Here is a 57,671-nt window from a genome sequence, read left to right on the forward strand (position 1 = left end):
CTCCCGCCACTTTTTCTTTACTTCGTTTTCACCGTCACCTTTGTTGCTTTTCCTGTGTTTCCTGCTTTGTCTTTTGCGTAAACTTGAAGAACTGTACCAGCTTTTTGCTTGCTAATCTTAATCGAAAAGCTACCGTTTGTAGCTGCCTTTCCTGACGCAATTACCTTGGTTCCAACCTTTACATAAACCGTTGAATTTGCTTCAGCATTTCCAGTAACAGAAGTTGATTTAATCGTTACTTTATTTACTTTTGGCGCTGCCGGCGGAGTTTTATCAACAACAGTTATCTTTCTTACTGCACTTACATTCCCTGCTTTGTCGGTCGCAGTAATATTTAATACCGTGCCTGCTTTTTGGATAGAGCCTAATGTCACTGTATACTTTCCTGTTTTATCTGCGTTCGATGTACCCAATACTTTCGTACCCACTTTTACCGTTACTTTTGATTCCGCTTCAGCTTTCCCTGTGACCGTTTTATCCTTATCACTTACCTGGTTTGCGGTTGGCAAGGCTGGTGGAGTTTTATCAACTATCGTTATCTCTCTTACCGCACTTTCATTTCCTGCTTTATCATTCGCGGTTATACTTAGTACCGTGCCCGCTTTTTGTAATGCACTCATAGTTACCGAGTATTTTCCTGTTTTATCCGCTACCGCCGTTCCCAATACCTTCAATCCTGCTTTAACTTTAACTGTTGACTCTACTTCCGCGCTTCCTGTCACCGTTTTATCCTTATCACTCACTTGGTTTGCGGTTGGCATGGCAGGTGGAGTTTTATCAACTACGGTAACTTTTCTCTCTGCACTTACATTACCCGCTTTATCAGTTGCCGTTATACTTAGAACCGTGCCTGCTTTTTGTAATACACTCATAGTTACAGTGTATTTTCCTGTATTATTCGCTACCGCTGTTCCCAAAACCTTCGTGCCGGCTTTAACTGTTACTGTCGACTCTGCTTCAGCACTTCCTGAGACAATTTTATCCTTATCACTTACTTGGTTTGCTGTTGGTGTCGCTGGTGGAGTTTTATCCATAACCGTTATTGTAACGGAAGCTCCTTGATTCCCAGCCTTATCCACGGCGTAAACCGTCAAATTTGTACCTGCTTTCTGTTTAGCAATTGACACTGAAAATTGTCCGTTAGTTCCTGCATTAGCAGAGCCTAAGGTTGTTGAACCAGCTTTTACATATACGGTTGCACTTGCTTCTGCAGTACCAGTCACTTTTGCGTCCATATCACTAACCGGATTCACAACTGGTTTTGCGGGTGGAGTTGTATCTTTTTCTCCAAGATCAAAGAATGTATAGGTAACATCATTTCCTTTCGTCGTCGGAACGTCGGACTTATTCGTCTTCTTAACGACTGCCCCGCCACCTCTTAAATTAGCTGAAGATCCAGTGAATAACTTAGGTTGAATGCTGTTAAATCCAGTTTCCCCGTTGAAACTATATTTACCACTCGTCTCTTTTAGTAAAAGAGCTCCGCGGAAATCGGTCATAAACTTTCCAAAACTCTTTGTGGGGTCTACATATTTTTTTACAACATTTGCAACTGCTTGGTAATCATTCTTTTTATCTATTAAGATCTCTTTAAAAATTTTGTTTCCTTGCATCGCTTGCGTTCTTACATATTGAGTGAATAAATACGATAAAGAATAATTGGATAAAGTGTCCCCAGAATTATCCCAGTATATTAAAGAGTGCCCATTCGTAATAGCAGTAGCATAATTATAATAATCAATACGATCCGTTAATATTTTTCCAGTGTACATTTGCTCGGCAGCCATGGATAATCCTTCATTTAGCCAAGAATCCATGGGCGTACCATTTTCAACAAATACGTTCTGATTAAAATTCACCATATGTTGAAATTCATGAGCCAATGTGCTATAGGCACTGCTTAAATCTTTAGAAGCTCCGAATCCCATTGAAGGATACGTGTCTAGATAAAAAATTTCCATTCGGTTCGAGTTTGGCATATCGAATAAGTCTCTTCCATGGAAATAGCCTCCAATAAAACCGCCGTACCCGTTAAAGCCATCCTGGATATCAAAACAAAGAATATTAATTTTTCCATCCCCGTCAACGTCTGATTCGTTCGCAAAATTTGAAGTGACTAATGAATAAATTTTTTGATCAAATTCTTTACCGATTTTATCGGCATCCGTTGATGTAATTTCATTATTATGAACCCAGACATTCGTTTTTGTACCGGTATAAAGCAGTTTTGCCGTAATCTGATAATCAGCATTCGTTTCAAACGATGTAACCCAAAATGCTTTACTATCTCCTACTTTGACTAAACTTTTTGATGATATATCCATTTTTTTAAGCTTTTTCTCTTTGTTCTTTTCTACATCAAATGGTATATTCACATCTAATTTGTACGCGTTTAAATCCAACTTTTTATTAAATGTATATTGATCATTATTAATTGAAAACGTTCCTGTGGGTTGAGCAGCATTGCCATTAACAGACTCGTTGCTGACAAGGACATACTTTTCTTCTGTGGGTGGTTCGGGTGTTTGTGTGCTAAAAGGATTTTGTACTTTGAAGAGTGCAGTAGTAGTGTAATGCGTATCCCATGTATATTCGTAAAGTCCAATTCTTACATACACGTATTGCTTATTACTATATAAACTTTTTGGTATATAGGAGGTGATCAAACGATTTTTTGTACCATACGTATCATAGTCAAGAGATCCAATATACTCCATTGACCCTCTATCTTCTGTAAAAAACTCCAACGTAACGAGACCATCCTTAAAGTAAGTCTCATCCGTTTCATATAAAATCCTCATCCGCATCGTTTCATCATCATCAGCTCTCATGCTTTCCAACGTGAAACTTTGAGTAACCTTATATTTGTCGATTAGACGGGAAATTAGTTCCCCATCCTTTTTCAATGGATAATCTGTAGGATTTAAATATTGCTCCTTTCCTTCTTTTTTAGAACCTGAACCCATCACTAAATTTCCGGAAAGCTCATCAGAATTTCCGTTCGTTTCCGCTAGTGCGAATGTTGGAAAAATCAGAACGAGCGTTAACATAATGGTTAATGCTTTTCTCACATACCCCATCCACTTATCTCCCCTTTAGGTTTATAAGACCATTATAGTAGGAGATAAGTACTATTAATTCCATTATTCGGAGGCAAATATAGACGGCATAATTTTTAAATAGAGGAGTTTTGTAATTAATTGTAGTGGTTTGATTTCATTGGAGAACTATATTGTAAGTTCTATATTTGTGGTTGATTGTAATAATTATCTTTTAAAACATAAAAAATTATCGTCCGATTTTCAACAATTAATTGTAAATTTTCTACAATCCCATAGAACCCTTTACAATTACTTTATATATTTTCTATAAGAATTAATAAAAGAGATGGTGGGAATTATACTCCCACCATCTCTACTTTTATTTCGTTTTAACCGTCACCTTTGCAGCCTTCCCAACGTTTCCAGCTTTATCTTTTGAATAAATTTGAAGAGTAGTTCCGGCTTTTTGCTTTTTGAGCATAATCGAAAAGTTTCCGTTATTTCCCACTTTACCTGATGCAATGACTTTACTTCCAACCTTCAAATACACGATTGAATTGGCTTCTGCTTTTCCAATAACGGAAGTCGATTTAATTGTTACCTTGTTTACTTTTGGAGCGGCCGGTGGCGTTTTATTTACGGTGACTTTTCTAGCCGTGCTTATATTCCCGGCTTTATCGGTTGCGGTTATATAGAGAACCGTTCCGGCTTTTTGAACTGACTTCAAAGTAACAGTATAATTACCACTTTTATTTGTTGTGGCCGTTCCCACAACTTTATTACCAGCTTTGATAGTAACTTTTGAGCCCGCTTCCGCTTTTCCAGTCACCTTTTTATCCTTATCACTAACCTTAGTAGCAGTTGGTATGCTTGGAGGTGTCTTGTCTAAAACGGTGACTTTTCTTTCCGCACTTTCATTTCCTGCTTTGTCAGTTGCGGTGATAAATAGGACCGTGCCTGCTTTTTGTGCTGATTTCAAAGTAACAGTATAATTACCACTTTTATTTGTTGTGGCCGTTCCCAATACCTTCGTACCTGCTTTTACAGTCACTTTTGAGTCTATCTCTGCTTTTCCGGTAACTTTTTTATCCTTATCACTGACCTGTGAAGCTGTTGGAATAGTTGGTGGAGTTTTATCCACAACTATTATCTTTCTTGCTTCACTTTCATTTCCTGCTTGATCAGTTGCAGTGATAATTAGAACTGTGCCCGCTTTTTGCGCTGATGTTAAAGTAACAGTATAGTTACCACTTTTATTTGTTGTGGCCGTTCCTAATACCTTAGTACCTGCTTTTACAGTTACTTTTGAGTCTACCTCTGCTTTTCCGGTCACCTTTTTATCCCTATCACTGACCTGTGAAGCTGTTGGAATAGTTGGTGGAGTTTTATCCACTACTGTAATCTTTCTTGCTTCACTTTCATTTCCAGCTAGATCAGTTGCAGTGATAGATAGGACGGTGCCCGCTTTTTGCGCTGATGTTAAAGTAACAGTATAGTTACCATTTTTATTTGTTGTGGCCGTTCCCAATACCTTAGTACCTGCTTTTACAGTGACTTTTGAGTCTACCTCTGCTTCTCCTGTCACCCTTGTATCCTTATCGCTCACTTGTGATGCTGTCGGCATAGAAGGAGGAGTTTTATCTAAAACGGTTATCGTTCTAGCTTCACTCTCATTGCCTGCTTTATCTTTTGCAGTGATATACAGCATTGTGCCCGCTTTTTGTGCAGCCTTTAAAGTAACAGCATACTTACCATTTTTATCTGCTTCAGCAGTGCCTAAGACTTCCTTACCCGATTTTATCGTGACAATAGATTCCGCTTCTGCATCTCCTGTCACCTTAGTATCCTTATCACTCACTTGTGAAGCAGTTGGCATGGAAGGAGGCGTTTTATCTACGACAGTTATCATTCTAGCTTCACTCTCATTGCCTGCTTTATCTTTTGCTGTGATATACAGCACTGTGCCCGCTTTTTGTGCAGCTTTTAAAGTAACAGCATACTTACCATTTTTATCTGCTTCAACAGTGCCTAAGACTTCCTTACCCGATTTGACCGTGACAATAGATTCCGCTTCTGCATCTCCTGTCACCTTCGTATCCTTATCACTCACTTGTGATGCTGTCGGCATGGAAGGTGGCGTTTTATCTACGACAGTTATCGTTCTAGCTTCACTCTCATTGCCTGCTTTATCTTTTGCTGTGATATACAGCACTGTGCCCGCTTTTTGTGCAGCCTTTAAAGTAACAGTATACTTACCACTTTCATTTGCTGTGGCAGTACCTAATAATTCCTTATCCGTTTTGACCGTAACGGTTGACGCTACTTCCGCTTCCCCTGTCACGATTGTATCCTTATCACTCACTTCTAATGCTGTTGGCATGGAAGGAGGCGTTTTATCTACGACGGTTACATTAACTAACTCCCCTTGATTTCCAGCTCTATCAACCGCATAAACTGTTAGGATTGTACCTGCCTTTTGTTTATTGATTGGTACTGAAAATGCCCCATTGCTTCCAGCTTCGACTGAGCCAAGGGTTGTTGATCCAACCTTAACAAAAACAGTTGTCTTTGGTTCAGCTGCGCCAGTAACTAATGTATCGTTATCACTAACTTCATTTACAACCACTTTTTTATGTTCTTTTGGTTTTTCAACGATTTCAAGCATATTAGAAGCAAGTTTAAACATTGTATTTCCTGCGTAGTCTTCTGCCCAAACTACAATGTTCATTAATCCTATCGGAGCATTGTTTTCAATAATAATGCTTGTTTTCCACTTTCCTAATTTTTCATCATATTTCATATCTACCGAATTAGTGTAATATTCTTCTATAAAACCATCAAACTTAACTAAGTAAGCACGAACAACTTTAATCCCTGAATCCAAATCATGAGCATCAGCAATTATTTCAATTGTATCTCCAACAGTTGCATTTTTAGGATTAAAATCAATGTTCTCTATTACTGGATTAGTATAATCTGGATTGTCATTTACAATGATTAAATAATCCTGAATATATTTTCTCATAAAATTTCCAGCTTTATCGTATGCTTCTATAGAGATTTCATGTAATCCGGCAGATGAATAGTTTGGAATAGTATAACTACCTACCCAGGCGTCCTTTGAAACATCGTAGGTAAGTGTAATTCTTTTATCCGATAAATAATAATCGAATTCTTTCAATTGAATTTCTGCTGATTCTACTCCAGATTGATTATCATACAACTTCGCTTCGAAGTGGATGGTCTCTCCTGGTTTTCCAACAAACTTGCTTACATTTAAAGACTCTAAAGTAGGTGGTACAGTGTCTACATTCGGATTGTGGATTATAAATGCAGGACCTTCTTTATACCCTACATTCCCATCATGATCGATGGCCTCTATAGTTAAGCTCCATTCCCCATCGAAGTCATTTTGCTGAACTTTGTAAGTACCTATCCATTTATTTTCAATAGAATCATAGAACAAACGTACATACCTAGAGTCTTCATTATCATAATTCATGATTGCATATACATATCTTAATCCTGATTCTTCATTAGTTACCTCGGCTGAGATAATAAGTTCTTCATTCACATTCACTTCAGGTGTTACTTTAATTTCTCCAATAGTGATACTACTTGAGTCTGTTTTCTCTATTACAAAGTTAATATTTTTATCCGTTAAAACGAAATCATTATTTCCGTTTTTATCGGATAAGATTATGGTAATATTCTTGTTTCCAGCCGTATCATATTTACTGACAACATAGCTTCCTGTCCAAACTTCATTCTTATCATCATATGTTAATTCAACTTCAGCAGAGGAACCATGTTTTCCACCAATACTTACATAAACCTTATCAACACCTGATTTATCATCGGAAGCTTTTACACTAAAGTCAATTTTATCTCCAATCTGAGCGGTTTCCGTGGAAACTTCTAATTCTTCTAGTGTCGGAGGCGTATAATCACCATCAGGATTTTGAACTGTGAATACTTCATCAAGCCATTCTTCAGTTACGTTTCCTTTCATGTCCGCTGAAATAAAAAGTCCATCAAATGTAGTATTCGGGTATACATTAGTTGGTATTTCAGTAGAACCAACCCATTTACCCGATTTTTCATCAAATTTTAAATACACATTTCCAATACCATATATTTTTAATTGAACAAAAGCCACTCCCGATTTATCATCTTCTACAGTTGCGATGAAGGTTATTCTATTTCCCGCAATTATTTCTTCTGGTTCAATTTTTAAATCTTTAAGTACTGGACCTGTAAAATCTCCATCAGGATTGTTGACGAAAAATGCTTCTTCAATATACTCATAAGAATAGTTTTCATTACCATCGTATGCATCTACAGAAAGTGACCAAGCACCATCAGGCGTTTTCTCGGTTGCAGTAAATGTCCCAATCCATTTATTTGTAATAGGATCGAATCTTAACTTAAGATTTTGATATTCTCTATTCATACCAGATCTTATATATGCGTATACATCCTGTACACCTGTTTTATCATCAGTGACATCGACAGTGATTGTTAATTTTTCACCTACATTAATATTTTTCGGGTGGATTTTGACACTATGGATTACTGGTGGTGTAAAATCTCCATCAGGATTAACAATAGTAATGGTTTTTTCTAAGATATAACGCTCATAATTCCCCGCATTATCATCAGTTGATATATGAATTTGCCATTCACCCGGTGGGTGGTTTTTTTGAATCGTTTTGACTCCTACCCATTCATCAGTCTCATCATCATATTCAAAGCTAAGATAAATATTATGTTCATTATCAGGCTGTGATAGACTACCCCATACGTCACTTACTCCGGACTTATCGTCCTCTACCTTTACCCGAATTTGAATTTCATCCCCGACATTAGCTGTTTTATGCGAAATTGAAACATCTTTTATAGTAGGTGCTTGATTATCAAAATTCAGATTTTCATAATTTACAATTTCCTCAAGACGAATCCAGTCCCAATTTCCGTATGCATCAACAATTTCCAATTCTCCAAAGGTCCATTCTCCACCTTCATCCCATTTGCTGAATTGGTAGTTTCCAATCCATGTTTCTGTTGCATCATCATAAATAAATTCAATATAGCGTCCATCACCTGAAGGGCCAAATATTGTACCATTCACGTTGGCTATTTCTGAACCTTTACTATTAATAGTAGCTGTTATAGTAAGATTTTCTCCTAAACTAATATCTCTTGAGGAAAGTTCGATTACCTCAATAACAGGAGGACTACCGTCATTTTCTTCATTTATGATTTCAATATTCATATAATCTGAATGACCATAAATCTCATCACTATTTTCTGCCCTAATTGTTAATTCCCATGTTCCATTACGAATACTTTTTTGAATAATATATGATCCTTCCCATAGCTCCGTATCCGGATTGTAGATCAATTCAAATTCTTTGTATCCCCTATCAGTATGGTACATTCGTACTATAGCACTATTGACAGCGGATTCATCATCGGTAATTTTAGCACTTATCTTAATTTCATCGTGAACGTTGAATGTATTATTACTAATATTTACATCCTCTATTACAGGTGGTGTTAGATCTAAGTCATTCTGAATTTCAATTTTTTCATTAATTTCAATTTCGCTATAGTTTCCATGTATATCACGACTTTCAAACCTTATGGTCCAAATCCCGGGTTCAAAATATCTTTCTATCTCGATATCTCCTAGCCATTCGCCAGTAGTTTCATCATAATTGAGACCATAGTGCCAGCCCGAACCAGAAGGAGACTCCATTACAACACTTACATAATCTATCCCCGACTCATCTGTTACTATTGCCTTAACCGGTATGATGTCCCCTGGTACAGAAATCTCAGGTACATTTATTTCATAATGATCAATAACGGGTCCAATAAAATCACCATTAGGATTAACAATAGCAATTGTTTTGTCAGAAAGATATTCCGTAAAATTCCATGCATTATCATTGGCTGAAATATTTATTTGCCATTCACCAGGCTGATGGTTTCTTTGAATAGTTTTAGACCCTACCCATTCCTCAGTTTCATCGTCATATTCAAAATCAATATAAATGGAATGATCACTATCAGGTTTTCTTAGATTACCCCAAACCTGGTTTACTCCGGACTTATCATCATCTACTTTAACTCGGATTTCAATTTCATCCCCTACATTAGCTGTTTCTTGCGAAATGAAAACATCTTTTATCGTAGGAGGTTGATTATCAAAAGTTGGATTATCATAATTTATAACATCTTCAAGTTCAACCCATTCTCCATTTCCATATTCATCGATGATTATCAATTCCTTGAATATCCATTCACCATCTTCATCCCATTCGTCGAATTGGTATTGTCCAATCCATTTATAAGATGCGTCATCATAGGAAAATTCTATATGGCGTCCATATCCAGAGGGGTTATATAAACTCCCACTCACATATGCGACTTCTTTTCCTTTACTGGCAATTGCCGCAGTTATAATGAGATTTCCACCAGTACTGACATCTCTTGTAGAAAATTCGATTCCTTCATATGTAGGAGGACTACCGTCATTATCTTCATTATTGATCTCTATAGTAATAGAATCCGAATATCCATAAAGCTCTGAACTATTTTCTGCTCTAATTGATAATTCCCATGTTCCACTAGGATTCCTTTTCTGAACATTATATGAACCTTCCCATAATCCCGTATCCGAATTGTAGAACAATTCAAATACTTGATATCCACCGTTATCATAATTTTGCATTTCCGCTACAACACTATTAACTTCAGATTCATTATCAGTAATTTTTGCACTTACCGTAATCACATCATCAATATTGTATGTAGAGTCATTTACTTTTACATCCTCTATTACAGGAGGTGTATAGTCATAATCATTTTGAATTTCTATTTTTTCTTCAATTATTTCTTCACTATAGTTTCCGTATATATCACTACTAAAAAATCTTACCCTCCAAAAACCCGGTTCGAAATTTCTGCCTACTTCAACCTCTCCAAGCCATTCACTAGTTGTTTCATCAAAATAGAGATTTTGGTAGTAACTCACAGAACCGGAAGGATTTTCGAATAATACATATACCTGATCAATCTCCGATACATCTATCACTTTTGCTTTAAAAGAAATAATATTCCCAGGCACAGCCACATCAGGAGCATTTACTTCATATTTTTCAAAAACAGGGCCTTTAATGTCATTAGATTCATTTGTAAAAAGTTCTTCTTTATGTACTTCGTCTGGCAGTTCTAGGCTTTTAATGACAGGTGCCTGGCTGTTTTCATTAATAACCTCATTCACACTTTGTACTGACCCTGTATTGGCTAACCCCGGTCCAGGCATAACCAATAGCAAACACATGGCCAGAATAATAATCTTCTTCAACCGATATTCCCCCTACACCATTATTTTCTAAAGTTTCAGTTTTTTTAATTCAGATCTAAATAGATCTCTTCTACTAACTTTTTGATCATTAAAATCGTCTACGAAGCTTAAATTTTTCGCATTCTGTTTTGCTTCTTCTTCAAAGTTTTTAGCAAGAAGAGTAAACTCTTCATTTATCTGATTCTCATAAGTTATATAGATTGCATTGTATTTTGCTTCGAATCTAGATAGATCAAGCTTTCTTTCTTTTTTCTCTGTATATTCTTTTGCAGCTTTATCCAGCAATACATAAAGCTGCATGTCAGCTTGTCGATTTAATTGATGAATTCTATTTTTATATTCTTCAATCTTTTCTTTTTCCGAAGACATCGTCTTATCTAATCCGTTGATAATTTCATTTTTCGGAAGTCCTCCGCTATTTGTGTTAATAATATCTCTGTCCGTTAGTACTATCTTCTCTGACTCAGGAATTTTTTTATACTCCGAAAACTCCTCGTTTCCTTTCTCCCCCACTAAATTGCTTAACTTACCATCAGATTTTGGTACGTTTAATATCGCGTAGTAGATTGAAAGACTAAATGTTAGAAACAGAAACAAAAAAAAAATAAACCTCTTCATAATCCATCCTCTTTCTTTAAATAAACATGCTTACGATTTCGGATATCCATCCCCTCGTTTTTATTAATGATTATTTTGGAGTTTCCTTTTTCATAATCAATGGATTTAACAATTCTTGCGCTTCTGTTACCAATTGCCTAAGCGTAATTTTTTCCTCATACCCTTTGCTGTGCAATAACTCTAAAATCGCAGCAAGATGTACCTGCTGCTTCTTATCGTTCATTACAACAACTCCTTCCTAATCGCTGTCTTTTTTTTTTCAATCATCTTTTTTCAACATTATTTTTATTAGAGTAAAAATATTGGAATATAAATACATAAAAGATAGATACTTGTCAAAATTTACTCATATTACCAATATAGTAATATAATACTAGTATGTCTAGTGCATTTTTACTATAAAAATGGAAATGTTATGTGTTTTACTAGATAATAGTTGTCATGGAAGAGATTGTTCTCCAGTTATGAAGTAAGGAGCTACCCCATTTTGTGGATAGCTCCATTCTTTATTTTAACGGTCTATAAAACGATTCCATCGCCATTTCGTTATAATATTTGTAATCAAATTGAGCAGGCATGTACATGTCACCTTGTGTAGCCATATATTCCAAACCTTTTTCTAGTCCCTCAATACTATTTTCCACTAGCAACCCATATTTACCATTCTCCAGTACAGTCCGGTTAGCAACAATGTCTGTAGCAATAATATTCATCCCGAGTGTCATCGCTTCTAGCAATACCATTGGCTGGCCTTCGTAATGGGATGAGAGGACAAAGCAGTCGCATTTTTTCAAGAAAGAAAAAGGATTTTCGACTTGGCCAAGAAGAAAAACGGAATGATTTAGATTGTTTTCGTGGATTAGGCTCTGGAGCTGCTTTTTTAAAGCTCCTTCTCCTAATAGATAAAGTTTGCTATTAGGACGATTTTTATGGAAACGAGCAAACGCCTTAATCAAATTATCCTGTCCTTTTTCTGGCGAAAGCCTTCCCATCGTTACAAAGTTGATATTTTCACTGCTCGGTTCAAGGATATTGCGGCCGTCCACATCCATGCCGAGAACCCGCAAAGCTTTGTTATTCACCCATCCGAAAGACATAACATGCGAATATGTGCCCTTTAATGTCGTTGCTTCTCGATCGATAAGGACCGTGCTACCTTCAAGCTCCACGTTTTCTACTTTCTCCGCTCCTTCAAGTCCATATGGTTTCGTCCAAATGGAGTATTTTTTTCCTACATTCAACTCTGCTGTTTTTGATACTTCAACCTCTTTGATTAACGTCGAACCTTTTAACATTTCAAAAGCGCTTGAATCAAGCCAGCCAATTTTTTTACCTTCATGATAAAATAAAAAGCTATCGCCATATCTCGTTTTGATTGCCGCTTTAATTGTAACGATCTCGCCTTCCAACCATTTTGCAGGAGCCATTTCCTTAGCATTCCAATGAGTGTGGGCGTGAGTATAAATAAGATGATGTTTAGGGTGTGCAATTTTTGCATAAATGGGCCTTATTACTCTTACTTCACTCAACGTTCGATTCGCGATATTTTTGATCACATTCTTTTTCCAGCGATAATTTCTTGTTTTCAATAGCTTTCTTTTAAAAATATCCGCTTCTAATACTTGCAGGGCAGAATTGCTAATCCAGCCAAGAACCGTTCCATTAATGGAAATCCTGCTATACATTCCACGCGAAGTTTCCACTTCTTTATCAATATCAACGATTACATTCTTATAATCCGCACTCCCTGAAATTTTCTCTGTGCCTGGAACTTTATAAGGCTTGGACCAAATTTGATTCCCTTTCGGATTTGTTACCTTTGCTATTTTCTGAATATCTTTTTCGACTAAAATGCTATCAGGAAGCATTTCGACTGAATCAGCACTAATCCAGCCAATTACTTGGTTATTATGACTAAATTTATAGTAAGAATCCGCTTTTCTTGTGATCAAAATTTCGGCATCTTTCAATTCTGTTCCTAATGTAAACAGTCTAGCTCCTTCGTAAAAAGGAGGTAGATTCCAAGCACTGTCCCCGGTTATCACTGCTCGTGCTCGAAAATGTTCCACACACGGGGGCTGTTCCTCCATTTTTTCCTCTACTTCAATTTGCAAAATCCTCTCCGGGTTAATGGAATTCAACACATAATCAAACTTATCTTCAGCTGCATATCGAGACAAATTAGCCTTGTTCACTTCCATCGTTCCCTTAGAAACACTAACGAGCTTATCGAATTGATTGTAGACCGAAAATAGCCCTCGTAAATTAATTCGGTGCGGTCTTCTTCCATTTACTACTTTTTCACTATCTGAAAGCATATCGGAATGCATGAAGCATAATTTCTTTTTCGCATCGGCAACCATTATATATTTTGCCCAATAAAGACTATAGCCGCTAAAATCAATGCAATAATCAAAAGTTGACTTGCCAAATAACCTTTGATGCTCCCTTACAAAAATATGTTCAGGGTATAACTTCTTCGCTAATAATCCATTTCGGCCCCGATTATGTATAAATTTATCACGATAATGCTCTACGATATTGTAAACAGGGGTGCCACCTTTAAAAATCAAGCGAACATTTTTATTGATTTTCTCAATGTTTCTTAAAAATTCATCATCACTAGAAGCTGGCAGAAAACAACTGACATCATATGTATCGTAATCAATATTATTTGTTAAGTTGATGAACGAGGAAGTGATTCCGTTATTCCTCATTCCACCTGGATAGATTAAGATTTTCTCCTTGGAAGAATTAAGATTTGTGATGGTATTTAGCTTTTCTTGCGAGTTTTTAAAAATTAAATTCACGATTCTTTCCGTAACATGGCCATCATCATGGTTTGTGAATCTCTTTTTCATGGAATCATATTTTTCTTGATAGGCAGCCCGCACGTTATCAATATCACGAATGGCTTCGACAAGCTCTATCGCATTAAATAGAAGCGGCCCTGGAAGCTCGTTATTTTTTAAATATTGACCTCTTTCATCGTTATACACATCTAGATCCCATGTATAGAACAATATCGGTTTATTCGTGACGAGAAAATCGAAAAAGATGCTGGAATAATCGGTAATTAGAAGATCGACTACCGAAAGTATTTCGTTTGTATCAATGAAATCAGGAACAAGGCGATTCTGTAGATCAGCATGCTTGGATGCCTCCTTGTATAAATAAGGATGTACCTTTACTAGGACATTGTACTTATCTCCAACTTTTCGCTCTAAATCGTTCATATCCGCAATGATATGATGAATATCATTATTGACCTTCGAGACATTCGTTCCCTTCCACGTTGGTGCGTACAAAATATGTTGCTTCTGATTGTCAGTTGTCAAACCATAAGATCGTAAGCGTTGTTTCATTTCATTCGGATCAGTATTCAAGGTTAAATCAATCCGCGGGTATCCTTCTTCAATAATCGTTCCTGAGTAAATGCCATTTAGTTTATAACTTTTTGTAAACATATTTGTCGTATGTGAATTTGGACTTACTAAATAATCGGTGCTTAAAAAGTTCCGAACAACATTCTGGGATTGGACAGGATTCCCTGGGATATCAAATCCCATTAATTTTAGTGGAGTCCCATGCCACGTATTGATGTAAATTTGATCTTTTTTGGGAATGACGAAATTTTGAAAAGTGGAGTTATTGATGAGATATTCGCAAGTCGCCAAATACTTAAGATATTCCGTTGAGTTCCGCTTTACGAATTTTACATTATAGTAATTTCGATATTTAGATACTACACTGGAAACAGCTGCAAAATCTTGAATAGACCAAATATGCGTATAGTCCTTGAAATCAGGATTTCCGACCATATATTTAAACATGGCATATGGACTATCAGTCATACTATTTCCGTCACGACTTTCATAAAGAATCGTCTTTTTCTTCACGCGGCAATTTTGGTAAAAACGTGCATACTGTTGGACCCGCCGCTTACTTTCCCGAAATACATAATCGGTGATCGGATCCACCACGAATTTAATCCTTCGTTTTAGAACCTTCCTATTCATCTTCGTTGCAACCCCTTTGATGCTTGAATTCAATAGGAAGTATTTCCGAAAATGGCGGGAAATATTTGTATATGAGAAAAATGTTCGGTAAAAGAAAGTGAAGTGACGATGCTAACTTTTTGGAGATGGTATTTAAATCGAAAAAAGAGACTTTCCGATTAAAAGAATAAACTAGGAATTGATGATAATTAGAAATTAAATGATGATATTTGATAAGGGGTGAACTCTCGAAAACATTTGATAAAAATTGATCGAGAATTGAGAAAATTACAGCAAAAATTGATGAAATTTCGAAATTGAAGAACTTTCTCATTAAAAAAAGCCTGCTACATTTTGCAGCAAGCTTCATAAATATTTATTTAAGTTCTCTTGTAATATATTGACTACTAACCCAGCCCGTTTTCCCGTCCGTTAAATTGATTTGATACCAAGTTTTTGTACTATCCATCGTTAAACTTCCGTCTTTTTTCAATACGATAGAAACATAGTCATTCAGTTTTAATTGGCCAACTGGATTATTATTCGTATTCGCTTCTGGTCGGATATTTAATTCTGATACATTGACTCTTCCAAGATTTTGAACAGTAAGATAGCTTTTATAGACATCGAATCTAATGTTATTCGTCCAGTAAACATTGCCATCGTATTTCACTTTTACCCAGTAGTCATTTGTTTTTTCGAGGATTGCAAATGATTTTCCTTTTCCTATACTGCTTACATAATCACTTCCACCTTTTTTGCTGTGCAGGTATAAGGTGCTATTAGAAATTGCTATAACATCGCTTGGAAATACATCACTACCTGCAGGTGTACTTGGCCTAACTGGAACCGTTGTATTGATTGACGCCTTCTCGTAATAAGCCTTATCATATGCCAAAATTTTCTCCATATGGCTGGCAATTTTTTGTCCCCAATTCAAATCAGTGGCATAATAGAAATTCATTCCTTCACTGAGGTCATCAACTCTCGCATTACTTAGCGTTTTTGTGCTATAACCTAAGATTGCACCCTTATACTTCCAATTACTTGGATTAAGATACGTAGACTTCATTTCACTCGCAATAAAGTCAATGCTTGAATCGATATCTGGAAAACGATAGGCACCCACATATGGTGTTGCATCAAAAGCTCCGAAACCGAAGAAGTTATATTTTCCAAAGGATAAACTAGACGTTCCAAAAGCGCTCTCGTGAATCGCATGGGCTGCTAAATATAGAGCATTCACTCCGTACTTATTGCCCGAATTAATGAATACTTGTCCTTTCCCACTCAAAACACTCTTTTTACCGCTCGATTTTTCATAATTAGCGATATAATTATTAATTTGCGCTGCTGCAACAGGTGATTGTGTTCTCAAATCGATAAATTGGTATCCGGATCGATTGTTCATTGGATTGCCGGTTATTACTTCTTGTAAATAAGTCCCTGAAACATATCCTATTTTCCCATTATATTTAACTTTGTACCAATTGTTAGATGTTTTATGGGTGGGAATAACTATTATGTTTTTTGGGATTATTAATAGTGAATTGAAAGTAGTATCGGCATTTTTTCTTAAGTTCAAGTCCGCTTTTACCCAAAACGTTTTCTCAGGTATCCCCACTTCTGTAATGATTTCAGAAGGCGGTTCTTCTTTCGGAGCCTCTACCTTAGGTGGCTCCTCTTTATTCTGTTCTTCCGTTGGTGACTCTACTTTAGGTGGTTCTACAGCTTTTAGTTCCTCCAAAAAGTCTCCTGACACATACCCAATTTTACTTTTATAAACAATCTTATACCAATTATTGCTTGTTTTATGTGTAGGTGATACAACTTCTCCTTTAGGAATGGTGTCCAAAATCGTAGAAGTAGTACTCGCTTTTTCTCTCAAATTTAGTTTATCTATGACTTTAAATTTTGTTCCTTCAAGTTTTTGTTCACCATTTTCATCTGTTGGTTTACTAGAGTCATCCCGGGGTGGTTCAGTATCCTCTACAATTTTTAATGTAGAACTCAAAACATACCCAGTTTTTCCATCATACTTAACCTTCAAATAACCGTTCGATGTTTTGTGGGTTGGAACAATTTTTACACCTTGTTGAATCGAGCCTAGTGTATTAGATAGAGTATGAGCGTATTGCTTTAAGTCTGATTTAGAAGTTGTAAAGTAAGTTCCCTGACCGATTTTCTCTTCAGATGGACTAACAAATTTCACTAAATTTTCTATGGCTATATAGCCTGTTTTTCCATTAAACGTGACTTTATACCATTTTCCAATTCGCTGTTTTGATGTAACCAAAGTACCTTTTGGGATTTTTGTAAGTTTCGTAGAAGTAGTGCTATATGAAGAATAGAGATCCGTCTCATTCTTAGCTAAGTACTTTGTTTGCGTAATAGACTGCAATGCAGTCTTATTGACGTCACCACTTGAAACATAATAATTTTTCCCGCCAACGGAAACTCTATACCACGTTTGGCCAATACTATTAACTACTTTTTGCGTTGAGTATACGACATTCCCTTTAGCAATCTTACTAACTACTTTTTTCTTTGTATCAGCAGTAGAGCGAAGATTTGTTGCTTTTAAAGTTTCAAAATAAGTTTTGCTCATGTTCGTATACTGATAGTATTCTTTCAAATAATTTTTATGAACCCATCCTGTTTTCGTTACATTTTTCCCTTGTAATTTATATGTATAGGAAACATTATAACGATCGTCTTTTATAGCTGTCGCCGTGACCTTATTTTTCTTAGGTATCGTAAAGATAATTCTATCTTTCACCCCTGGACCACTGCGCATATTCAAATTATCTGTCGTTTGAAAGGTTGTTTTTGGGATTTTTTGCGTGTTACTTGCCGCTTTAACGATCAAACTATTAAATGGAGACATTGTCACATGCGAAAATAGTAGCATCATTGCTGTCAGTACAAAAAGCTTCTTCATTAGCCTCATCTGTTCACGCTCCATATTATTCTCTACTAGATTTCCATCTTCATAATACAATTATCGTCAAAAATAGCAAAAAATGAAATAAGTAAAAAGACATTATTTTAATCAACAGATCAAAATAATGTCTATTCTCCTCGGGTAACTATTTAAATATATGCTCCACAATTCTCTCTGCAGCTTTTCCATCTTGATAATCAAAAAAAAGATTCCGAAAAGAAGAAATTTTTTCATCACTAAAAGATCCTTCTTTTATTAATTGAACTAGCGTATTCGTATCGGTAGCCATCGGCCCTGGAATAACTTCCTCATATTGATAATAGAAATCCCTGATCCTAATATAATCCTCTAAATCATATGGATAAAAAATCATCGGGCGATTTAATAAACTAAAGTCAAAGAAAACCGTTGAATAATCTGTTATTAAAATATATGTAATTGCTAACAGTTCTTCAATGACAAAAGCATCTTTTATCTGGTAGGAAAACGTATGATCCAGTTGCAAATCCGTCCTCATATACGGATGCAGTTGGATGAGTAGCGCATATTCATCATTCAAGTTTTCCGCCATCACTTTCAAATCAAATGGTAGCTTAAATTCATCTTGATCATGACTTTTTCCACGAAACGTAGGTGCGTATAAAATGATTTTTTTTCTAATCAATTTTGGGAACACAATATAAAAGCGGGACCTAATTTCTTCAATAGCTTCCACTGAAAAGAAATAATCCGTTCTAGGCACTCCTAGTGGAAATATGTTCTCAGCCGGCATATTAAAAGCTTCTGCATAATAAGGGATGACTACAGATGAGCTGACATACACCTTCGAATAATTACCATGTATTTTTATATGCTTTAAGTACTCTTCACTTGGTCCAAAAGGTTTGCCAACAGTACTCAATCCGAACTTTTTCAATGCCCCTACACTATGCCATAGTTGGATAATTTCCATTCCCTTTCGTGGTTTAATGGCGTAAATTGGAAAGTAATAATCATCTACGATAAAATAACGCGAGGTTGCCAAATGATAGCAGGCAGGTATCATATGAAAAATGTATTGGGTTTTTCCTATCAATGTACTATTGAATTTCTTAAATAGTAGTTGTCTTTTATAATCAGGATATTTTTCAATCATTCTCTCATAAATAAAGGCTAAATTATCCTTCAACATACTTGACCGATAAGAAGCAAATGTCACTTTATACGGATCGACTTTAAAAATAATGCAAAATAAACTATAGCAAGCTCTTAATATGTATTTTACGATGATAGTAGGTATCAGCCTCATAAACTACCTACCTTTCAACTTTAATATATTCGTATAAATATAATCAATTTGCTTCTGAAGTACTTCCTGCTGATTCTCCTTTGAATAAAATATACTTAATACTCTCTTCCGATCTTCTTTATAGAAGTCCGGGTTTTCCATTGACTGTTCCAGTTCCCTTAATAACTCTTGAAAATGATTTACTTTTGGACCTGGCGTAACGTCGAAATAATTAAAATACATTTCATTGGATTTTTGTAAATACAGTTCTAAATCATAGCAATAGAAGAGGACCGGGCGATCCAATAATAAAAAGTCTGTATAGCAGCTCGAATAATCAGTTAACAATATATCGGTATATTTTAGCAACAACTGAGGGTCATATGACACTTCACTTATATCAATGATATGTTCGTAAATCGATGGCACTTGACCGCTGCTATACATATGGCGTTTAACCAGAAACTTATAGCCGGTTCGATCACACAACTCATTCAATTTCTGAAAATCAAATACAAGATTAATATCCCTTTCGAGTTTTCCAAAATTTCGGTGTGTCGGCATATACAAAATGATTTTTTCATTTCTTATCCAATCCGGAATCCACTCATCTTCTTCCGTCTCTTTAAAAAACACATCATTTCGAACTTGTCCTAGCTCCAACACATTTTCTTTCGGTACTAAAAACGTTTCCGGATAATAGGTAGAAACCCTTTTACTCGTTGACACCATATAATTAATTTTCGCTAGATTTGTTTTTACAACGAAACTTCCAAAAAAGCGGTTTATCATACTAGTATCATGGAACACCTTATATGTAAAAGTATTTTTATTCGCACCCCATACTTTCTTTAAACCAACACCATGCCATGTATTATATGAAATTGCTCCTCCTAAAAAGGATTTACTAAAGTCGTCATTAATCGAATGCGAATGGATAACCAACTTCGCGCGTAATTGATAGTAAATCCCTTTTAAAGAATGGTGTTTACAAGCATGAAAACCCTGCCTTAATAAATATGAAATGATTTTATTATTTTTTGAAATCCATACACAATGAAGGTCAGTATTTGTCGCCATTTCTAGAAATAAATATTTTGTATTCCCTCTAAACCCTTGTCCATTTTCTCCACCAAATACGACGAGGTTTCGAGATTTGGGTACGAGCTTAGATAAAAAATGAATCGCCACAACGACTGTTCGCTTCGCGATGAGTCTAATTTTTTTTAATAAAGGACGATTCACTGAGAGTAGGATTAAAAAAAGGAGCACGATTTGTAGCATTTGTATGTTCATGAATTACCGCCTCAATAAACTAGATTCCTTTGGACTTACCATTTTGCTTATTTGCTTCCTTACAATAATATTTTGTCCGTCCAGGCATATCCCATCATCCGATAACAGCTGATTAACAACCTCTCCAACTTGTTCGGGCTGCATAATTGTACTTGGGTCTTCATCTGGGGCTAAAATTTTTCGTAGCTCCGTTGCACATCTTCCCGGGGAAATGCAATACACTAAAATCCCATAATCGGATAGTTCTTCAGATAGCGTTTGCGACATATTAATAATCGCTGCCTTCGACGATGCGTAAGATAACCAACCAGGACGTGGTGTACTACCTGCCGTCGAAGCAACATTCAAAATTTGTCCACCTGTTTTTTTCATAAACTTGACCGTTTCCTTCGTAATGTTAAAAATGGAATGGACATTAATGCTATATGTTTTCTCCCAATCTTCTATCGACGTTTCAAGAATCGATTTTGGATTAGCATAACCAGCAACATTAATCAGCATATCAATCGTTCCGTACTTCTTACCCACTTCATGTACTAACTTCGCTACCTCTTCATACTGCGTTAGATCAACTGAATAGGCTTCAATATTTTTTGATTTGTTCATTAACAATGCTGTTTCTTCTAGTCACGATTCTGTTCTAGATATTAATACAAAGTTCGTAATGTCCCCTCGATAACTTAAGGATGTGGTGATCGCTCTTCCTATCCCACGACTTGCACCTGTAATAATACAAGTTTTTGACATTATTAATCCTCCATTAAGATAGATTCTTTGTATACCGCTTCTGCAATTTTCCGATCTATCGGTTTCGTGATTTTTATATTATACTCACTGCCTTTTAAGATCTTGATCTCAGATTTAAAGTAATGAAATAATAGACTAGCATCCTCCGTAAACTCTAGCTTATCCTCACGAGCACATTCATGGGCGTATAAAAGTTTTTTTCTCTGAAATTTATGTGGCAACTGGGCATTCACAAGACGATCCCTCTCCAAGTTCCGTTCAATAAACGACTTCCCTTCTAAAACAGTGAAAGGAATATCCAATCCGTATATAGCGCTTTCATTTTTCTCTTGGATGAGTAACTTGAATTCTTCTCTAGATGCAAAAGGACGAACCGCCTCGTGAATAATCACATGGTCAAGTAAAGCCTCCAAAAGACCCTTATAAACCGATTCTTGCCTTGACCTTCCCCCCTCAATGCAACTGATTGGAGTAGAAAATCCATAATCATTTATGATAGCTTGGGTTTTTTCTATGAATTCCTTTGGACAAGGAATAATAATCTCTTTTATTTCTTCTATTGAATCTACTTTTTCTAACACATGAATAAAAATTGGCTTTCCTGCAAGCAGTAGAAACTGTTTTGGGATATTCAACTGCATTCGTTTGCCAATACCGCCAGATAGTAAGATTAAACTGTATTTTGACATAGCTCCGCTCCTATTCAATCCTATGGTTAAGTTATTACGATTATATCACCTGGAATTGTGCGAAATTTGGCACGTGTAAGACAGAAAACTACTTTATTTTTAAAGTTTGTCTTAATTTGCGTGATTATTTCTATATATTTCCTTAGGTAAAAGGATTAGAATAATAGTAGATTTAATTTCGAAATTATAAGAAAGTAGGAAGATTATGAGGTTTAGAGTTTCGATATTTTCATTCATTTTCTTAAGTTTTTTTATGTTCTTTTCAGTAGCATCTGCAGAAGAACTTCAAGTAGAGCCAAAAATTTCAAAGTTTAGTACTCATAGTCTCTTTGATGAAAAGAGAGACTACGACAAAGATGAGTTAGTAATAAAATTCAAATCATCAATAACTACTTCACAAAAACAAAAGATACTTCAATCATTTAGCGGAACAGAGACATCTAGTCTTGCAGATGGCAAATTTTCTCTCGTTACTTTTCAAGATGAACGAGATCCGATCAAGATAGCAGAAGAATTACTTAAACATAAAGAAGTTGAATTTGTAGAACCAAATTACAAGGTAAAAACTGAATATACGCCTAGTGACCCTAACTATAAAAATCAGTGGTATTTAAAGAAAATCCAAATGCCGAAAGCATGGGATATCACAAAAGGCTCTTCGCAGATTACTGTGGCGGTTATCGATTCAGGTGTTCAAATAAATCATCCTGATCTAAAAGGAAAAATTGTTTTCCCCTATAATGTCGTCACACGAGGAAAGAACTTCACCCCTGATGCACATGGAACACATGTTGCAGGAATCATTGCGGCATCCATGAATAAAACAGGCGTGGCAGGAATTGCACCAAATGTAAAAATAATGCCTATCAACGTCTTCAAAGGTGAAAATGCCGATATGTACGACGTTGCTGTAGCGGTTGTATATGCTGCAGATCATGGAGCGAATGTAATCAACATGAGTCTTGGTAGTGAATCTTACAGTTACGTATTGGATTACGCAGCCGAATATGCAAAGAGTGAAGGAGTAGTTCTTATAGCAGCTGCTGGGAACAGTGATTCATATTGGGAAACATACCCGGCAGCACTACCGTCTGTATTAGGCATAAGTGCAACAAATAAAAACGATAATATTACAGACTTTTCAAACTATGGTACTTATATTGATCTAGCTGCACCTGGTCAAGACATTTATTCAACATATACAGGAAGTTCCTATAAAAATATGAGTGGAACATCCATGGCATCACCTGTAGTTTCAGGTGTAGCTGCATTAATTTTATCTAAAAATCCACTGTTAAGCGCAGACCAAGTTTACAATATTTTAAAAAACTCTTCAGTAGATTTAGGTTCTAAAGGATGGGATCATTTTTACGGTTATGGCCGTGTCGATGCATACAAAGCACTTCAAAAAACTTCGGCCCCCATATCAAATATTAATCTAAATACTAATTTTACTGTCGATGGTTCAAAGAAAAACACATTTTCATTATCAGTACATAAGGGTGCAAAACTATCACTCTATGTCCAAGATTCTAAAGGTAAAACAGTTAAAACACTAATAAAGTCAAAAGTATGGAATCAAAGCAAAGCATCTGCCTCTTGGGATGGAAAACAAGACAACGGGACATATGCACCAACTGGCACCTATAAGGTTATAGCCAAATTAACGAACGGAAAAGAAACGGTTAGCAAAACAAATACTTTTAAACTCACGAATAAAATCAAGATAGCCGTAAAAATGAATTCATCGGCTGCTTTCTCACCTAAAGTGACAAGCAAGTTGACAGTTTCTTATTATTTAAATAAGTCTGGGAAAGTTACAGCAAAAATATATGACAATAAAAACAAACTAATTAAAACGCTTTTAAATAATTCTGCTACAAGTGCTGGTGATCGCAAACTAACATGGGATGGTAAAAATAGTAAAGGTCAATTAGTGAAAGACGGGAATTATAAACTGGTTGTATCTGCTATGGATTCAGCAAAGGTTAAATCGAACGATGCAACAATGTCAATAAAAGTTGATACTGTTAAGCCTACAGCCACTATTTCTTTGCTGACATCACCATATAAAATTGACGGAAAATCCAAACCAGTTTTGAAAGTTACTGTAAAAGAAAAAGTAAATATGACTACCTATGTTATGACCGAAAAAGGAAGCAAAATAAAACAGCTAACCAATAATAAATCCTACAATCCTGGAGCTATTACATTAAATTGGAATGGTAAAAATGATAAAGGAATTAATGTAGCAGAAGGAAAGTACTATATTCTAGTCGAGGTAAAAGATGCTGTTGGCAACAAGCTTTCAACAAAGTCCAAACTATTTGTTTTACAAGATTGGTTAAAACCTACAATCCAAGCAACCCAAAATCTATATTACAGTGCTTCTGGTAATACTTCCTATGAATATACATCGAGCAAAGCTGGGAATGTAACAGTGCAAATTTTAAAAGATGGAAAAATAGTTAGAACAGTACAGTCAGGAATTTCTATAGCTGCAGGAACTAATAAATTTGTGGTTGATGGAAAAGATCAAGCTGGAAATGTACTTGCTGACGGTGTGTATCAATACAAAATCACCGTCCTTGATAAATACAATAATTCCGGTTCTTACACAGGTAATCTCACGGTTGCGTTGACAAAAGTGACAATCGAGTATCCAACAGTCGTTGAATATGATGATAGTTATTATGCAGAATATGCTAGTGAAGTATTTTATAAACTGTCACATGCAGCAAGCGTGACTATAGAAATATTCGATAGTTACAACTATAAAGTAAGGACGATTGTAAAAAGCTCTTCCCTCAAAGCCGGAATTAACAAATTTAAGTGGGATGGCTATGATGATGATGGAGACTATGCTGATTATTACTATGACTATCCATTTAGGTATGTCATTACAGCCAAAAATGCTGGTGGTAATGTAACGACCGTACAAGGTAAGATCACAAATGAAGAAAATCCAAAATGGCTAGTATCACATTCTTATTCGTTCACTCAATCGTACGAGAATTACTGGGAAAATACAGCTTTAAATCTTAATATAAAAGTTAATGAGCCTTTAGATCTTAAACTTCTTGTATATAATGACTCTTATAGTCAAACATTACTATATTCCAAAAGCTATAAACTTTTAAATGGGACAAACAATCTGACATATAATAAAGTCAATACAGATGATTTATACTATATTCTTCAATATCAAGATAAACTAGGCAACAAATATCATTACGAGATTGACGAATCCGACGATTATTACAATAGTTATTCAATGAAAAATACTGATAAATCGTTAAGTAATAAGGTACCTAGCATCAGAAGAAGTTCAAAATAAAAAGACAATCCGAATTTTAGACAATAATGTAAAGTGTCTAAAATTCGGATTTTTAATCTACAGCCACATATGCGAGATGGATTAAATATACCTCTAGCATTATCCATCTATATTATTGTAATTTTTAACAAACAAACCTAGTTCAAGTGTGTTAGCTTTACTGAGGATTCTCCGCTGCTGAATCATCCTCTTCTACTGGCTCTTCCTTAGGTTCTAGTTCCTTCTCTAATTGTTGCAAGTCAGTCTCAACTTTTGATCGCATATTTTTCAGCAAATCTTCAGTTTTCTTATATGTTTTGTATTTACCAGGATACTTTTTATTTCCATTAGTTTTTGCTTTCTTACTATCAGTTTCTAATTTAGCCAGCTTTTCAAGATTTGCTTTTGCTGCATCGATTTTTTTCTGTTTAATATTATTCTCAATCTGTAGTGTCAAATTATAACGATCAAGTTCATACTGAACATTATTTGTTAGGATGCTTGCCGGTTCTATATATTTTTTCTTAGCCAATGTTCTTGTACTTACCCCATACATTTTACTCAACTTTTTCTCTGTAGTCCCAATCATCTTAGTGAGTTGTTTATGCTTGGATACGCTTGTTGAATCCAAATTACCTGTAATAAACAATTTCTCAAGGTTATTTGTAGAGTCTATTAGTGCATTTCCAGAATTTACAGCATCGATGTATGATTTGGCATAGTTTTTATAACTATTTATTGATTTTATGTGTGTATCAATTTTTTTTCGATGCTTTTTCGGAATCTTTGCTGCTTTTGATTCAAGCTTTTTAGACTCCTTCACAATTGAGGTATATGAATCGGTAAAGGTTTTCGTTAACTTAAGCTGAGATTCTTTTTTTACATTATTGAAATAAGTAACTTTCAAGTTGCTAGCTTTTTTCTCTAACGTTTTGAATGAGCCAGCTAGTTTATCTGCTTCCTTTTTCATCCGTGCATCAAAAAGCTTTGCGCTTTCCTGCGCTACATAAAGTCCAACTGCCTGATTTTCCTGCCATGCTCCCTTAAACTCTGATATGGGAGGGCTTGTCTCATAAACAGGTCTAGATATTTCCGGTGTAAAGCCTGGACGTTTTTTCGCTTGGATAAACCAGTCTGTATAGCCTCCACCAGATGGATTTTTACTAGGTTTTACCAAAGGGTACCCGGTCATTTTGTTAATCGCACGAGCATAAACAAGGTCGCGATTATAGGTTGATTTGTCCTGCTTATAGTTCCAGTAAAGAATTTTTCCACTACTATGGTAAGCAACTGCCATCTCAGCATCAATCTCTGCATCCAGCTTGAGGACAGCCTTAACTTCAGCTGCACTTTCTGGGCTATAGCCTTTAAAGTGTGCATAACTCGGACCCTTTGGGCTGTTATGTATTGTCTTCCATCCAGCATTGTACTGACGATTTAGGTCCACTCCTTTGGCATTCGCCTTCCATCGCTTAAAATTCGTGCTTCCTTTATTCATTTTAATGAGAGAAGCATGCATGCTTTTTGGAAAAGCTTTTAATCCCTGCTGTTGAAGCGTAACACCATCTGGATTTACCATAGGAACAAACCAAATCGTTGTCGAATTTAGAATATTTCTAGCATCATAGCCTTTTATTTTACTATTTTTACGGTACGCTTTTGCATACTCCTCAATCATATACATATTTAAGTTTGTCGTTATCCATTCCCTAGCATGATGGGAGCCATTGATAAAACTTCTCGCTGGACCTTTTCCTAGTGATATAGCATAAATCTCTCTTCCATACTCAGATTTTCCGATAACCTTATATGTAATCAAATCAGGATAAGTGCTTCCCAATTTTTTAATATCCTCCACCATTTGATCATAAGAATATACTTTGTTGGGATTAACAATATTACCTGCTGCCTCTGATTTTCCATTAAAGGTCAAAGTAGATAGTAAGAATACAAAAACAATGATGACTGTTCTTAATTTGCGCATGTTTTCCCCCTAAATTTATATGAAAATAATTATCTATCACATAATAATATCGGCTAATACATTTGATTGTGAAATAAAGATTGTAATTTAATAGAGCTTTTATTTTATATTAATCTATATACTTACTAGGAAAATAGCACTAATATGGTAATAGTTACAAATTATTTCGGAGGAGAACAGATGAATTTCAAGAAAATAATTTCTATATTTATTGCATTTTTAATAATACTTCAATTAGGACTCCCATCCTGGACTGTTTTTGCAGCCGATGCACCAAGTGCATATCAAACGTTTAATAAAAACCTTTCAAAAGAACTTAACAGTTATATTAAAAAGTCCGGAGGAACGATTACGCTCGAATATAGGGATTTAACTTCAAGTGAGGAATTCAATCTAAATAGTAACAAAATGATGAGCGCTGCTAGTACAATTAAGCTTCCGCTTGCAATGTACATTATGGAACTGGCCGCAAACAAGAAAATCAACCTAAATGAAAAGCTTACATATAAAAGACATCATTATTACGGTGGCAGCGGAGTGATACAATTTCAAAAGGTTGGAAGTAAATATACTATTCGTGATTTAGTACAGAAATCAATGATACATAGTGATAATATTGCCTTTATCATGCTTCGTGAGAAAGTTGGAAGGCAAAACTTCGTCAATTATATGAAAAAAATCGGGGGAAAATATGCTTATCCAAATGGAAAGAATATGACTTCTTCCAATGATCTCGTAATCTATGCAAATCATTTGTACCATTTTTCGCAAAAAAATGAGTTAGGTAAGGAACTTGTTGGCTACTTAAAAAAGACTGACTTTAATACAACAATTCCAAAAGGGATTAAAGGTGCAGAGACGGCTCATAAGGTTGGAATGATTCCAATGTCAAAAATCTATAATGATGTTGGCATTATATATGATACAAACCCTTTTGCTCTAGCAATCATGACCAACAATATTGAGTATAAAAAATCGCAAAAAGTGATTGCCGATATTGCAGCAATCGTTCATAAGCACCATAAAACAAAAAATAAAGCGTTATTCGTTAAAGCAAAAGGAGCAGCTGCAGTTTTCGAAAAACCGACTGGAACATTGGTACAAGTTGCTTCTTTGTCTAAAGGAGAAACATATAAGGTATCCGCCCACAAAGGAAACATGTATGAAATATTATTTGGCGGAAAAAAGGTTTATATAAAAAAATCTGACGTGACCTCTTATGCAAAAACTGATGTGGATTTCTTGAAAAATTCACTTAAAAAGAATGGAGTTATTAAAGCTCGTACTAAAGTAACAATCAAGAAAAGCGCTTCTGAGAATAGTAAAATAATAGCGATGTTAAATAAAGGACAAACAATTAACGTAGATTCAATGAAAGGTGACTATTATAAAGTAGAAATAGGACAACGCATAAGCTACGTTCATAAAAACCAGGCAGATTTGCAGTTTACTAATTCAATTAAGCAATTTGAAATCAAAAAAGATAACTCATTACTATATAAAAAGGTAAAAGATCAATATATTAAAATAGGAACTTTGAATAAAGGACAAGTTTTCCTAAGATTGACGGAGACGGGAAATTATCATGTAATTCAATACGGATCATCAAAAGCATTTGTAGCTAAATCTTCCACTTTACCAGTTTTATCAACAAAAATATCAGGTACAACTAGTCAAACTCAGTCGGAAGGTACAATTAAATTACAAAATGACACTCAAGTTTATTCATCAAGTAAAGATACAGCAAGTACACTTGCGACGATTAACAAAGAGGAGACAATCGGTTACCTTTCTATTTCGGGTGAATGGTACAAAATTAATATTGCAGGTCGAATAGGATATGTTAAGATTCAAGATTTGGAGTTAGAGTGACATTAATTTTTGCAACAAGCCTACCGTATTTTGGCGGTAGGCTTGTTGTATTTCTAGGATATTTAATGTTTTCATATCAAATTATTTAAATATAATCCAACATTCATCCACCAAAAGAGTTAGTTATTTTTTTGCCTTCTTATTACAAATGAGAAAGTAATAGATTAACGTTTATTAATTTAAATAACATAAAAGGAAAACGGAACCTTTACATCATCTTTAAATGAAATAAATAAATGAATGCTACATTATAGTCAGTAAGATAAAAAAATTCACTGATGAGGTGATTAGATGTTTACATGGATTATTAATTTATTTATGGGCAAATCTAATACCAATACTTCATTTTTAGAAGATTATTTCGAGGAATTTGAAAAATGTGATGAAGATTTATATTATGATATGTACTTCTATTATTAAACTTTTTTTACCTATGAATATTACATCTCATATTTGAGGTGTTTTTTTGTTTATGAAGGATGCTATCAAATAATTTTAAAAGCAGTCTACCGAACGAAAAAACGGTAAGACTGCTTTTATTTATTCAGGATATATTCAGTAAAAACAAAAAACTGATGGTGTTTAACGTTTATTTTAGCTCTCTCGTAATATATTGACTACTTACCCAACCTTTAGATCCGTTTGGTAAGCTAATTTGATACCATGCATTTGAACTATCCATAGTAAGCGTGCCGTCTTTCTTCAAAAGAATGCTAACATATTCGTTTTGGCTGAGAGTACCCACTATTGAATGAGTAGTACCTGCTCCAGTCCGAATATTTAATCCACTTACATTTACTCTTCCGAGATTTTGTACTGAAAAATAGCTTTTATAAGCATCAAACTTAATGGAATTTGTCCAATATACCTTTCCGTCAACCTTAACTTTCACCCAGTAATCATTTGTTTTTTCTAACAAAGTGAATGATGTTCCTTTTTTTATTTCTTTAACGTTATCATTTCCACCTTTATTGCTTTGTAGAGTTAAAGTTGTATTAGCAATTGCTAATATATCATTTGGGAATACATCGCCACCGCTCGGTATACTTGGACGAGTTGGAATGGTTGTATCCGGTTTAGCTGTATCGTAATAGGCTTTATTATAAGGCAATATTTTTTCCATATGACTAGCGATCTTTTGTCCCCAGTTAGGATCACTTGCATACCAAAAGTTCATACCCTCACTGTTAGCATCAATCCGCGCATTACTTAATGTTTTCGTACTAAAGCCTAGGTATGGACCACTGTATTTCCAATTACTTGGATTCAAGTAAGTTGATTTTAATTCACGAGCTATATAATCAATATTTGAATTAACACTAGAAAAACGATAGGCTCCAACATACGGCGCTGCATCAAATGCACCAAATCCAAATAAGTTATATTTTCCTAACGAAATAAGAGAAGTGCCATATCCACTTTCATGGATAGCATGGGCTGCTAAAAATAGAGGATTAACTCCATATTTTTTACCCGAATCAATAAAGACCTGTCCTTTTCCACTTAAGACACTTGTTTTTCCCACTGTACCTTTAGCAATATAATTATTAATTTGTGCAGCTGTTACAGGTGATTGCGTGCGCAAATCAATAAATTGATATCCCGTCCTAGTCGTAATAGGATCACCGGTTTTTACTTCTTGTAAATATGCGCTAGAGACATATCCGGTTTTCCCACTATAGACGACTTTATACCAGTTATTAGACGTTTTATGAGTCGGGATAACAATTTTCCCTTTTGGGATATTGGTCAGAATGGTGGATGTTGAATCTGCAGTTTTTCTTACGTTTAAGTTTTCTTTGATCAAGAAAGTTTTCTCAGGTATTTTTTCTTCCGTAATTTTTTCTGTAGGTGTTTCCACTTTCGGCGGATCCTCTTTAGAAGGTTCTTCTTTTGGTGGCTCCACTTTTGGAGGGTCTTCTTTCTTTATTTCTTCAACATAGTCACCTGAAATATATCCCGTTTTTCCTTCGTATGTAACTTTATACCAATTTTCCGATGTTTTATGGGTAGGTGTTACAACAGTCCCTTTAGGAATAGTGATTAAAATAGTTGAAGTACTGCTAGCCTTTTGTCTCACATTTAAGTTTGAAATTACTTTAAGTTTGATACCTGCTACCTTCTGTTCACTAGATACTTCTTCATTTGGTTTATTGTTGTCTATCTTCTGTAAATAAGTGCTTAAAACATACCCTGTTTTTCCGTTATATTTTATCTTATACCAACCATTTGATGTTTTATAGGTCGGGATTACTTTTATTCCTAGTGGAATTGTAGTAACAGTATTAGATGAATTATGAGCATATTGTTTAAGATTTATTTTTGATTTAGTAGTGTAAGTTTCCGTACCAACTTTTGTCTCAGTTGGAACGTTATATTTTGTAAAATTACCTATATCAATATATCCCGTTTTTCCGTTATATGTTACTTTATACCAATTACCAATTTGCTGCTTAGTTGAAATAAGGGAACCTTTAGGAATCATCACTAGTTTCTTATAAGCATTGCCGTACGATGAATAAAGATAAGTATCGTTTTTGGCCAAATAGTTTGTTTTTATTATTGTTTTTAGAGTAACTTTCTTCACATCACTACTTAATACATAGTAATTTTTCCCGCTAAAGGATACTCGAAACCATGTTTGACCCAAACTATTAACGACTTTTTGAGTAGAATAGACGATATTTCGTTTATTAATCTTGCCAACTGCTTTTTTCTTTGTATCGGCGGAGGAACGAAGATTGGTAGTCTTTTGTGTTTCATAATACGTTTTAGCTGTGTTCGTATATTTATAGTACTCTTTCAAATATTTTCCGCTCACCCAACCCGTGTTTGTTACGTTTTTCCCTTTTACTTTATATGTATAAGACACCTTATATTTATCACCAATTTTGGATGTCGCTGTTACAGTTTTTCCTTTAGGAATCGTAAGAAGAATCCGATCCTTTGCTCCCGATCCACTTCGCAAGTTTAAACTATCTGTCGTTTGAAATATTGTCTTTGGGATTTTCTGCATATTACTTGCTGCCTCAACAGTAATATTAATTAATGGAGATAACGATATATTCATTAGACTTAATATAATAACTGTCGAGAGTATTAATTTTCCAATCCATTTCATTAAATCACGCCCTGTTATTATTATTCTTTTAGTATACAAGATATTTAATAGAATAATAGGGTCAAATAGATTATTTTGTCATAAGAAGAATAATTATGTAAAAAACACATTATCATATTTCAAATCCCCCAAAATTAAGATAAAATTTATAGTTATAGAATAATTAGGGGGAATGAATTTTGAAATTCAGAAAAAGTGCAGGATTACTTCTAGTAATATTAATTTGTTTTTTTGGTGTTAAAAGTGGAGATGTTCATGCTGCTGAAAGTCCTACAAAGATTAATGTAAATACTACTTATAAAGGAAGTCTTACAGAATGGGACGAAGTACATACTTATCAATTCACAATACCAAGTGACGGAAACGTGATATTATCTGTTAAAAACAAAACAGATAATGAATGGTACGGAAAGATATTAAATGATCAAGGAATAGTATATGAAGAACTACAGACAGATGATGGATCATTAACTTCAGGATATACTAAAAAGCAAATTGGTTTACCGAAAGGAACTTATTTCATTCAAATTAGTGATAATTGGTATACATACGATCAACCTTATGAGTTTAAGGTTGAATTTACTCCAAGTAATTATTATGAAAAAGAATTCAATAACACTATAGAAACAGCAAATATAATTGAATTAAATAAATCATATAAAGGAACCATATCTGATTACTACGATAAAGATGTCTTTAAGTTTACTATTCCAAACAATGGAAAAGTTACTTTAAATATTAAAAATAAAGCTAATATCCAATGGACAGGGAAAATTGTAAATGCTAAAGGACAAGTTTATGAAGAAATCAATTCAGATGACCGATCTTTGGTCTCAGGATTTACAACAACGCAAGTAGGATTGCCAAAAGGAACGTACTATATTGAAATAAGTGATAATTGGAATTCATATGGTGAGGAATATGAACTCAAAGTAAACTTTGAAAATAACAATTACTATGAAAAAGAATTTAATAATACTCTTGATACTGCTAATCAAATAAATCTTAATTCAACGTATAAAGGGATTATTAGAGACTATTATGACGTAGATATTTTTAAATTCAATGTTCCTTCCGATGGGCTAATCTCACTTTCATTAAAAAGAAAACAAGGAAAAGCCTGGGAAGGTACTATTCAAAATGCTTCCGGGAAAAAATTTATGGAACTCTCCACTTGGACAAGTGACATAGCTACTGGAAATGCAATAAAATCAGTTTACTTAAAAAAAGGAACGTACTACTTAGTTATTAGGGACGATTATGATTCATATCAAGAACCGTATGAGTTTAAAGTTTCTATGAAATCAGAGAATATAAAATCATCCCAAGTAAAAGTCACTAACAACAAAGGGAAGGATGATATTGTTAAAGTAACTAATATTAAAAAAGGCGATACAATCAAAATCTATAATGCAAATTCCAAAGGAACACTACTGGGTAACAAAACAGCGAGTGGAACATCACTTAACTTTTCAATCAAACAACTAGGCAAGAAGTCAGGAAAAATATATGTTTCGATCACACAACCTGGAAAAGCAGAAAGCGATAGAGTGGCAGTATCTTACAAAGGAGAAATATCTGACTCTGTACTATCAAAACAAGTGATCATTACTAATAACAAAAATAAAAATGATACGATTAAAGTAAACAAAATTGCCAAAGGGGACATTATTAAAGTTTACAGCGCTAGCACGAAAGGAAAATTATTAGCATCAAAGAAAGCAACCGGAACATCCGTCAGCATTTCGATTAAACAGTTAGGTAAAAAATCTGGTAAAGTATATATATCTAGAACGAGTACTGGTATGTTGGAAAGTAAGAGGGTTATGGTTTCCTACAAAGGGGAATAATCATCTACTTTACTCATTTTATAAATAAAAAAGGTATATTTCCTCACAAATAGAGTGAATTATACCTTTTTTGCTGTTTAATTATTGTAAAGTTTCAAATGTGTTTATACTCTTTTTGAGCAAACCATCTTCAAAATTTATCATCATTTGAAATTGGATTACTAGACATAGTAATTTCCTAAACAACTATTATTTTACAGAAGAAAGTTGATTACTAATTGTCGAATCCTGTCTAATAAACTATTACTTCCTCCAGTCCTGTTTACCAATCTAGTAATATTTGTTACCATTAGTAGTATTATACGGAAATGGGGGATAATGCCATGAAACGTCTAAATAAAATTGCCATCGTCTCGGCTATGATTATTAGTTTTATTCTGCCTTATTCTACACCTGCCGAAGCAGCTAAAACTAGTACAGCAGTCGTAAATGTCGATAGCAATTTAAATATTAGACAAAAAGCGTCAGCTAGTTCAAAAAAAGTTGGAACATTAAAAAAGGGCACGAAGGTAACAGTTTATGCTAACACAAAGTCCGGATGGTCTGAAATACGCTTTAAAAATAAAAAAGCTTATGTTTCAACAAAATATTTGAAATTCAATTCAACAGCAACTAAAGCAACAACCAGCACTAAGCAACAAAATAGTAGTGTAACATTTGCAAAAACATCCTATCAAGCAACGGCCAATTTAAATATGCGTAGCGGAAGCAATGGTACTAAGAGCCCAGTTATCCTTACCATACCAAAAGGGAAAATCGTTTCCTCAAAGGAAAGAAAAGGAGATATGGTTAAAGTAACATATACCTATAAGTCCAAAGGGAAAAGCATTACGAAATCAGGATGGGTTAGCGGCAAATATTTAAAGGAATACTATAAATATACGAACACTGCAAAAACGTATTATGCAACACAAAAGACTACTAATCTTCGTTCCTCCCCTGATACAAAGAAAAAAGTAGTGACCAAGATAAATAAAGGAAATGTCGTCTCTTCCACACAAAAAGTCGTTAATAGTTTGGGACAAACGTGGTATCGGGTATCATTTAATGGGAAAAATTATTATGTAATAAGTAGTGATATGAAGAAAGTCACTTTAAAAACAATTCCACAAACAAACTACTTAGCCAAAAATGATACTTATCTTTATTCATCCTATGGAAATGCTTATAAGAAACTAATTAAGATACCTAAAGGTTCAGTTATTTCAACTAAGCTGCAAATAGGCAATTGGTTTAAGGTAACATACAAAGGAAAGTCAGGTTACATTGAAAAAGGCTCTTTCACAAAGTTTAATATTCCTTCTGAGAAGAAAATTGGTAAGGAAACTTATACTACTGCATCAAAAGTAAATCTTAAAGAATATGCTCACAATTCATCTTATACATTAGCTTCAATCCCAAAAGGGGTAATCATCATTCCGACTCATAAAACATCTAACGGTTGGTTTAAAATACAATTCGAAGGAAAAACAGGATATATTTCAAGTAATTATGTTGAAGGAATAAAAAATGTAGAGCCACCGAAAGAAGAACCACCGAAAGTGGAACCTCCAAAGGAAAAAATTACTGAAGTTAAAATAGCTGAGAAAACCTTCTTGGTTAAAGAAAACTTAAACGTAAGAAAAATAGCGGACGCAACATCCACCATTCTAACTACTATCCCAAAAGGGAAAATTGTTATTCCGACTCATAAAACGTCTAATAACTGGTATAAAGTTGTCTATAGTGGGAAAACCGGATATGTCTCTGGCGCTTATTTACAAGAAGTAAAAACCGGAGATCCTCTTACGACTAGGACGGGATATCAATTTATTGATTTGCGCACGCAATCTTCTGTAACAGCAGCACAAATTAATAATTATATTGCTAAAGGTACAGTGGGAAAAACAAGTGTCTTAAGTGGAAAAGGACAGGTATTTATTGATACGGGTAAAAAATATGGGGTTAACGCCCTATTTTTGGCAGCCCACGCTATCCATGAAAGTGGGTATGGCACTTCTAATATTTCGTTAGGAAAATATAACTTATTTGGATTTGGTGCATTTGATGCGGCGCCATATGTTGGAGCCTATCGTTTTTCTAGTGTTAATTCAAATATTGATTATATAGCTCGTGAATTAAAATCAACATACTTGAATCCTAGTAATTGGAAGTATAATGGTGCATATTTAGGATTTAGTACGAAAACCTTGAGTAATATAAGAATTGATGCGAACAGTGAGGGAATGAATTTTTATTATGCCAGTGATCAAAACTGGGGGAAAAAAATTGCAAGTCATATGGAAAAAATTCTACCGTATAAGAAAGCCGATTACGATAAGGCTCCTATAAACACATCCGTCCCAACTCAACCAAGCGTACCGGCAGGAAGCGATTTGTTTCCAAATGATATTACCGTTATTGCAAAGAAAGATTTGCAATTCCATAGCAAAAAGGGAATACTGGATGCCAAACCTAAAAAAGTAAAAAAAGGATCCGTATTTACTTTACTTGAAAAAACAAATGATTATTGGGTGAAAGTCAAAATTGACAACAAGGAATATTGGACCAATGAGATCCTGTTCCACTCTTATAAAAACTATATTTCCGTGCAAAATCTTGGAAGAGTTAATGTAGATAATTTAAATGTGAGACCAGAGGCAAACACATCTAAAACTCCAATAGGAACATTGAGCCTGAACCAATATGTACAAATAGTCCTGAAAAAAGATGGGACAATTACTATGGATAGTTCAAAAAAGTGGTATCAAGTAAAATTATCCAATGGTAAGACTGGTTGGGTGAGTTCACAGTATATTACAAGAGAGCTTAATTGAAGTAATAGCTAAGGCATACAATTATCATAAATGAAGCAGGTAGGGAAAAACGTATCGTTTTTCCCTACCTGCTATTATTGTATTTTCGGTTCTAATGAATGTTTCGGATAGATGTATCCTTACTGTTTTTGTCAATATGAATTTGAGCCAGAGCGATCTCTTCAAAAGTGAGCACTTTATGATTAATAGATTACTTAAATGAGAGGAATTGGCGTTTGGGTTTCTTGCCCTGCGGAGGGGCAAGAAACCATTCGAATAAATTTACGGTTACCATTTTCAAGCTCTAAATTATTGTAGTTTCTTCAGAGTACCTTGTAACTTTATTATCTTCAAAATCTTTTACAAAGACTAATATTCGATAAACTCCTGGTTCGTTTGGAGCCCATTTAAAATAATTTAAATCAGTATACCACTCAACATGGATCCGTTCTGAATTTTTATAAACATACCAAGCATAGCTTAATTGTTTTCCTGTAGCTTCCACTGTATAAGTTATGCTGGTTCCTATTTGCTGTGGTCCTTGTTTATCTACTTCTAACCTAACAATATTTAGTTCCAAATTCTCAGCATTAAGTTTTTCTTCATATGTTGCTTCGTTAGAAATGTTGTTACAGAATCTTAAAGTTGTTTTCCATTGTATAGTTTGATTAGCAAAGATGTTACTATTAATCCTGATTTTTAATAATGTTGATACTCCAGAAACTGACATTAAATTTCTCGGTTGATCCACACTTAAAGTGATTTTTCTGGATTTATTACAACTTATTTGGTACTGGCTTTCTCTCCAGAATAGATTCATCGTTTTATTCGATAAAACTCTAGATTTTATTCCTTCTTTACCATCAAAAACTACTATTGGTAATACATGTTCACAATCAACAAAATCCACTTTTGGAGTCATAGTATAGTCCCATTCGATTTTATTTTCATAAACTTGTATTCTTTTTTGGCAAGTTAATAAATCATCTTCATATATTAACTCAAATCCATAATCTAGTTGATTAATCCGTGCATTATCCACTGAATCCGAAAAATACTGTTTACCTAGTGTATCTTTAAGAATATAACCTTCAAATAAACTATTCATTAGGTATCTATTAAATGGATCTGTATTTTCTAAAAGTTTAGGTTCGGCAAGTGGCGTTTCCTTACCATTCAACCTAAAATGAAATCCTTGCATCGATGGAATGTACTTTTTCTCATGTAATCTCAAACTGCAACCATAAAAATTCTTACCTTTTTTATAAAATGCATAACCACTTTCAATATCAATAAAATGATAATCTTTATTTATTACAGATAAAGATGGTGCACTAGAAACTCTTAAATCTTTTGAAATAATTTTTTCAGCCGTAGCTATACCTACAAAACCAAGTGTGTTGTACATATTTACATGTGTATAGGTTTCAAAACCTGTTCTTAATTCATGAGGTAAGTAATTAGGCGTACAACTATAACTACCATCAGTTTTTTTATATTTCAGCCAATTTTCATAAACATTTTTTATGGTTGCACTGTCTTCTGACCCTGAAAAGCATACTGTAGAAACTAGAGCACCCCATGTAAACATTTGATGGCTACTTCTCTCTGCCATTGCAAAAGTAGCATCACTTGCCAATGTATTACTTGACCACACATAACCTTTTTTTATGATTTCTTTTGTTAAATTATATTCTTCTCTATATTCTGTGCTATCACTAGTTGCAACAATAACACCCGTAAGAATTGATAAAATAAACGTATGATATGCTATGGGCATACCATCTGTTGGTATACCATTACTAGGAATCGAATCATTAATAAAGCCTAAATGATTTTGCCCATTACTAATAAAAGTTAATAAATATTTAATTTTATCTTTATTAAGCTTTTTATATCCAAGCATACTTAAAAAAACTTCGTTTCCCCATTGTAAAGCCGCACAATTTGTATTTATTTGGTTACAATCATCTTCATAACTCCCGTAAAATCTTCCAAACTCTTTCTTAGCACTCTTTTTTTCTTCTTCTGGTAGATAAAGTATTGCCATTAATGAATAATGTAATAAGAAAACTCTACAGAATGGACTAACTGATTCCCTTTTTTCTAGCAGCTTAATTGATCGTCTGATCATGTCGTAACATCTATTAAGATGATATTTATCCCTAGTGTAATTGTAAACACTAGCAAATATCATTGCAGCATTGCCAGGAGCATAGTTTTCACTATATTCTGATTCAAAAAGGTCTTTCAGTTCTTTTTCTTCCCCAATAATCCAGGAATCTATTGTTTTAGTAAATTCGATTAAAGTATTCTGCATTTCTTGAGCTAGCATAATTGAACACTCCACATTTTTTATTAATATCTTATCACAATATAAGTTGTTCACACACCAAGATAACTGTTACAGAGTTTATAAAGCAATATTTTCAATTACAGATGGGATATTACCCACCCCATGTAGCTAAAATTGGAATTACTTTTACTTGTGGTAATTTCTCCGAAATCTGCTGACGTTCACTCTCTGAATTCCATAGGCTCGCTACCATGGCTCACCAATAGGATACGCCTGATCTTGATATTCTTTATAGGATTTAAACTGTATTATGAGATAATCGTTCGAAAAAAAGGAGTCAAAAATAGTTGGACAGCTCCTCTTTTTATGATGTGATTTGTTCGTAGCACAAATAGACACCTCGATTTGAGATGTCTATTATATAACATTTTGTTCCTTCGTTTTGTTAGATTGAGTAATAGATAGAGAGTAGATTTCTTATTTCATAAAACTCTTCCCAATCCTTCTGTGTATACGGAAAAACGTCCGCCTCTGCAAGTTTTGATAATAATCCAGCTAATAATGGTTTAGGGAAGTTCACTAAGAAATTAGGGTTTACTCTCTCGTAAAAATCCAAATTTAATTTATCTGCTAACTTCTGCACCTCTTCCGGTATCTCGCTAATAGTATGAGAAGCTATTTCAATTCCAATGTTTTTTATTACGTAAAAGGAAAGGAAATCAGCTGCAAAATTCTGCCCGAATTTAAAGTGTGGCCTAGCAGGTCGATCAATGATATTTAATCCGAAATTTATTCCAATTTTGTTTGAAGCTATTTGAGATAAAACCTGTTTTCTGTACCTCTTTTCTTCACCAGGAGTAGCGAGTGAGTCAAGGGATTCTGCTATTAGTTCAGGCGAATGGTGTCCGAGTACATTTAACGTTCCGACTTCCGTTAGCCCTAGAACATATGGTGCGTTTTCCATGCCAGCCATTTTGAATGGAGGAAAACTAACATTTTTGGCAGCAATTGGGGCATCAGAGAAATTATTCGGTCCAGCTTCTAAAATACTTCCGAATGTTTGATAGTCTGTACCCAAATAGTCACTATACAAAATAGATGCTATCCCCATAAAAGACCAAGTGTTATCTTTTAAAGGAGTTTCTAACAAGTTAGTCCTTACAATATAAGTATCAAATTTTTCAAAGAAAGTTTTCTCTCTGGAGAATCTACCTCCGAAATCCATTGATACTAAGCTTGTGTCATCCGGCATTAAGCATTTAGCGGCTAAACTGTCAAATCCACCACTAAAATTAAGAGTAACGTTATTTCTTCTTTTTCTATGGATATTATTATCAAGGCTTTCTTTTGCAGTAACGTTAGCTAACGTGAATTTTGAAATTGCTGAAACAGTAGAATTGCTAACCTGTAAATCATAATGGATGCTAGTGTATTTTCTTGCACATAATGTTGATATAGCTATTGCTATTAAGTCAGTTTTAGGACGAATACCTGGTACAAGTTCAAAATAAATAGTTCCGCCTTCTCCAACTAACTCCTCTTTGTAATGAAAACTAATATACCCGTCAGATATTTCAAAATTTGTAAAAGTTATTTTGCTCATGTAGAAACCTCTCTATCATTTCACTTTATTTCTACATTTTAACATAATTCCCTACACATCTATAACACCAAATGATTCCCAACTTCCAGGTGCACCTCCTCCACAGGGTACAAACCCATACAAATTTCCCTGCAGGAATATGGCTAGTGCTAAATGCAATATCAACAACATTGTATCTGCTATTAGGTTGAATTTTTGATGGTATTACATATACAAACATCACATGGGGTATTCCTACGCCACCAGTTCCGATATTTAAACTATCATACAGATACCGATCAGTGAAACCGACAATAATTGTCTATGAACCACTAGAATATTTGTTATTTTTATAAATGAAATCTTTAGAATTTGCAAATATGCGAATGATCGCCGTGGGTGGTTCACTTCATTAGTCTTTTAGCAACTGTAACCAAGACTCACCATACATCTAATTATGTCTATTCCTTTTAGACTGTAATAAATATAATTGTTTTGTTTTCCTTATCAATTATAACTTTATATCCTTCAATTGATAGAGAAAATAAGGTTTCATCTTCTGAGATAAGAGTTGCCTTTGAACGAAAATCATCTATAACATCACTATTTTCACTAATATTCTTTATTATAATCGCATCAGCAATTTCATCATTATTGAATTTATATACTACATCATAAAGGTCGTAATGTAGATATTTGTGACCATATTCTTCGGTTTCATCAGTAAGTCCATTTAACTTCCCTTTAACTGTTACATAGTCTGAACTTAATTGGGCTAAAAAAAACTCATATGATGATTGTATTGTTTGTGGAAAAAGTGGAAAGAAATCCTTTAATTTCAAGTCTGAAACTGGTGAAATTTTGTCAATAAAAGATATTTGTTCCTTCTTGATATATGCGTTCCGATTATTATATTGAACTTCATAAATATCATCGATTTGATTTTCAACAAATATTGGCGTTGTAAACTCAATAGACTCGATTTCTTTTTTTAAATCCTTATTTGTGTAAATTGTAGCTGATCTCGATTGTACAATTCCTTCGCGGTTAATTTCCTTTACATTAGTAAGTTCTTTAGCTTTTTTTTCAACTTCTACGGATTGACCTTGGTCGTTGTTGTTCTCTCGATTACCATTGTTAGATGCAGAAGTTGTATTTTCTACGAACATAAAAAAGGCGCTAAGCATAGTTATTATTACTAATAATGTTATCTGTGCAAGAAATCCTGTAAAAATGTTATTATTACTTTTGCTTTTCCTACGCCTCTTATTATTTAATAGCTGATCGCCCTTAGATCTTTCATAAAGCTTATCTTGTTTATATTGTTCTTTTTCTTTTTTTGAAAGTTTATTAAACCAATTGATAAAACCCTCATATTTGTCAAGTACTTCATTGGCTTTCCCAAATTCCTCCACCTGACCATAGTGAAGCCATATTACTCTGTCGCAAATTGAGCGCATTTGGCTACCAGAGTGGCTGATAAAAATGATGGTTTTATTACTTTTTTTAAATTCATCTATTTTATCTACACATTTTTGATAAAAGGTTTTATCGCCTACAGACAGTGCTTCATCTACGATGAGTATATCTGGATTCGTATAAGCAGATATAGCAAAGCCTAATCTTGACTTCATTCCGCTGGAATAGTTTTTAACTGGCTGTTCAATAAATTGTCCTATATCTGCAAACTCAATAATTTTGGGGGTCAATTCTTTAATTAATTCTTTTTTCAACCCTAACATTAAACATTTTAATTCAATGTTTTCTAATCCGGATAATTGATTGTTTAATCCTGCGCTAATGGCTATTAAGGAAGTCTCTCCGTTAATCTCTATTTTCCCAGAAGTTGGAGGTATAACTTCCGCTAGTATATTGGAAATTGTAGATTTTCCGGATCCATTTATCCCGATTATACCGACTGTTTCTCCTTCGAATATCTCAAAACTTACATTTTTCAAAGCGTAGAAAGTTCTTTGATTATTCTTTTTTTTAGGAAAGAATATATCTTTCATCTTATCAGACTGTTTTCTGTACAACTGATACGTTTTAGAAACATTTTCCGCTTTTACCTTTGGCTTCATTTTTTTAAGCCTCCATTATTACAAGTAATCAACAAACTTATCTCTAAATTTAATATGGATATAAGCTCCAATAAATAATATTAATAATGTTATACTCCAAAAGTAAAAAGTTAATCCTATATCTTCAAAGAACCATGTGTTAAATAATAGAGTATTTCTGAAACCATTAATTAAATAATAAAATGGGTTTAGTTTTAGGACTGTTAATAAATGATTATTAAGTCTGCTAGCGTCCCATAGAATAGGTGTTAAAAAAAAGAGAAGCCTCATGACTGAGCCTAACATTGTCTGAAAGTCTCGAATCATAACGGATATTGTTGAACAAAATAGTGTTAGTGAAAATAAAAACGCAAAAAGAGAAAATAAATAATAGGGTAATTGTAACAAATAAATTCCAGGGCTTACTTTATTAATAATAAGAATAAATATTAAAATAATAGACATCATAAAAAAATTGTATGCATTTTTCACTATAATAATGGTAGGTAATACACTAACAGGGAATTTCATTTTTGAAACTAAGTTTACTTTAGAAAAAATACTATTAGAACCTTGAGTGATTGAAGGAGCAATAAAGAACCATGGTACCAGTCCAACAAATAGCCAGACAAAGAATGGTATATCTCCTATTGGTTGACCACCTCTAATTCCAATTCCAAACACGAACCAATAAGCTGCAATTTGTATTGCTGGATTTAGCAATTGCCAAATCATTCCTAAATAATGCATTTGGTAAGTACTTTTCAGATCAAAACTTGCTAATCGAAAAATCAAGTGAATATTTAGAAGCTGTTCTTTTATGACTTGTATTACATATCTCATGCTAGAGTCTACTTCCTTTACCAAGTGCTTTTACTAATTTACTAATATCGTTCTACTTATAGTTATTCATTTTACCTAGTATATAATAACACAAAAAAAATTTATATTTAAATGAAAGTATAAAATAACAACAAAAAGCAAAAGGAGAGAGGTTCCTCTCCCCACATATTAATGTCTATATACCAAATTCTTGAGGTCCTTGGTCTATTTTGCCATAATGATGCAATATTACTTGGACAATCCTTGCTGAAGCTTGGCCATCTCCATAAGGATTTGAAGCCTTGGCCATTTTTTCATATTCAACTTGATTAGTCAATAATTCATTCGCCAACCTATAAATAGTCTCCTCTTCTGTGCCAGCAAGCTTTAATGTGCCCGCCTCAATCCCCTCAGGTCTCTCTGTTGTATCACGAAGGACTAATACCGGCACGCCCAAAGAAGGTGCTTCTTCTTGAACTCCACCAGAGTCAGTAAGAATAATGTGTGCCTTTGCAGCAAAATTATGAAAGTCAACTACACCTAATGGCTCTATGAGGTGAATTCTAGAGTCATTACCAAGAATATCATCTGCTACTTCTCTTACAGCTGGATTCATGTGAACCGGATACACGACTTGAACATCTTGATGTTCATTTACTATACGTTTAATTGCTTTAAACATATTTCTCATTGCATCACCTAAATTTTCTCTTCGATGTGCTGTAAGTAATATTAATTTATCATTTCCTATTTTATCAAATATTTTATGATGATAACTATCTGAAACAGTTGTTGATAGTGCATCAATTGCTGTATTACCTGTTACAAAAATAGTATCTTCCTTTTTATTCTCATTTAATAAATTTTCTTTTGATTTTTTTGTTGGAGAAAAATGCAAATCGGCAATTTGCCCAGTTAACAATCTATTTACCTCTTCAGGGTATGGGGAATATTTATTCCATGTTCTTAAACCTGCTTCCACGTGTCCGACGGATATTTGATTATAGAATGCTGCAAGACTTGCTACAAACGTAGTAGAAGTATCTCCATGAACAAGTACAAGATCAGGTTTAACTTCTTTCATAACTTTATCCAAACCTTCTAATGCTCTTACCGTAACATCTGTTAAGGTTTGCCGATCTTTCATTATATTTAAATCAAAATCAGGATGTACATTAAATACTTCCAATACTTGATCTAGCATTTGCCTATGCTGAGCTGTTACAGTAACTACGGACTCAATTTGTTCAGGGTACTTTTCTAACTCCAGCACCAATGGTGCCATTTTAATTGCTTCCGGACGAGTACCAAAAATACTCATTACTTTTAATTTTTGTATCACTCTGAGTTCTCCTTTAGACGTTTTTAATTGTCATTGTGCCTTTGAGTTAATTTCGGTTTTGAAACTTTTAATAATAAAAAAATATGCAAGGGGAATTTCTCTAAACAATTAAATTAATATCCAAAAGCATTATTTTTATTCGGTATATTCCATAACAAGATTATATAATAGATTCTCTAAACTGTCCTATCTATGCTTTAAAATATTTCATTAAAAGCTTTTACTATTGCATCAAATTACCTAATATTATCTTCAAAATGCACGTAAGATGTCGATAATAGAGAAATTTCTCACAGTATTTTTTATATTTAAATGGTGATTTTTAGTCTTTCGTTATTTTTATTAGTGATAGTAAAAGTTGTTTTACCTTTAATTTTTTTTGTAGAAAAGTATTTAATTCCGTTATCTATATTAGTGTTAATAATGGTTCTATACTCCAAATCAGTCCCTTTGTTAGAAAATTGAATTTGAGTAATTGGGTACTTCTTATTAAATACAGATGATTGCCATCCGAAAATGGGTTCATCATTACCTTTATATTGCTTAAATTCTGTTACATGGTTTAATTGTATTAATTCAATAGTTTTTCCGTCTAGTATGCTATCTAGTAATATGTTCTTTTTTGTGATTTTAGATGTATTTACATCTTTTCCTATGTTGAATATCTGGCTATAAGTTCGAAGTTTCAAACTAGTAATTTCATCAAAAATTAAAACTGCTTCAGATTGTTTTAAGTATAGGATTGTTCGTTTAATTTTTACACCAGGATAAAGGGTATGTATTCCCGACACATGACTGTATTCTTCATTATAACTAAAGCTAATTATTTTGGATTTTCCGACTTGCTCATCTTCTATTTCATATGACTTTCTATTAACGGTGACAGTATTGTGAGCCATTGTACTTCTAAAATATCTACGGTAAGGATTCTTTTCTTGATAATTATATTTTCCGGAATCTACAAGAAAGTCTGTTTTACCGATAGAAAGCAATACGGAGAGATCATCAGCATGCTTGTGCGTCCTAGAATGAAAACCAGCAATAAACTTTAAGTAAAGCTGTCGATCGTTAAAGCTCCAATTACTTCTGAAAATGGCTATACCTGCATCAGTATATACAATATCATCGTAAGGTTGAATTCCCGAACGTCCCTTTGTACGAGTATAAAGGAGTTTGGGATTGCTTATGATATCTTCATTTAGATAGGTTATTCCATCGGGACCAGAATCACCTGTAATAGGAATTTTCCCATCCGGTTTTACTAGATAAGCCAGGTAATCTTCCATTTTAATGATTAAATCAGATAGCTTAGTTGTTTCTTTATTATGGAATTTTAAAAAATCATTAATACTTCTAAAAAGATTCATCACTACAATATGGTATGCACCACTATGTTCTAGATGAACCCCGCTGGGAGATACATCTTTTTTTACATGTACCATAAATCGATTAATGGCTTTTTCATACCATTTTTCAGAGTTAGGAAGATCCGGAAAAAGAACCGCTAGTTCAATCAAAGAGCGATCTTGAAAAATACCGTGGTTATTGATAAAAGTGTGATGGCGATCATCTTCAAGATAGTCGCCATGTTTTATTAAAGTTCGTATTATAAGGTTGGCAAATGATTCATCATAAATATCGGAATCTTTATAGTGCTGCCAGAAGTGGATGATGTTTACAACCCGATTTGCTACACTATGGTCTTTCCATGCAAAGGGACTTACTTGATCTTTTTTAGTCGGATTTGTTTTCACCCAACTCCCGATGAAGTATTTTGCCTTTTCTAAATACTCTTTATTTGGATTTATTTCATAAGCAAGCATTAAATACCCGACAATATCTAGACTATGTAAATAAAAACACCAAGTTATATCATTATATGGGTCTTCTTTCCAAGTAACTTTACCTATTTTTACAGTAGGCCAAGCAGAATGAACAAAAAGCTCATTTCTTAATATTTTTTCTGCGTTATCCAATGTATTTTTATTCGCTTTAGAACGCTTAAAAATCATAACATTCACCTTCATTTAATTATTATTTTAAAAAAATAAGTAAATAAATTTAACCATTTCTTAATTACGATATTACAATTCGTTCAGGTTTCAGAAGGTTATGGATACTTTTCATTGAATCAAACAAAATAAAAATATATCAAATAAATTTTATAATGTTTACTTTTTCCACTTGGTGTTTTTTGTCCATACCCGATATTTATAGTCAAGGCGTTTGTGACATTATTTACAAATAAGTAAAACAGCTTCCATCAAAGAATTACTCTTTTTCTAGTACTACCCTTTCATAAACCTTTGCTGCTTCTCCTGCATCTCCTAAAAGAGATTTATATGCTAATTCATATTTGCTAAGTATACTATTTTCTTCATATACGCCCCAAATTTTGGTACCACTACCTAAATAATCACTCAATTTTGAAGGTAGATAAGGATTAATTGATTTTTTATTAATCGTACTTGCATCATTCACTATTAAACAATCAAATTTAGTAGTTAAATTTAGAAACTCTAAATAATGCACGTATGGTTGAATAATTATATTATCTTTAATATCATATTCCCCTAGCATTTCATTAAGCGATTTTATATCACTTGTAAAAATATGCAAAATAATATTTTGTTTTATATCAACCTTAACCTTTTCCAACCCTTTAAATAAATCGTCTAGCTTCCTAGTATCGTAAAAAGAACCAAAATAAGCAAAGTTCACCTTACTTTTGTCAATATTATATGCACTCTTCACAAAAGAATAATATTCTTTTGGCATAGTTGGTTGTGGAGAAATTTTTGCTTTTGAGATGATATGCTTTTTAATATCCTCTATCGGAAAGTACCCAAGCATATATTCTAGTTGGTTCTTATTAGTAAAAATAAGTTCGTCTGCAAATACATATGGAAGATATTCACACCATAAAAAAAGATTATCGTCTTCCATTGTTGATAAACCTAGATCTGAAATATTTTTATTTGCATCATTTATAAAATTAATATTATCGATCTTTGCTTGTCTTCTTTCACCATGGATATCCAATAATAATGGATCTGAAAACTCCGCAATCCATTTCACTTTAGGATTATTCATTTTAAATTGATATGCTAAGAAGTGTGATCCAGGCCACAATGCTCGACTGTAGATCTCGGAATATTTATCTTTATTTAAGTTACTTATTCCTGTATTTACAAACTCTTCAATTGCTTTCCAGTTTGAAAAGCTTGAATAACTAGCTATTTCTATTCTTTTATCAACTAAATCCTCAAATAATATGTTCAGCCTATTATCACGTGATCGAACTCTATCCATTTTGTTATAAATCACATCAACACAATCATTCATTGTTCTAATTCTTTTTGCCATGACATTACCACTAGTATCTAAATACGGTGGAAAACAATAGGATATAACTAACTTCTCTGCCAAATTACGATTAATAATGGAATATGGTATATAGGACAAATCATATTTCTTAATCTCATTAAATACATTGTCTCTTTTATCTCTATTAACTTCTAAATATCGATTTAAAAAACCAAACTGAGCTTTAATCTTTTGTTTTATTAACATCACCTTATCTTGCTTCTTTGTTCTACGGAGCATACCATCTAATTTTTGAATAACATTTAATCTCTGTATAACATAGAAGTCAAAAGATATCTCTTGCCGAGAAACAGACCTCTCTGTAAGTAGCCTATAATATATAACTTGACGGCATATAGGTAAAACCTTAAAATGAAAATTTGATTTTAAATATAATTCTGAGAAAAACACCACATCTTCTCCACTTTTCAAATCAGTGTCAAAGCGTAGTTTTTTTAAATAATCAGTTGGAACTAGTTTACATGCACTGATGGTTGAGACCATACTCAATGTTGTTAAATTGGCTTTTTTTCCACTTTTTTCAATTTGGATAATTTGATTATTAATTGGATTTTGTACTTCTATTTCCCCAAAAGAATTAACGTCAACAATCTGAGATACAACAATGGTATCTTGTGATGCATTTTCATATACCTCACTTAGATAGTTACTCGATAAATAATCATCAATATCTAAGAATAACGAATATTGTCTCGTAGCCTTTTCTATCCCTACATTTCTAGCAGCAGAAGCACCTTGGATATCAGAGTAATATATAAATATATTATCCATTTTTTTATCAAATATATATTTTTTAATAATAGATTCCGATGAATCCCTTTCTCCGTTAATAATAATTATTATCTCGAATAAATCTTTTTCTAAGGTTTGATTATATAATGATAATAAGCAATTATTAATATATTGCTCACCTTTATATAATGGAATTATTACGCTTACTCCTCTAATATTGTTCTGTGTATAGTTTATTTTTAATTTCTCAATATCTTGTAGTCTCTGTAGTAATTTTTGCTTAATCATAAAAATTAACCTCTTGCCTTTTTACGTAGTTTATTCCGTAACTCCCAATATTTCGTTGTTAATGATCCCAATTTTGATTTTTTTAAAGAAACGTATTTTTTTTGCAAAACCGAGTATTTATTCGTTAATTCAGCTATTTCTTTTTTATGCTGAATTTCTATTCGTTCTTTACTTTTTCGATTCGTTTCTTTATATTTTTTTGTTTCATCCTCTTTAGCAAAGGCTAATTTAATTGCTTCTCTTTCAGAGTCAAAACTCTTAACTAAATTTACCCTTAAATCATTTAATTCTCTCTGAAGTGTAGTAATTATACTTTCTTTATTTTGTAATTGGATATTTTTATAATCTAATTCTTCTTTTAACTTATTCTGAATTTCATCCAATTTTTCCATAAAATTGATCTTGCTTATATTTCTATCATCGTTTTGTACTTGATCTTTTTCAAGTGACTCTATGATTGTTTTACTTTGTAAATTTTCTTTAATCCGCTCTTCAATTTCCGCTTTTAACTGCTTCTGATTTTTTTCTAAATTATTAATATATACATTCTTATCTCTAATAATATTGTTTTGATTGTTGATTCTTTCTATTAGTTCTCTTTCTATTTTATAGAAACCTAACTCTAACTTTTCTAGTTCTATTCTATTAAATGATGTTATCTTTTCTGTGGTATATTCCTTTCTTTTTTTACACACTACTCCTGTCCATTTTCCTAAGTAATGTACATTTTCCACGTGAAAGAACACGGATAATTGGTCATATAAATCAAGAAAATAATACGTTCTTTTATGATCAAAATAATCATTAATACCAAATGGTACTGTAACAATTAATTGACCATCCGTGGATAAATACTTGTGTATTTTTTTTAAAAATTGTTCTGGGTCTGATATATGCTCCAATACCTCTGTCAAAAGAACTGTCTCATATTCATCTTTAAGGTCAGTTTCTGTCATAAAGTTAGAAACTCTAAAAGCAACATTATTTTGCACTGAAATATGTTCATTTATTAAAGCATTTTTCGCATATTGTATTGATTCCTCGGCTATATCAATGGCATCTATCATTTTACCTTCGCGACCAAGTATGATTGGAATAATCCCTTGTGAGCATCCTATATCAAGGATTACGTTCCCTTTTGTATGGTTCACTATCCAGTTAACTCTTTCTCTAGTTTTTTCACTAAACGCAGAACCCATATCACCATTATAGGCTTCGTTTATTCTATCTAATGGTTTTGTTAACATAAGTTTACCCCTTTTTATCCCTTTTATTTTTATAAATATTTAGTTTTATTCATTTATTGAATTAATAAATTCCATTTGTATTTGTGCATAATTTTGTTCGTCTATTAGTTCTTTGAAACTCATTATAGTTTCATCTCCATCTACCAAATAGGCTTCGTAGAGTCCAAAAATCTTCTCAAGAAGGATGATTGAATCTAGTGCTTCCTCTTCATTTACATGTTGTAATTTGGACAAATACCAATTTTTAAAGTAATAATTAAATCTCTGTTCCATAAAGTCTGCGAGTAGGTTATGCTCTTTCAGAAACTCAATCCTTACAGTTTCTAATCGATAATATTTTTCAAAGAATTTCTTTGTAATTGTATTTACTGTAGATCCGGAAACAGCTGCATAGTATATGTGAATTGGTAAATCAATAACCTTTGTACGTTTTGAATTTAGCAATAACTCTTGGAAAAAGAGAGTGTCCTGTCCGGCTGCTCCTTCAACCATTTTAAGAGAGTTGTTTACAATTACATCTTTGCGTACAATGAGAGCCTGAATGCTCATCGCTTTAAATTGGCTGTTAATTAAATATTTGTTTATGTTACCAGATATTACACTCCCCCCGTTATAGTGAATGGCCGTTTTGTAATAGTCAAATAACAGTTCCTTATCATCCAAACGTACCATGTTTCCTACTACCATATCGTAACCATTTTTATTTATATCGTCATACAAATGATAATATCCATCGTTTACGGCCTCATTATCTGGATCAAGATATGTGACGAACTCTGCTGTGGCGAATTCTATCCCTTTATTTCTCGGACGAGATGCACTTCCGCTTCCTCCATCATTATAGAAGTAAGTCTTTACATTCTGATAATCACTTTCCAATCTTTTGATTAATTTAGGAGTATAATTATCCGTAGAGCCATCATCTAGAATGATGATTTCCATTTCCTCAAATAAACTACTTCTTTTCAAACTATTAAAGCACTTGTTTACTAAATGATCACCATTATTATAAGTTGGAACAATAACAGATAATTTATAATCCCTTTGCCTACTTTCAATAATTTGGACATTATTATTAAACTCAAATCTATCTATACTGTATCCATTATCTTTTTGAATAGGACCTTCCATTTCTAGTAGAGTAGATAATTCAAACGAATCTTTCCAAAAAACGGTCCTATATTTATCTTTAATAATATCTACATAGTTATGTTCGATGCCTTCTATTAATTGTCCTTTATCATAGAACGCATTTTTTGTAATATAATCGGAGTTTGTATATTTGAAGCCGTTTATCATATCTTCTAAATAAAACTCACCGTATTCTTTATTAGCATCAAAGAATGCTACGAAATCATACTCTTTTAGCAACGTATCGTTAACTTCTTTTTCTGTAAAAAGACTTTTATAGGGATACATTTGTTTGTCGAAAGTAGTACTTACATAGTTATTTACTTCTTTAACAATAACAGCTACGCTTCTATTTCTTTTACTATAGTTAAAGCCTATTTTTTCTAGCATTTCTTCTATTCGTTGAAAACTCGTTTCTTTGGACATTACTCTCCTGATTCCTAAAACTTGTTGCTTATAAACTTCTTCTTCAGACAAACTATCAAAAATGGATTTAATTTCTTTATCGTCATTAATCATGTAAACATTTGGAAACTGATTATTTACACCAATACTATAGTTTGAAAGTATAATATTGCCTAATGCTTGCACTTCATATACTCTATTAGCAAACATAGTATTACTATATTTCACACTATTTAAATTGATCGTCCAATTAAAAAGCTTATAAAGCTTCTGAAGATTATGGTGATCAATCGCAGGAGAAACATAAGGTAAATATTCTTTTGGGAAAAAATACTGTTCTAGTTTGAACTCATAATTTCTATCAATAATTTTCAAACCTTTTTCTGCATTCAATACTCCGTCAAATAGTATTCTCGTTTCTTTTTGCCGGTCAGGATATTTATCATACCAAGATCCTGCAAACAATGCTTCATTTCTCTTAGGAAACTTCCTCATTCCAATAGGATTGTGATACATCGGGTTTATACCAAAACTAAGTAAATGAACATGTTCATTATTACAATCATTTTTATAATCTGCTATTTTTTCCTCAGCAGTTGTAAAAATATAATCACATTTCTTAGCAATACCTAGAAATACATCGTAATTAACCGGATCTTCTTTTGAGTAAAAAACAATCTTCGTATTTTGCTTTTTAAAGTACTCAATAATAGCTTCTAAGTCTTCTCTATGTCTTCTTATGTTGGGATTACCTAAACCTTTCCACTTTAAATCCAAACCTTTCCAAGTGGTAACTACTAAAAGCACATCTAGCTTTTCTGATATATTTTTATATTTATCTCTTTCAATATATATAAAATTAGCCACTCCATCGAAAGAATTAAATAAAAACTCATCACAAATAATGCCGATGTTTACATTAATTCTCTCGTAGTAACGACTACCATTACTTTCTGGAATTTGGTCTAACAACGGTTTTACACTTTCAAAAAAACCTTGATCGGACACTTGATCTCTGTATCTAATATATTCAATTTTATTAGTATTATCTTTGATTGGCCCTATTATATTTTCATTAGGTTGATAAACAACATTATATTTATCTAAAAGTAATTTTTTATCTTGTTTAATTGCTTCATTTAATCTCTTTTTTATATCATCAATTATGGATAATCTATTATCAATTGAATTTATATCCACTTTATTTCCTCCTGAAAATTCTTCTTCGCTTTTCCCAATAGAATAAAGTTAGCTTCCCTAAAGTAGACTTACTAATAGCATTATATTTACGTAGTAATTGTTTATAAGAAACAAGTAACTTTTCTTCATTAGAAAGTGCAGAAACTAATTGTTCTTGTAAATAAATATTTTTTTCTAAACCATTAATGGAACTCTCTCTCTCATCCATATGCAATTGTTCAATATTTTCGTTATAATCTTTTGAGTAACCTTGATTCAATTCTTCTATTTCTTTTTCCAACTTATCTATAATGCGATTTTTTTCTTTACTATCAATTAAGTATTGCTTTTGTAGCATTGTGATTGAATTTTCCAGAGATAATATCATATCTCTACTTGTTTGTACTTCATTTGAATTTTCTTTTTTCTTATAAACGATTCCTATCCAATTTCCGAAGTACGTTAATTCATCTATAATGAGGCCATCCATTTGAAGGTCACATATTTCCGTTAAATAAAAAAGTTTTTTTTGATCGATTGAATTAGTTGCACCAAACGGAACTGTAATAATTATTTGCCCCTCATTATTCAATAGATTATATGCTTTTTTTACAATTCTTTTTGGATCAGTTGCATACCCTAATCCATCTCTCAAAATAATTGAATCAAACGACATATCCCCAAAGTTATATGCCATGAAATTCCCAACTTTAAAATCAATAAATTGATTAGTAAATTCGTCTTCATCTTTAAGTAAATCTTTAGCAAATTCAATGGCTTCTTCGGAAATATCTATCCCTACCACACTTTTCCCTTCTCTACCTAATAAAATAGAGGCAATACCTTGAGAACATCCAACATCTAAAATGTCATCACCCTTAGAGTTTTTACAAATCCAATGAACTTTTTTCCTTGTTTCATCACATTCGGCCTCACCTAGTTCTCCATAGTATGCTTCTGCAATTCTATCTAAAGGTTTATTCACTATATCCGACTCCTATTTTTATTTTCACAAACTACAAAGAAGTGTTGCCAGAAGGAAGATTCTTTCTAACAACACTCCTTTATTTAATATCCTAGTTATTAAGAATCATCTCTTTTTTGGTAAATTTATAGAGATTTCCTAAATTAATATATTCATATTCGTCTGAACGATTTTGAACAATATTTTTCGTATCAAAAATACGCTTGGTTGACATGCCAGAAAGCTTATTAAAATTCAATTCTTTAAATTCACTGTGGTCCGTTAATACAACTATTAGGTCTGATTCGAAAACTGCTTCTTCAATGTCTTTTATTACAATATCGCCTTCCACATGAGGATCAAAGGTTCTAATCGTGTATTTACCTTGCGATAGAAGCATATCATAAATTTCCATAGCAGGACTTTCCCTGATATCATCAACATTTCCTTTATACGTTAAACCAAATAATGTTACAACTTTCCCCTGAACATCTTCCATAAGGGTATTTACGTTTTCTACAATATATGAAGGCATAGACGTATTTACAGTACGAGCTAAATTGATAATTTTTGCAGATTCAGGTGCTTTAGCAACAATAAAATAAGGATCTACTGCTAAGCAGTGTCCGCCTACTCCAGGACCTGGATAATGTAGATTTACCCTTGGATGCTTGTTTGCCATTTCTATTACATCAAGAGTATTAATCTCTAATTCATTACATACTTTTGTCAATTCGTTTGCTAATGCTATATTCACATCACGGAAAGTGTTTTCCATTAATTTAGACATTTCAGCAGTTTTAGCATTGGTTTTTATAAGTTCACCTTGAACAAAAGTAGCATAAACCTTAGCACCCGCTTCAGTACATGCTGGAGTAATTCCACCTACTATACGGTTATTATGCACTAATTCGTACATAATTTGTCCAGGAAGGACACGTTCTGGACAATGTACTAAATAAATATCTTCACCTACTACAAAACCAGCAGCTTCAATTGCAGGTTTTACATAATCATCCATACTTCTTGGTGCAATTGTAGATTCCACGATTAATACATTTCCCTTTTCAAGTAGAGGAATTACGCTATTAACTGCACTAAGGACAAAAGATAGATCGCAAGATTTATAAAGATCATCGTTATTTGGTGATGGAACAGCAATAATAAAAGCATCTGCTTTTTCAGGAGATAAAGAAGCTCTAAATTTTCCTTTTGCAACTACTTCTTCCAACGCTTCTTGAAGACCAGGTTCTTCTATATGAATCTTCCCTGAATTTAATGATTGTATTACTTCCGGACGAACATCTACTCCTATAACATCAACATCGTGTTTTGCAAACATAATTGATGTTGGTAATCCAATATATCCTAAACCAACTGTACAAAGTTTCATTTAAATTCCTCCTAAAAGTCACATGATTAATTTATGATATACGTTAATAAAATGCACTTTTTCCTCTTCCCAATTGTACTTGTCCTTTGCTTCGGCACAATTCCTACTAAATTCATCTCTTAATGCCTTATCGTCAATTAGTTTATTAACACCTCGAGCTATATCCTTATAATCATGTGAATCTACACAAATACCAATTTGTTCTCCTTCGACAACTTTTTTAATCTCTGGAAAACTACAAGCAACTACAGGAACTCCACTCATCATGTATTCAAAAAGCTTGTTTGAAGATGCAGACCAGTGGTTGAAGCATATATTATTTAAAACTTGGAAGCCGAGATATGCGTTTTTGGTGTAACTCGGTAGATCCTCCAAAGGAACTTTCGGGATAAATTTCACTTTTTCAGATAAATTCAAATCACTTACTAATTTCATAAGTTCTGGCTTTTGCTTCCCATCTCCAATAAAAACTAGAACACCCTCTTTAAACAGTGGCGCGGCTTGAATTAATTTCTCTAAACCTCTACCAATTTGAATGCCTCCTTGGTAAAGCAATATTTTAGTATCATCCGGCACGTTCAACATTTGATGTATCGATATTATTTTATTGAAATCTCCATTTTTTTTAAATGGGTAATTGTGCACAACATTAGGATAAAAGCCATATAAATCTTCGTTATACTTTGCTCTTGTATTGTTTTCAACAATCATAGAGTCAATCTTTTTCAATAGAAAACCTTCTATTTTCCCATACATCTTACTATTGTATCCAGTACGACTAGTCTGAACTTCATGTGAATCATAAACTAACTTCTTTCCACTGAATCTCCATTTCGAGCAAACATAGCCTTGTAATAGGGTGTTTAAATCATTCGAATGATAAATATCATAAGTTTTCGAATAACCTTTTACTACCATTCTTAAATAGATATTCGCCTTTATCCACCAAGGAATTAACTTCAATTTATATAATAAGCCTAAAAACACTGTAAGAATAACTGTAAATATTGGCAGAACATATACAGCGGCTGCCCACAAAATAAAAAATAACAGCAAGTTTATTTTTTTCTTTTTCAGAAAGCGAAGAAATCCCTGCATATATTCGAGTAAGATTGGATATCTCCTTACGCGGTAAACATTAAAGTTTTCATTTCGCTTTTCATATTTTGGGAGATTTTTGTCAGCTGGATCATGTATGCAAATGAGATCAACAGAATAACCTCTTTCTGACAATGCGGTACATTCTCTCAGAACTCTTGCATCATTGGTAAAATGATTCCACACAAACATACAAACTTTTTTACTCATTAATCTTCAATCCTTTTTAATATATAGAAAAAGGCCAAATCATGTTAATCAGTTTCATTAAGAATTGCTTCCAAAGAATTGATATTTTTTTCCCAAAGAAAATTATCTCTAATACAACTTTCACAATTTCGAGACATCGTTATTCTTTCTTTAGGATTTTCAAATATATATTTAATATATTTATAGATCTCATCTACTTCTCTATTTTCAGAAACAAAGCCAACATGGTTTTCTTCTATTAATGTTTTTGAATAACCTGATACGGACGCAACAATTGGTATTTTACATGTCATATAATCAATTACTTTTCCTGGTAAAACAGTATCAAATACTTGTTTATCATTTAAGCTTACTATTCCCACATGGTGTTGACGAATAACTTCTAAACAATCTTTTCTTGTCAAGGGAGACTTAAGAGTTACATTTTCCAATTTTTCTGTTTGAATAAATTCTTTTAGCTCTTTTCTTTTAATGCCGTAACCAATCACAGTTAAGTTAAAATTATTTTGATCTAATTTTCTAGCAAGGTCTTTTAAAAATTCCACATCTTGCGCTAGACCAATATTCCCCGTATAAATAACTCTATATTCTTCATTCGAAACTGAAGTAGATTTAATCTCGT

30 protein-coding genes (1 of these 30 running past the window's edge) are annotated in these 57,671 nt (G+C 33.4%); 5 read left to right on the forward strand and 25 right to left on the reverse strand.

The features are described 5' to 3' along the window. Positions 1–17: 17 nt before the first annotated feature. The 10 genes from KHA93_RS13320 to KHA93_RS13365 all read right to left on the reverse strand — a co-directional run bounded on the left by KHA93_RS13320 (position 18) and on the right by KHA93_RS13365 (position 21,975). Entirely contained in the window at positions 18–3,080 is a 3,063-nt protein-coding gene (locus KHA93_RS13320) for an Ig-like domain-containing protein (RefSeq protein WP_213111173.1), read from the reverse strand. Between the two features lie 340 nt (positions 3,081–3,420). Next, positions 3,421–10,416: an Ig-like domain-containing protein gene (locus KHA93_RS13325; RefSeq protein WP_213111174.1), complete on the reverse strand. Its 6,996-nt coding sequence runs from the start codon at positions 10,414–10,416 to the stop codon at positions 3,421–3,423. Between the two features lie 27 nt (positions 10,417–10,443). Next, a complete protein-coding gene (locus tag KHA93_RS13330) occupies positions 10,444–11,034 on the reverse strand; it encodes a hypothetical protein (RefSeq protein WP_213111175.1) in 591 nt (196 codons plus the stop codon). 70 nt (positions 11,035–11,104) lie between these two features. Continuing rightward, on the reverse strand, positions 11,105–11,257 hold the full coding sequence (locus tag KHA93_RS13335; RefSeq protein WP_213111176.1) for a hypothetical protein: 153 nt from the start codon (positions 11,255–11,257) through the stop codon (positions 11,105–11,107). Positions 11,258–11,540: 283 nt separating this feature from the next. Then, entirely contained in the window at positions 11,541–15,053 is a 3,513-nt protein-coding gene (locus tag KHA93_RS13340; protein WP_213111177.1) for a CDP-glycerol glycerophosphotransferase family protein, read from the reverse strand. Between the two features lie 355 nt (positions 15,054–15,408). After that, entirely contained in the window at positions 15,409–17,997 is a 2,589-nt protein-coding gene (locus KHA93_RS13345; RefSeq protein WP_213111178.1) for an SH3 domain-containing protein, read from the reverse strand. Between the two features lie 124 nt (positions 17,998–18,121). Further along, complete coding sequence (locus KHA93_RS13350; protein WP_213111179.1) at positions 18,122–19,264, reverse strand: CDP-glycerol glycerophosphotransferase family protein; 1,143 nt, start codon at positions 19,262–19,264, stop codon at positions 18,122–18,124. Between the two features lie 3 nt (positions 19,265–19,267). Further along, the gene (locus KHA93_RS13355; protein ID WP_213111180.1) at positions 19,268–20,539 is read right to left on the reverse strand and encodes a CDP-glycerol glycerophosphotransferase family protein; all 1,272 of its coding nucleotides are present in this window, start codon (positions 20,537–20,539) and stop codon (positions 19,268–19,270) included. Between the two features lie 3 nt (positions 20,540–20,542). Then, entirely contained in the window at positions 20,543–21,145 is a 603-nt protein-coding gene (locus KHA93_RS13360; RefSeq protein WP_233711157.1) for an SDR family oxidoreductase, read from the reverse strand. 143 nt (positions 21,146–21,288) lie between these two features. After that, positions 21,289–21,975 (reverse strand): IspD/TarI family cytidylyltransferase, encoded by a 687-nt coding sequence (locus tag KHA93_RS13365; protein ID WP_233711158.1) that lies wholly within the window; start codon positions 21,973–21,975, stop codon positions 21,289–21,291. Between the two features lie 205 nt (positions 21,976–22,180). Here KHA93_RS13365 and KHA93_RS13370 point away from each other — a divergent pair, with 205 nt between their 5' ends. Then, complete coding sequence (locus KHA93_RS13370) at positions 22,181–25,312, forward strand: S8 family serine peptidase (protein ID WP_213111181.1); 3,132 nt, start codon at positions 22,181–22,183, stop codon at positions 25,310–25,312. 157 nt (positions 25,313–25,469) lie between these two features. On the opposite strand, the gene KHA93_RS13375 is transcribed toward KHA93_RS13370, so the two are convergent. Beyond that, entirely contained in the window at positions 25,470–27,275 is a 1,806-nt protein-coding gene (locus KHA93_RS13375; protein WP_213111182.1) for a M14 family zinc carboxypeptidase, read from the reverse strand. A 180-nt stretch (positions 27,276–27,455) separates the two neighbouring features. Here KHA93_RS13375 and KHA93_RS13380 point away from each other — a divergent pair, with 180 nt between their 5' ends. Next, on the forward strand, positions 27,456–29,147 hold the full coding sequence (locus tag KHA93_RS13380; RefSeq protein WP_213111183.1) for a serine hydrolase: 1,692 nt from the start codon (positions 27,456–27,458) through the stop codon (positions 29,145–29,147). A gap of 291 nt (positions 29,148–29,438) precedes the next feature. Continuing rightward, the gene (locus KHA93_RS23555; RefSeq protein ID WP_267917366.1) at positions 29,439–29,567 is read left to right on the forward strand and encodes a hypothetical protein; all 129 of its coding nucleotides are present in this window, start codon (positions 29,439–29,441) and stop codon (positions 29,565–29,567) included. Between the two features lie 169 nt (positions 29,568–29,736). Here KHA93_RS23555 and KHA93_RS13385 read toward each other — a convergent pair whose 3' ends face one another. Next, positions 29,737–32,268, reverse strand: coding sequence for an SH3 domain-containing protein (locus KHA93_RS13385; protein WP_213111184.1), 2,532 nt, complete (start codon positions 32,266–32,268; stop codon positions 29,737–29,739). 179 nt (positions 32,269–32,447) lie between these two features. On the opposite strand from KHA93_RS13385, the gene KHA93_RS13390 reads away from it, so the two are divergent. Continuing rightward, positions 32,448–34,118, forward strand: a complete 1,671-nt coding sequence (locus tag KHA93_RS13390) for a vWA domain-containing protein (protein WP_213111185.1) — start codon at positions 32,448–32,450, stop codon at positions 34,116–34,118. Between the two features lie 323 nt (positions 34,119–34,441). Beyond that, on the forward strand, positions 34,442–36,934 hold the full coding sequence (locus KHA93_RS13395) for an SH3 domain-containing protein (RefSeq protein WP_213111186.1): 2,493 nt from the start codon (positions 34,442–34,444) through the stop codon (positions 36,932–36,934). 283 nt (positions 36,935–37,217) lie between these two features. Here the strand turns inward: KHA93_RS13395 and KHA93_RS13400 are convergent, their stop codons facing one another. The 13 genes from KHA93_RS13400 to KHA93_RS13460 form a co-directional block, all read right to left on the reverse strand. Further along, entirely contained in the window at positions 37,218–39,248 is a 2,031-nt protein-coding gene (locus tag KHA93_RS13400; RefSeq protein WP_213111187.1) for a triple tyrosine motif-containing protein, read from the reverse strand. Between the two features lie 406 nt (positions 39,249–39,654). Continuing rightward, positions 39,655–40,812, reverse strand: coding sequence for a hypothetical protein (locus tag KHA93_RS13405; RefSeq protein ID WP_213111188.1), 1,158 nt, complete (start codon positions 40,810–40,812; stop codon positions 39,655–39,657). Positions 40,813–41,261: 449 nt separating this feature from the next. Then, complete coding sequence (tagH, locus tag KHA93_RS13410) at positions 41,262–42,872, reverse strand: teichoic acids export ABC transporter ATP-binding subunit TagH (protein ID WP_213111189.1); 1,611 nt, start codon at positions 42,870–42,872, stop codon at positions 41,262–41,264. A gap of 18 nt (positions 42,873–42,890) precedes the next feature. Next, positions 42,891–43,694 (reverse strand): ABC transporter permease, encoded by an 804-nt coding sequence (locus KHA93_RS13415; protein ID WP_213111190.1) that lies wholly within the window; start codon positions 43,692–43,694, stop codon positions 42,891–42,893. A 175-nt stretch (positions 43,695–43,869) separates the two neighbouring features. Continuing rightward, a complete protein-coding gene (wecB, locus tag KHA93_RS13420) occupies positions 43,870–45,015 on the reverse strand; it encodes a non-hydrolyzing UDP-N-acetylglucosamine 2-epimerase (protein WP_349772294.1) in 1,146 nt (381 codons plus the stop codon). A gap of 308 nt (positions 45,016–45,323) precedes the next feature. Further along, positions 45,324–47,027: a heparinase II/III family protein gene (locus KHA93_RS13425; RefSeq protein ID WP_213111191.1), complete on the reverse strand. Its 1,704-nt coding sequence runs from the start codon at positions 47,025–47,027 to the stop codon at positions 45,324–45,326. A gap of 259 nt (positions 47,028–47,286) precedes the next feature. Next, a complete protein-coding gene (locus KHA93_RS13430) occupies positions 47,287–49,422 on the reverse strand; it encodes a glycosyltransferase (protein ID WP_213111192.1) in 2,136 nt (711 codons plus the stop codon). Positions 49,423–49,427: 5 nt separating this feature from the next. Then, on the reverse strand, positions 49,428–50,669 hold the full coding sequence (locus tag KHA93_RS13435) for a class I SAM-dependent methyltransferase (protein ID WP_213111193.1): 1,242 nt from the start codon (positions 50,667–50,669) through the stop codon (positions 49,428–49,430). A gap of 45 nt (positions 50,670–50,714) precedes the next feature. Continuing rightward, positions 50,715–53,405 (reverse strand): glycosyltransferase, encoded by a 2,691-nt coding sequence (locus KHA93_RS23730; RefSeq protein WP_213111194.1) that lies wholly within the window; start codon positions 53,403–53,405, stop codon positions 50,715–50,717. 1 nt (position 53,406) lies between these two features. Further along, positions 53,407–54,369: a class I SAM-dependent methyltransferase gene (locus KHA93_RS13445; protein WP_213111195.1), complete on the reverse strand. Its 963-nt coding sequence runs from the start codon at positions 54,367–54,369 to the stop codon at positions 53,407–53,409. A 91-nt stretch (positions 54,370–54,460) separates the two neighbouring features. Next, a complete protein-coding gene (locus KHA93_RS13450; RefSeq protein WP_213111196.1) occupies positions 54,461–55,741 on the reverse strand; it encodes a nucleotide sugar dehydrogenase in 1,281 nt (426 codons plus the stop codon). A gap of 18 nt (positions 55,742–55,759) precedes the next feature. Then, positions 55,760–57,049 (reverse strand): glycosyltransferase, encoded by a 1,290-nt coding sequence (locus KHA93_RS13455; RefSeq protein WP_213111197.1) that lies wholly within the window; start codon positions 57,047–57,049, stop codon positions 55,760–55,762. A gap of 44 nt (positions 57,050–57,093) precedes the next feature. Next, positions 57,094–57,671, reverse strand: the end of a protein-coding gene (locus tag KHA93_RS13460; RefSeq protein WP_213111198.1) for a glycosyltransferase family 4 protein. 625 nt of this gene lie beyond the right edge of the window; the window shows 578 of its 1,203 coding nt (coding positions 626–1,203); its start codon lies beyond the right edge, outside the window; it ends in the stop codon at positions 57,094–57,096.

The sequence above is a fragment of the Lederbergia citrisecunda genome (assembly GCF_018343695.1).
Lineage (GTDB): Bacteria > Bacillota > Bacilli > Bacillales > Bacillaceae_C > Lederbergia > Lederbergia citrisecunda.

Coding starts and splice junctions, on each gene's coding strand:
- KHA93_RS13320 (WP_213111173.1), bottom strand. CDS start 3,080: ATGGGGTATGTGAGAAAAGCATTAACCATTATGTTAACGCTCGTTCTG.
- KHA93_RS13330 (WP_213111175.1), bottom strand. CDS start 11,034: ATGAAGAGGTTTATTTTTTTTTTGTTTCTGTTTCTAACATTTAGTCTT.
- KHA93_RS13335 (WP_213111176.1), bottom strand. CDS start 11,257: ATGAACGATAAGAAGCAGCAGGTACATCTTGCTGCGATTTTAGAGTTA.
- KHA93_RS13340 (WP_213111177.1), bottom strand. CDS start 15,053: ATGAATAGGAAGGTTCTAAAACGAAGGATTAAATTCGTGGTGGATCCG.
- KHA93_RS13345 (WP_213111178.1), bottom strand. CDS start 17,997: ATGGAGCGTGAACAGATGAGGCTAATGAAGAAGCTTTTTGTACTGACA.
- KHA93_RS13350 (WP_213111179.1), bottom strand. CDS start 19,264: ATGAGGCTGATACCTACTATCATCGTAAAATACATATTAAGAGCTTGC.
- KHA93_RS13355 (WP_213111180.1), bottom strand. CDS start 20,539: ATGAACATACAAATGCTACAAATCGTGCTCCTTTTTTTAATCCTACTC.
- KHA93_RS13360 (WP_233711157.1), bottom strand. CDS start 21,145: ATGAACAAATCAAAAAATATTGAAGCCTATTCAGTTGATCTAACGCAG.
- KHA93_RS13365 (WP_233711158.1), bottom strand. CDS start 21,975: ATGTCAAAATACAGTTTAATCTTACTATCTGGCGGTATTGGCAAACGA.
- KHA93_RS13370 (WP_213111181.1), top strand. CDS start 22,181: ATGAGGTTTAGAGTTTCGATATTTTCATTCATTTTCTTAAGTTTTTTT.
- KHA93_RS13375 (WP_213111182.1), bottom strand. CDS start 27,275: ATGCGCAAATTAAGAACAGTCATCATTGTTTTTGTATTCTTACTATCT.
- KHA93_RS13380 (WP_213111183.1), top strand. CDS start 27,456: ATGAATTTCAAGAAAATAATTTCTATATTTATTGCATTTTTAATAATA.
- KHA93_RS23555 (WP_267917366.1), top strand. CDS start 29,439: ATGTTTACATGGATTATTAATTTATTTATGGGCAAATCTAATACCAAT.
- KHA93_RS13385 (WP_213111184.1), bottom strand. CDS start 32,268: ATGAAATGGATTGGAAAATTAATACTCTCGACAGTTATTATATTAAGT.
- KHA93_RS13395 (WP_213111186.1), top strand. CDS start 34,442: ATGAAACGTCTAAATAAAATTGCCATCGTCTCGGCTATGATTATTAGT.
- KHA93_RS13400 (WP_213111187.1), bottom strand. CDS start 39,248: ATGCTAGCTCAAGAAATGCAGAATACTTTAATCGAATTTACTAAAACA.
- KHA93_RS13405 (WP_213111188.1), bottom strand. CDS start 40,812: ATGAGCAAAATAACTTTTACAAATTTTGAAATATCTGACGGGTATATT.
- tagH (WP_213111189.1), bottom strand. CDS start 42,872: ATGAAGCCAAAGGTAAAAGCGGAAAATGTTTCTAAAACGTATCAGTTG.
- KHA93_RS13415 (WP_213111190.1), bottom strand. CDS start 43,694: ATGAGATATGTAATACAAGTCATAAAAGAACAGCTTCTAAATATTCAC.
- KHA93_RS13425 (WP_213111191.1), bottom strand. CDS start 47,027: ATGATTTTTAAGCGTTCTAAAGCGAATAAAAATACATTGGATAACGCA.
- KHA93_RS13430 (WP_213111192.1), bottom strand. CDS start 49,422: ATGATTAAGCAAAAATTACTACAGAGACTACAAGATATTGAGAAATTA.
- KHA93_RS13435 (WP_213111193.1), bottom strand. CDS start 50,669: ATGTTAACAAAACCATTAGATAGAATAAACGAAGCCTATAATGGTGAT.
- KHA93_RS13450 (WP_213111196.1), bottom strand. CDS start 55,741: ATGAAACTTTGTACAGTTGGTTTAGGATATATTGGATTACCAACATCA.
- KHA93_RS13455 (WP_213111197.1), bottom strand. CDS start 57,049: ATGAGTAAAAAAGTTTGTATGTTTGTGTGGAATCATTTTACCAATGAT.